This window comes from Desulfovibrio sp. SGI.230 (genome assembly GCF_050313065.1).
GTDB lineage: Bacteria > Desulfobacterota > Desulfovibrionia > Desulfovibrionales > Desulfovibrionaceae > Desulfovibrio.
The window spans coordinates 1-55,391 of sequence record NZ_JBNPKS010000002.1 but is presented as its reverse complement, the minus strand read 5'-3'; the positions used below and the strand labels follow the sequence as shown (position 1 = coordinate 55,391).

Here is a 55,391-nt window from a genome sequence, read left to right as displayed (position 1 = left end):
CGCTGCTGGAATCCTTCCCCAACCGTTACCCCCAGCGTCCCTACGTCATCAGCATCGCCTTCCCCGAGTTCACGTCCCTGTGCCCGGTGACGGGGCAGCCGGACATGGGCACCATCACCGTGGAGTACATCCCGGACCAGCTGTGCGTGGAATCCAAGAGCTTCAAGCTCTACATGTTCGCCTTCCGCAACCATCAGTCCTTCATGGAGACCATCACCAACACGGTGCTGGAAGACCTGTGGACCGTGCTCGAACCCTGCTGGTGCCGCGTCAAGGGCCTGTTCGTGCCCCGTGGCGGTACGCGCATCCATGTCTTTGCCGAGCAGTTCAAGGACATGCCCGAGGAAAAGGACGCCGCCGTCCGGGCCGCTGTCCAGGCCTGGCGTACGGAAAGCGATCCGCACAGACCGTAACGCAGCTCCCTCCGGCAGGGCGCCTTTTCCTGCCGGAGGCTTTTTTCGATGTGCCGCGTGCCCGGTCCCGGTCCCAGCCGGCACCGGGACGTCTTTTTATTAAGGATATGCCCATGAGCCTTTCGCACGGCAATGCTCCCCGTCCTTCAGGCGGTGCCCGTATGGCCCGCACGGCCGGGATGCTGGCGTTGTTCACCCTGCTTTCCCGCCTGCTGGGACTGGTGCGCGACATGGGCATGGCCTGGATGGTGGGCTGCGGGCCGGTGGCCGATGCCCTGGTGGCGGCCCTGCGCCTGCCGCACCTGCTGCGCCGCCTGCTGGGCGAAGGCTCTTTGTCCATGACGCTCACGGCCTGGCTGGTGCGGCACGATGTGGCGCAAGGCCAGGGGGATCCGCTGCCCGCTCTGGCCTCCGGCCTGTTCCGGCGCCTCGTGCTGGTGCTGGGCGGCCTTGTCCTGCTGGGCATGCTGGCAGCGCCGCAATTGCTGGCCTTTCTGGCGCCCGCGCTTTCTCCTGAAGCCTTGGCGGAGGGCAGCAGCCTGCTCCGCCTTTGCCTGCCCTATGTTTTGCTGGCGGGGATGGCGGCCCTGGGCATGGCGGTGTTGCACTGCCGCGAAGTCTTCTGGCTGCCCGCGCTTTCGCCCGTCATCTTCAATGTGGTGGTCATCAGTGCCATGCTGGCGGGCTGGCTGGCGGGAGGCACAGAGGCTGTCCCGGCGGCACTGGCCGCGGGCATGAGCGCCGGGGGCCTGGCCCAGTGGCTGGCCCAATGGGGCTATGCCCGTCATGTATTCCCGGCGACCGCCATGGAGAGTTCGGCCGCCGCGCCCTCCGGCCGTGAGCTGTGGGGCTGCCTGGGGCGCTTGCCCCTGGGCCTGCTGGGGGCCGCCGCGCCGCAGCTGGTGATGCTGGCGGCCATGGGGCTGGCGGTGGGCAGCCAGATCGCGGGCCTGTACTATGCCGAGCGCCTGCTGGAGCTGCCGCTGGGCCTGATCGGTGCCTGCCTCGGCATGGCCAGTTTGCCGCGTTTGAGCCGTCTGGCCGGAGAAAAAGATTTTGCCGCCTTCCGGCGGGACATGGCCCTGGCCTTGCGCTGGGCCACGCTCTTGTCCCTGCCTGCGGCGGCGGGGCTGTGGGCCGTGGGCCCCTGCCTTGTGGACGTCCTGCTGCATCACGGGGAATTCGATGCCACGGGGGTGCGGCAGGTGACCCTGGCCCTTTGGGCGTACCTGCCCTGCCTGCCCGCCTGCGCGGTGAGCCGCTGCCTGCTGGCGGGCTGCAACGCCTTGGGCGATGTGCGCCTGACGGCCTTGTCCTCGCTGCTTGCCGTTGTTTTTACGCTTGCAGGCGGGGCGTGGCTGTTACATAGTATGGCAAGGGACATATATTTTTGTTTGCCGGCTGCGGCGGCCAGTGCGGCCCTGTGGGGACAGACCGTCTGGCTGTGGCGGGGGCTGCGTCGACGTTTGCGGCCTTTGCTGCCCGCGCCGACGCTTCTGGACGGCATGGCCTGTCTGCGGCATGTGCTGGCCGCGGGCGCGGCAGCCGCAGGTGCCCTGATCGTCCTGCGCCTGTGCGGCATGGTCTGCCCGTTGCAGGAGCTGCTGTCCGTCGTGCCGGTCCTGTTGCCCGGGCTGCCCGCCATGGCGGGCCTGGCTCTGTCCATCGGGGCCGGATGTTGTGCCTGGGGGAGCGCCCTCGTTCTGCTTGGGGACGCCGATACGCGTATGCTGGCACATAAGCTGCGCACAAAATTGCAAGGAGATTCCCGCTCGTGAAGCGGTCAGTTCTTATTTTCCTGACCAGATACCGCCGCTGGGTGGCCCTGGCCTGCTGGCTTTTGGCCGTATTGCTCTTTCTGGCGCAGGCAGCGTGGAACATCATGGCTGAACGCGATGCCGCACAGAACCGTCTGCAGAACGAGGCAGGCCGGGTGGCCAGCCGTTTCACCCATCTGCTGGGACTGCACGGGGAACTCACCGCCGTTTCCACGGACGCCCTGGTGACGGGGCTCATGGAGGATCAGCGCCTGTACGCCGTGACGGTGCAGGTGGGGGACAGTCTTTTTTCCGGCCAGCGCCGCAATGAGCACTGGGAGGCCGTGCCCTGGGATGGCGAGATCACGGAGAACACCGTGCAGGGCATGAGCCCGCTGCGCCGGGAAGGGCAGCCCGTAGGCACGGTGGAGGTCTATCTTGCCCGCCGCCTGGTGCAGGAAGGTTCGGACAAGGTCATGCAGCGCGAGACCTGGCGCTTCATCATCAATACGCTGCTGCTCAGCGTCTTTCTGGCGGCGCTGTACTGGCACTGGGGCGATCTGAGGCGCCTGCATTCTTTGGGGCTGCAGCTTTTGCGCAAGCAGGGCGATCCGGAGCCGGAAAAATCCGACGACCGGAAGTGGCGGCCCGTCTCCGGTGAGGATGTCGCCGCCCCTGAGGACGCCCTGCCGGTGGATGCCATCCGCGGCAGGCATTTCCAGCAGGGGAACCCCGCAAGCTGGCATATGACCGCGGCCCTGTTCCGCCAGACCTTTGCCCATGCGCCCATGCTCATGATGCGCCTGTATGCGGAAGATGAGCTGGAAGGGCTGTGCCATCTGGGGCGGATGCTGCTTGCCGCAGCGCCCTGCCTGGGGGCTGTGCGCCTTGAGGACAGCGCCCGCGAGATGCTCGATGCGCTGGAGGATCCCGGCTGTGAGGCGCGTGCGCTGGCCGTGGAGACCTGTGCGGCTGATCTTGAAGAAGTTTTGCAGGCCCTGAGCGGGGCCGCAGTGAAATAAGGAGAGACTATGGGCTTTTTTTCCGCAGTAAAAAAGTTTTTTGGTGGGGGCACCGAGGAAACGAAAGAAACGCAGGCCGCGGCAGTCGAGAAGGAAGCGGCCGCAACGTCTGTTGCCCCGGAGGAGCCTGCCGCTGATACCGGGAGCGCCGTAGCGGAGCCGGAAAGCACGCCGGAACCGGAGAGCGTCCCGGCGACTGAAGAAGTCGTTGCCCCTGCTGAAGACGCATCTGCGGACGAGGCCCCGGAAGACGAGGCCGCCCCCGTTGCCGGGGATGTCGAACAGGTGGCGCCGGAAGCTGAAGCCGTGGTCGCGGATGAGCCCGTGGTGGAAGTGCCCGCCGCTGAAAGCGATGGCCCTGCCGCCGGTGCCGCAGAGGAGGGCGGGAGCGTCGAGGCTGCCGTGACGGTGGCGCCTGCCGACCAGCCTGCGGCGTCCGAAGCTCCGGCAGAAGCCGAGAGCACCGTGGCGGAAGGGGAACCTGTGGCGGAAGCTGAGGTGCCGACGCTTCTGGATGAGCCCTCCGTGGAGGCCGAAAGCGAACCGGTCGCCGAAGCGGAAGAATCCCCGGCTGCTGTGGTGGAAGATGAAATTCCTTCGGTCGAGGAGCCTGTGACGGAAGCGGCTGCCGAGGCTGCGGCGCCGGAAGAAGCTTCCGGTGATGCCGCTGCAGAAGCGGGTGCCCCCGAACAGGATGGCGTCAGTTCGGAAGCGATTGCTCCGGAAGCTGAGGCTGCGGAAGCCGAAGTTGTCGAGATGTGCGAAGAGCCGGCCGGTGCTGATGCGGCTCCTGTGGATGCTGTGGAAGAATCCCCTGCAGAAGAGGAAGAGGCCCCTGCCGAAGCGGAAGCTGTGGCTGTCGAGGCTGAGACCGTTGTGGAGACTGCCCAGGAAGCGGAAGAAGAACCGCTGCCTGAGGACGTGACCGGGGCCGATGCCGCCGAGATGGCTGATGCGGCCGGGGACGATACGACCACTGTGACCCCTGTTGAAGCCGACGAAGCTGCCGCTGAAGAAGCTGACGACGCCGGGACGGATGTCGCGGAAGAGGAAGCTGCCCGCGACGAGGTCCGCGAAGAAGCGGAAGAAAAGCCCGAAGCGGCTGCGCCCCGTCGCAGCTGGTGGCAGCGCATCTTCGGCAGTGATGAAGATACGGCCCGGCCGGAAGCCGCCGCCCCTGCTGGCGAGGCTGAAGAAACGCCTGTTGCGGTGGAGCAGGAGACGGACGAAGACGCCCATTCTGAAGCTGCCGTAGCGGAAGCAGATACGGATGAGCGTGTCGTGGCTGCCGCTGAAAGCACGGAACAGGAACCTCCGGCCGAGGTGGAAGAAGACACGGAGAGCGCTGCTACGCCGGACCAGGACGAGCCCATCGCTGAGGTCGTGGCCGATGCGGCCCTTGCCGCCACTGCCGTTGCCGCGGCGGCTGCCACGGCCGAGCGTCCCACCGCGCCCGCGCTGGAGACCTGCGGTCTCGATCCCGCTCTGGCCCAGTCCATGATCCTGCGTCTGCGCGAGGCCGAACCGCGCCTCTCCGTCTGGCTGGGCATCGTGCTGGAAGGTGTGGAAGAAGCCGGGGACGAACTTTGGAAGCGTCTGCGCTTCCTGCTGCGTTCGCTGGATGCGCCCGCCGCCGAAGTGGACGCCTTCGTGGATGATTTCCGTGGCTGGCTGGAGCGTATGGAATATGTGCAGCTGGACGAATTCCGCTCCGAGTTGCAGTATCGTCTGACCCTGGCCCTGGACATGGAGGACGAGGAAGACGAGCGCAGCCGCCTGTTCCTCAAGATCAGCGAAGGCCTGAGCCGTACCCGCGAGCAGTTCTCCCGCCGTCTGGACAGCCTGTTCAGCAGCCACGGCGAACTCAACGAAAGTTTCTGGGAAGAACTGGAAGAGCTCTTCATCATGGCCGACCTGGGCTACGAACCTTCGCTGGAGCTGGTGGAGCGTCTGCGTGAACGGGCCCGCAAGGAGAACGTGACCCGCGTGGAAGACGTACGCGGCCTGCTCATGGCCGAAGTGGACGAGATCTTCCGTCTGCCGCGTCGCATCAGCGCCGTGAACCCGCCCGAAGTGGTGCTCTTCATCGGCGTCAACGGCGTGGGCAAGACCACCACCATCGCCAAGCTGGCCCATCGTGCCCGCATGCAGGGCAAAAAGGTCATGATCGCCGCGGCCGATACCTTCCGTGCGGCGGCCATCGAGCAGCTGCAGGTCTGGGCCGAACGCGTGGGCGCGCTCTTCCATGCCCGCCCCGCCGGTTCCGATCCGGCCTCCGTGGCCTACGAAGCCATGGATCGCGCCCTGGCCGAAAAGGTGGACATCCTCTTTGTGGATACCGCCGGCCGCCTGCAGACCAAGGTCAACCTTATGGAAGAGCTGACCAAAATCCGTCAGGTGCTGGGCAAGAAGCATGAAGGTGCGCCGCACCGCTGCATCCTGGTCATCGACGCCACCACCGGCCAGAACGCTCTTTCGCAGGCCAAGCTCTTCAAGGAAGCCGCCGGCGTGGACGAGCTCATCCTCACCAAGCTGGACGGTACGGCCAAGGGCGGTGTGGCCATCGCCGTGGCCATGCAGGAAAAGCTGCCCATCACCTATGTGGGCCTGGGCGAAAAGCTCGAAGATTTGCGGCCCTTCAACGGTGCCGACTATGCCCGCGCCCTGCTGGGCGACCTGGATCAGGGCAAATAGCGCTGACTTTAGTATGATGTAGACGAGAGGGGAGGGGGCTTTTCCTGCTGGGGAAAGTCCCCTCCCGCTTTTTTGGGGAAAAAACGCTGTACCGGGCTGTGGATCTCGCCCGCTATCCTGGGCAGCCGTCACATCCCGCTCCCGGATCTTGCGGGAGGAAGGCCTCCAACAATCGAAGCAACAATTTTTCGTCACGCCGTTTGTCTCTTCGGCAGGGGCGTTTGGGGCAGCCCCCGATCCGTGATGCCGCTGGGGATTTTTTCTTTTTTGCTTCATGGAGCCACAGGTCGTGTTTTTTTCGCTTCGGCCTGTGAGAAATTCCCCACTCCGGCGGATGGCAAGATATATTTTATGACATGTCTCCTTTATCCGTGCCTGAGCTCCGCTTTTTTCTTGCCGGAACGGGAAAATCAGCAATAGCGCGAAAAAAAATCCCTCTCGCAGTGAAAAAAACTTGACGCATCGCCCCATTCCCGATAGAAGGAACCTCGCCTTGAGCAACAAGGCTGTTCCCTGGACGGCAGGGAAGGGCAGATTGAGTCTGTCCTGATGCACCCAAAGCGGTCGCTCCGCGGCGGGTTTTGACATGTGCAGGCGTTACCAGATGCCGAGACAATGTCGAGCCGTTCCAGCCCACACAGCGGATCCCACCTGGCGATCAGGTGACCCCGGGCTGTAAAGGTAAGGGGGGATGTTCCCCCATTTGGTGACCCTGCGGGACCACCCTCGTCACTGCTTCAGTCAGTGACAGGCCTGGGCTACGCCGGGAAGCATCACACGGATGATGCAGGCACGCTCAGGCGTCCGTACCTTCCGATATATCTGATTCCTTCAGATTCTGTGATGTGCGCTGCTTCAAGCGCTTCTCTTCCCCAAGTTGTTGCCCAGTCTCCCCAACGGGTGAGGCCGACCTTCGGGCCCGTGGTTTTTGGCCCGCGCAAAGCTGTTAAGAAACCTGCGCCGAACCCAACCGGCCAGGATTTTTCAAACGGAGTAGGCAACAATGACGACAGTTAGCAGTGATCGCATTCGGATCAAGCTCAAAGCCTACGATTACCGCATCCTGGACAAGGCTGTTGCGGAAATCGTGGATACGGCGCGCAATACCGGTGCCGGTGTGGCCGGGCCCATCCCGCTGCCCACCAATATTCATAAGTACACCATTCAGCGTTCCGTGCATGTGAACAAGAAGTCCCGTGAGCAGTTCGAAATGCGCATCCACAAGCGGCTTATGGACATCCTTGAACCCACGCAGCAGACCGTTGACGCCCTCGGCAAGCTTTCCCTGCCCGCTGGCGTGGACGTTGAAATCAAGCTCTAGTGAGAGGCAGTCATGGCTGAGAAAATGGGAATTTTGGGTCGTAAACTTGGTATGACCCGCATTTTTGCCGGTGACGGCGCCGCTGTGCCCGTCACGGTGATTCAGGCCGGGCCCTGCCCCGTCACCCAGGTGAAGACCGTTGAAACCGACGGTTACAACGCTCTGCAGATCGCGCTGACCGAAGACAAGGAAAAGCACGTCAGCAAGGCCATGAAGGGCCACTTCGCCAAGGCCGGCACCGGCCTGTACCGCGAACTGCGTGAAATCCGCCTGGAAAACGCCCCTGAAATGGAACCCGGTCAGGAACTGACCGTGGAAATGTTTGCTACCGGCGACAAGGTCAAAGTGACCGCCAAGAGCATCGGTAAGGGCTACCAGGGCCGTATGCGCCGTTGGAACTTCGCCGGTTCCAAGGATACGCACGGTTGCGAAAAAGTGCACCGTAACAACGGCTCCATCGGTAACAACACCTTCCCCGGCCACGTGTTCAAGGGCCGTAAGATGGCTGGCCATTGGGGCAACGAAACCGTGACGGAAATGGGCCTTGTGATCGTTGACGTTCGTCCCGCCGACAACGTCATCCTGGTCAAGGGTTCCGTGCCCGGCCCCAAGAACGGGCTGGTGCTGATCCGCAAGCAGTAGAGGAAGCACAACAATGGCTACCGTGAAAGTTTATGACCAGAACAAGCAGGAATGCGGCGAACTGACGCTTTCCGCCGACGTGTTTGAAGTTGAGGCTCGTCCCGAGATCCTCAACCTCGTGGTGCGTGCCCAGATGGCCGCCAAGCGCGCCGGTACCCACATGGCCAAGACCCGCGCCTTCGTTTCCGGCGGCGGCGTGAAGCCCTGGAAGCAGAAGGGCACCGGTCGCGCCCGTTCCGGCTCCAATCGTTCGCCCGTGTGGCGTGGCGGCGCCATCGTGTTTGGCCCCCAGCCCCGCGATTACAGCTTCAAGGTCAACAGCAAGGTGCGCGCCCTGGCCATGAAGATGGCTCTGTCGAGCCGTCTGGCCGCCGAAAACCTGCTGGTGGTCAAGGGCATCGAACTGCCCGAAGCCAAGACCAAGCATTTTGCCAAAGTGGCCGGTACTCTGGGCCTGAACAAGGCTCTCATCGTGACCGCCGAGGAAAGCGAAGCCCTGACCCGCTCCGCCCGCAACATCCCCGGCATCACGCTGACCACGCCTGATCGTCTGAGCGTGCTGGAGATCCTCCGCCACAAGCAGCTGGTCCTGCTGGAAGGCGCCGTGGCGCCCGTGCAGGCCCGCTTTGAAAAATAAGAGGGGCAACTCATGGAATTCACCCAGGTTCTTATCAAGCCCCTGCTGACGGAAAAGACCACCCTGCTGAAGGATGAGTCCCGTCAGGTGGCTTTCTATGTTCATCCCGGCGCCAACAAGCTTGAAATCAAGCAGGCCGTGGAAAAGGCTTTTGATGTGAAAGTTGAAGCGGTCAACGTGGTTCGCAAGGCTCCCTCCAATCGGGAACGCCAGGGTCGCGTGGTGGGCCGTAAGCCCGGCTGGAAGAAGGCCTATGTGACCTTGCGCCAGGGCGATAAAATCGAGTTCTTCGAGGGAGTGTAAAATGGCTGTCCGTAAGCTGAAACCGACCTCCGCCGGGCGTCGTTTCCAGACGGTTTCCGACTTTGCGGAAATCACCCGGACGACCCCTGAGAAGTCGCTCACCGTGGGCCTGACCAAGAAGGCCGGCCGCAACAACCGTGGCCGCGTGACCAGCCGTCGTCGTGGCGGCGGTGTGAAGCGCCTGTACCGCATCATCGACTTCAAGCGTAACAAGTTCGGCATCGCCGCCAAGGTTGCGCACATCGAATACGACCCCAACCGTACCGCCCGTATCGCCCTGCTCCACTACGTGGACGGCGAAAAGCGCTACATCATCGCTCCTGTGGGTCTGAAGCAGGGCGACGTGGTGCTGGCCGGTGAAGGTGCCGACATCAAGCCCGGCAACGCCATGCAGATGTCCCGCATCCCGGTGGGTACCGTGATCCACAACGTCGAGCTGTACCCCGGCAAGGGTGGCCAGCTCTGCCGCGCCGCTGGCACCTACGCCCAGCTCGTGGCCAAGGAAGGCAAGTACGCCCTGCTGCGTCTGCCCTCCGGCGAAGTGCGCAAGGTGCTGGCTTCCTGCGTGGCCACTGTGGGCCAGGTGGGCAACATCCAGCACGAAAACATCTCCCTGGGCAAGGCCGGCCGCAACCGCTGGCTGGGTCGCCGTCCTCAGGTCCGCGGTGTGGCCATGAACCCCATCGACCATCCCCTGGGCGGTGGCGAAGGCCGCAGCTCCGGTGGTCGTCATCCCGTGTCGCCCTGGGGTATGCCTGCCAAGGGCTTCAAGACCCGCGACAAGAACAAGGCTTCTTCGCGCCTTATCATTAAGCGCCGCGGCCAGAAGTAGGAGTAGCAGATGCCCAGATCTTTGAAGAAAGGGCCGTTCATCGACGGCCACCTGATGAAGAAGGTTGACGCTGCGGTGGCCTCCAATGACCATCGCGTGGTGAAGACCTGGTCGCGCCGCTCGACCATCCTGCCCGAAATGGTGGGTCTGACCTTTGCGGTGCACAATGGCAAAAAGTTTGTGCCGGTGTTCGTGACCGAAAACATGGTGGGTCACAAGCTGGGCGAATTCTCGCCCACCCGTACCTTCCACGGCCACGCCGCTGACAAGAAGGCCAAGGCCGGCAAGAAGTAGGGTAGAGATATGGAATCCAAAGCTATCGCGAAATTCCAGCGCGTGTCGCCCCGCAAGACCCGCCTTGTGGCCAAGAACGTGCAGGGCAAGGGTGTAGAAGAAGCCATGAACATTCTGCGCTTCACCCCCAACAAGCCCGCCGGCGTGCTGCTGAATGTGCTCAAGAGCGCCGTGGCCAATGCCTCCCAGCTGGGTGGCGTGAACGTGGACGCCATGGTCATCAAGGAAGTCATCGTGAACGAAGGCCCCACCTGGAAGCGCTTCATGCCCCGCGCCCAGGGCCGTGCCACCAAGATTCACAAGCGTACCAGCCACGTTACCGTTATACTCGCAGAAGGGCAGGAATAGGCTATGGGTCAGAAAGTTCATCCGTTTGGCTTCCGGCTGGGGTACAACAAGAACTGGCAGTCCCGCTGGTTCAGCAAGAAGGACTACCCTGCCTTTGTGTTTGAAGACAGCAAGATTCGCGCCTATGTGAAGAAGCTCCTGTATCATGCGGGGCTGGCCAAGATCGAAATCGAACGCGCCGGTGGCAAGATCCGTCTGATCCTGTCCACTGCCCGTCCCGGTATCGTCATCGGCCGCAAGGGCGTGGAAATCGAAAAGCTGCGCGGCGACCTCCGCCAGAAGTTTGGCCGTGAGTTCTCGCTGGAAGTGAATGAAATCCGTCGTCCCGAAGTGGAAGCCCAGCTCGTGGCCGAAAACATCGCCCAGCAGCTGGAACGCCGCGTGGCCTTCCGTCGCGCCATGAAGCGCACGGTGTCCATGGCCCGCAAGTTCGGTGGCGAAGGCATCAAGGTGACCTGCTCCGGTCGTCTGGCGGGCGCTGAAATCGCCCGTACCGAATGGTACCGTGACGGTCGCGTGCCGTTGCAGACCCTGCGCGCCGACATCGACTACGGTTTTGCCGAAGCGCACACCACCTACGGCATCATCGGTGTCAAGGTGTGGATCTACAAGGGTGAAATCCTTGACAAAGAGGTTGATCAGTAATGCTCGCGCCTAAGAAAGTTAAATTCCGTAAATGGCAGAAGGGCCGCCTGCGTGGCCTGGCTAGCCGCGGCGCCTCCATCGCCTTTGGCGATATTGGCCTGAAGGCCGTGCAGCACGGTCAGTTGTCCAGCCAGCAGATTGAAGCCGCCCGTATCGCCATGATGCGTCACATCAAGCGTGGCGGTAAGGTCTGGATCCGCGTGTTCCCCGACCGCCCCGTGACCGCCAAGCCTCTTGAAACCCGTCAGGGTTCCGGTAAGGGTGCTCCGGTGGGCTGGTGCGCTCCGGTCAAGCCCGGCCGCGTGCTGTACGAAATCAAGGGCGTCAGCCTTGACCTGGCTCGCGAGGCTCTGACCCGCGCCGCCCACAAGCTGCCCGTGAAGACCATCATCGTGGTGAGGGAGGGCCTGTAGTATGGCTGCCAAGAAGAACGAAAAAGCCGCCATGGCCACTGCCGCCGAGCTGCGCGACATGAGCGTCGAAGAGCTGCGTGCCAAGCTGGCCGAACAGCGCGAAGAACTCATGACGGCCCGTTTCAAGCATGCCACCGCGCAGCTTGAAAAGACTTCCGAGCTCAAGGCCATGCGCCGTCAGGTGGCTCGCATTTCCACCGTTTTGACTGAAAAGGAATAGAGGGGCTGAACCATGCAAGCTCTGGAAAATCGCAAGGGCAGAACCCTCACCGGTATCGTTGTCAGCGACAAGAACGACAAGACCATCGTCGTGCGCGTTGAAACGCTGGTGAAGCATCCTCTGCTCAAGAAGTATGTGAGGCGCCGCAAAAAGTTCACGGCTCATGATCCCATGAACGAATGCGGCATGGGCGATAAGGTTAAAATCGTGGAGTTCCGCCCCATGTCGCGCAACAAGCGCTGGCATCTGGTCTCCATCATCGAAAAGGCTGTGTAGGGTAGAACCATGATCCAGGTAGAATCGACTCTTCAGGTGGCCGACAACAGCGGCGCCAAAAAGGTGGCCTGCATCAAGGTGCTCGGTGGTTCCCACCGCCGTTACGCTTCCGTGGGCGACATCATCGTCGTGTCCGTCAAGGAAGCCATGCCCCACAGCAAGGTCAAGAAAGGCGACGTCATGAAGGCCGTTATCGTGCGCACTGCCAAGGAAGTGCGTCGCATGGACGGCTCCTACATCAAGTTCGACGGCAACGCCGCTGTCCTGCTCTCCAACCAGGGCGAACCCGTGGGTACCCGTATCTTCGGACCCGTCGCTCGTGAGCTGCGCGCCGCCAACTTCATGAAGATCATTTCTCTTGCCCCCGAAGTGCTGTAGGAGATGACTATGAAAACGTATCGCATCCGCAAGGACGACAAGGTGATGGTCATCACCGGCAAGGACGCGGGCAAGATCGGCAAGGTGCTCAAGGTTCTTCCCAAGAAGGACCGCGTGCTGGTGGAAAAGGTCAACGTGGCCAAGCGCCACATGCGCCCCAACCCCTATGCCCAGCAGCCCGGTGGCATCGTGGAAAAGGAAATGCCCATCCACGTGTCCAACGTGATGGTGGTGTGCTCCGCTTGCGCCAAGCCGACCAAGGTGGGCTACAAGTACATTGAGTCCGAAGGCAAGCAGAAAAAAGTGCGCTTCTGCAAGAAGTGCAACGAAGTTATGGAATAAGGTGATACGATGACACGCCTTGAAAAGATTTATAGAGAGAAAGTGGTTCCGGTACTGCAGAAGGAGTTCAACTACTCCTCCTCCATGCAACTGCCCGGCATCGAGAAGATCTCTCTGAACATCGGTCTCGGCGCCGCCAGCCAGAACAACAAGCTGATGGAAGAAGCCGTGGCGGAACTGACCGCCATCGCCGGACAGAAGGCCGTGGTTACCCGCGCCAAGAAGTCCATCGCTTCCTTCAAGCTGCGTGAAGGCATGCCCATCGGGGCTCGCGTCACCCTGCGCAAGGATCGTATGTGGGACTTCCTGGACAAGCTGATGAACTTTGCCCTGCCCCGCGTGCGTGACTTCCGCGGTATCCCGGACCGTGGTTTTGATGGTCGCGGCAACTTTACCCTGGGCATCAAGGAACACACCATCTTCCCCGAAATGGAAGCTGACCGTGTGGAAAACCCCAAGGGCATGAACATCACCATTGTCACCTCGGCGACCACGGACAAGGAAGGCAAGTTCCTTCTGGACCAGCTGGGCATGCCGTTCCGCAAGTAGGAGTAGAGCTATGTCCCGTACCGCTCTTGAAGTGAAGGCTTCCCGTAAGCCCAAGTTCAGCTCCCGCGCCTACAATCGTTGCCCCATCTGCGGGCGTCCCCGGGCCTTCATGCGCCAGTTCGGCATCTGCCGTATCTGCTTCCGCAACATGGCCCTGCGCGGCGAACTGCCCGGTGTGCGTAAATCCAGCTGGTAATCCGCATCCCGGACTGATCTGAAAGATGGAGGGACTCCGAAAGGGGTCCCTCTTTCCGTTTCCGGAGAAGGGCAGGGGAGAGGGGGCTGTGCCCCGGCGCTTCCTGCATCCGGCGGGCGGCCCGGGGCAGGAAGGTTCCTTGTCCGCATCCGGGGGCGCAGTCTTACATGGTTTCCGGCTTCCGGGGAGGGACGTATCCTCTTTCGGGATACGTTCTGCACCCGGCCGGGCTCCTTCCTTTTGCAAATTTTGCTTGCTTCCCGATGACAGATGGGCTATCTGCCCCTGCGCGCCGTACGCCGTACCATGCCGGAAAGTCCGGTGGAGCCGGCCATGCGGCGCGGGTCGCACCGGAGACGGGCGGGACTCCTGCAGTGGAGCAGCTCCGTTTTCATTCATGGTGCGGCGATCCGGTGCCTGGTCCCTCGCATGCAGGCCGGGATGCCCCGGCAGGACCGGCGCCGGCATGACTCGGGAACGCCCTGGAAAGAGCGGATTTTCAGGCCGTGAGCAAAAAAAACATTGCCTTTTGCTCCGGCTTGGGATATGGACTTTCGATTGTGTGCGGGAAGTGGCGGCATGGGGCCGCTAACCCCTCACGAAACCAACCTTAGGAGCTATCGATGTTGACAGATCCTATTGCGGATATGCTGACCCGTATCCGCAACGCACATTTGGCCCTGCACAAGGAAGTGAATGTGCCGCGCTCGAAGATGAAAGAAGCCTTAGCCGCCATCCTCAAGCAGGAAGGTTACGTCGAAGACGTGGCTATCGACGACCGCAACATTACCATCACGCTGAAGTACCAGAAGGGCAAGGCCGTCATCTCCGGCCTGAAGCGCGTCAGCACCCCCGGTCGCCGCGTGTATGTGGGCGCTCACCAGATCCCCAAGGTGCAGAACGGCCTCGGCATTTGCATTCTGTCCACGTCCAGCGGTGTGCTGGACGGCATGACCGCCCATGAAAAGAAGGTGGGCGGCGAACTTCTGTGTGAAATCTGGTAGGGGTGCACCATGTCTCGTATCGGCAAACAGCCCATTACCGTTCCCGCTGGCGTTGAAGTCAAGATCGGAACGGATGTTGTGGAAGTGAAGGGCCCCAAGGGTACGCTGCATACCCCTGTGTGCAGCCTGCTGAATTATGACCTCACCGACGGTGTGCTGACCCTGACCCGCGTGGAAGACGACCGTCACAGCCGTGCTCAGCACGGTCTGCGCCGCACCCTGCTCGCCAACTGCATCGAAGGCGTGACCAAGGGCTTCTCCAAGTCCCTGGAAGTGATCGGCGTGGGCTACCGCGTTGCCGTCAAGGGCAACCTGGTGGAACTGTCCGTGGGCTTCTCCCACCCCGTGCTGGTGGAACTGCCCGAAGGCATCCAGGCCAAGGCCGAAGGTCAGATCCTGACCATCAGCGGCGCCGACAAGGAACTGGTGGGCGAAATGGCCGCCAAGATCCGTCGCATCCGCAAGCCCGAACCCTACAAGGGCAAGGGTATCAAGTATACCACCGAGACCATCCGCCGCAAGGTCGGTAAGTCCGGCGGCAAGAAGTAGGTAGGGATTGCGTCATGAAGCTTACCAAGAATGAATCCCGTCAGCGCCGCAAGGTCCGCATTCGTAAAAAGGTGCAGGGTACCGCCGAACGTCCCCGTCTGGTGGTGTACCGCTCCAACATGCACATCTACGCCCAGATCGTGAACGATCAGGAAGGCGCCACCCTGGTCGCCGCCTCCACCCTCAGCCTGGCCAAGACCGAAGCCGGTATGCATTGCAACCTGGCCGGCGCCGAGAAGGTGGGCATGGAAATCGCCCGTCTTGCCAAGGAAAAGAACATCACCCAGGTGGTGTTTGATCGCAACGGGTACCTTTATCACGGTCGCGTGAAAGCCGTGGCCGACGGCGCCCGCGAAGGCGGCCTGGAGTTCTAATATGCGTCAGGAAAATACCGAAACCAAACAGAACGAATTGGGCGAAATCGAAAAGATCGTCTCCCTGAACCGCGTGGCCAAGGTGGTCAAGGGCGGTCGCCGTTTCAGCTTCAGCGCCCTTGTGGTGGTGGGCGACGGCAAGGGTGGCGTGGGCTACGGCCTGGGCAAGGCCCAGGAAGTGCCCGAAGCCCTGCGCAAGGCCACTGAACGCGCTCGCAAGAACCGCGTGCAGATTCCTCTGGTGGAAGGCACCCTGCCTTACGAAGTGCTGGGCCGCTTCGGCGCTGGTCGCGTCATGCTGAAGCCCGCCTCCGAAGGTACCGGTATCATCGCCGGTGGTGCCGTGCGTGCCGTCATGGAAGCCGTGGGCGTGCGTGACGTCCTGGCCAAGGCCATCGGCACCAACAACCCCCATAACGTGCTGCGTGCCACCATGCAGGGCCTGATCTCCCTGCGCAGCGCTGACGAAGTGTCCGAGCTGCGTGGCAAGAAGCTCGAAGCCCCGAGGAAGTAAGTCATGGCTGAAATTACGGTCAAACTCGTGCGTTCTCGCATCGGCACCACGCCGGCCCAGCGCAAGCTGCTGGACTCCCTTGGCCTCAAGCGTCGCGAACAGGTCAAGTCGTTCAAGGACACCCCGGCCATCCGGGGCATCATCGCCAAAGTTTCGCACCTTGTGGCCCTGGTGGACTAGTCCACGGCCGCAGGAGGAGTATATATCATGCAACTGCACAATCTCTTTCCCTTCCCGGAAGAGCGCAAAACCCGCCGTCGTGTGGGCCGTGGTTCCGGTTCCGGCCTGGGCTGCACCGCTGGCAAGGGTAACAAGGGTCAGAACGCCCGTGCCGGCGGCGGTGTGCGTCCCGGTTTCGAAGGCGGCCAGATGCCCCTGCAGCGTCGTCTTCCCAAGCACGGCTTCAAGAACTTCCCCTTCAAGGTGACCTACGACGTGATCAATCTGGACCGTCTGCAGGAAGCCTTTGAAGGCAAGAGCGAGATCACCCTGGACGACATCTACGCCCGCGGCCTGGCCCGTCTGGGCGCGCCCGTGAAAGTGCTTTCCCGCGGCGAAGTGAAGTCGGCCATCAAGGTGGAAGCTCACAAGTTCAGCCAGGCCGCTGCGGAAAAGATCCGCAACGCCGGCGGCGAAGCCACCGAACTTGAAGCTGCGCAAGCGGCTGAGTAATTATGCGCCATGCCGGTAACGGCAGGCGGATGTCTTTGACCCCGCGCCGGAATGGGCGCGGGGTAAAGACGCTCCCGCGCATATGCGTCCCTTACAGCGTAAAAGGTAACGAGTGATTCATGGCATCAGCATCGGTTAATCCCCTCGGACAATCTTCTCTGGCCAAGCGCCTGGGCTGGACCTTCCTCCTTCTGTGCTGCTACAGAATCGGTGTGCATGTGCCCATCCCCGGTGTGGATGCCGCGGCCCTGGCCGCGTACTTCAAAAGCCTGTCGGGAACGTTGTTCGACATGTTCGACATGTTCTCCGGTGGCGGCCTGTCCAACGTGTCCGTCTTCGCTCTGGGTGTCATGCCCTACATCTCGGCGTCCATCATCATGCAGCTTTTGCAGGTGGTGAGCCCCGACATCAAGCGCATGGCCAAGGAAGAAGGCCAGGCCGGACGCCGCAAGATAACCCAGTACACCCGTTACCTGACCGTGCTGATCACCCTGGTGCAGGGCCTGTTCATCTCCATCGGGCTCGAATCCATGACCAGCCCCGACGGCACGCCCATCGTGCTCAATGCGGGCTGGCATTTCCGCATGGTGACCATGGCCACCTTCACGGCCGGTTCCATGCTCGTCATGTGGCTGGGTGAGCAGATCACTGAACGCGGTATCGGCAACGGCATCTCCCTGATCATCTTCTGCGGTATCGTGGTGGGCATCCCGCGCGGCATCATGCAGTCCATGGACCTCATCAAGTCCGGCAGCATGAGCATCTTCCTCGCGGTCATCATCGTGCTGCTCATGGCCGCCGTGCTGACGGCCATCGTGTTCGTGGAGCGTGCCCAGCGCCGTATCCCCATCAGCTACGCCAAGCGCCAGATCGGACGTAAGATGTTTGGCGGCCAGAACACGCACCTGCCCCTGCGCGTCAATACGGCGGGCGTCATCCCGCCCATTTTCGCCTCGTCGCTGCTGCTGTTCCCGGCCACGGTGGGCCAGTTCTCCACCAATGAATACGTCAGGATGGTCACGGACTTCTTTGCTCCGCACGGCGTCCTGTACAATGTGCTCTATGTTGTCCTGATCTTCTTCTTCTGCTACTTCTACACGGCCATCATCATCGACCCGAAGGATATGGCCGAGAACCTGAAGAAGAACGGCGGCTTCGTCCCCGGCATCCGTCCCGGCGAACGCACCCAGGAATACATCGACACCGTACTCTCGCGTCTGACCCTGAGCGGCGCGGTGTACATCTCGGCCATTTCCCTGCTGCCCATGCTCATGATCGCCAAGTTCAACGTGCCGTTCTACTTCGGTGGTACCAGCCTGCTGATCCTTGTCGGCGTGGCCATGGACTTCATGAATCAGGTCGAGTCCCACATGATCTCAACCCAGTACCAGGGGTTGATGAACAAGGCGGCCCGCAAGGGCGGCCGCATGTAATTCTGGCAAAGAGAGCTGGAAAGTCATGAAGAAGTATCAAGGCGCATTCATCAAAAATGAGCGGGAGATCGCTTGCCTGCGCGAGGCCAACCGTATGGTGGCCAACATCCTGGATGCCATCGGCGACATCGTGAAGCCGGGCGAAACGACCATGCGCTTTGAAGAACTGGCGCGCGACATGTGCGCCGATTATAAAGTGAAACCGGCCTTTTTGGGCTATTACGGCTACCCCTACGCCACATGCTGCTCGGTCAACGAGCAGGTGGTCCACGGTTTCCCCTCCCCGCGGCTGCTTGAGGAAGGGGACATCGTCAGCGTCGACATGGGCGTGGTCTTTGAAGGTTTTGTGGGCGACGCTGCGCGCACCTTCCCTGTGGGCAAGGTGAGCGAGGAAGCCTGCAAGCTCATGCGCGTCACGGAGGAGAGCCTCTATGTCGGCATCGAGCAGGCGCGTGCCGGTAACGATGTCTATGCCATCGGTATGGCCGTGCAGAACTATGTGGAAGCCGCCGGTTTCAATGTCGTGCGTCAGTATGTGGGCCACGGAGTTGGCGCCAAGATGCACGAAAAGCCGGAAGTCCCCAACTATCACCCCGGTGGCCGCGGGCTGACCCTGCGTAACGGCATGGTCATCGCCATTGAGCCCATGGTCACCGCCGGCAGCTACGAGGTGGACGTTCTGGAAGACAAATGGACTGCTGTGACACGCGACCGCCGCCTGGCTGCGCATTTTGAACACAGTGTAGCCATTACGCCGGACGGGCCCCGGATCCTGAGCATTTCGGACCGCGGCCTGAACCGGACGACAATTGGTTGTTGACAGAGCAGGTAAAGATGGATAAAGGTTTCTGTTCCCGCTGCTAATGAGCGGTGAGCAGCCGTATTGACCGGGTTTGTGTTGTGCTTCCGGCAGCGGCAAACCTTGGTCACGCAAAGCCGGATGGCTTTGCCACTCATTGGAGACGAATCATGAAAGTCAGACCTTCCGTCAAAAAAATATGCCCCAAGTGCAAGGTGATCCGGCGCAAGGGTGTTCTTCGAGTTATCTGCGAAAACCCCCGGCACAAGCAGCGCCAGGGCTAGGGCAGGAGACGTACTGTGGCGAGAATTGCAGGTGTTGATTTGCCTCGTGGCAAACGTGTGGACATTGCGCTCACCTATATCTATGGCATCGGCCGTGCTACGGCCCTGCAGATCCTGAGCACCACCGGTGTGAACTGGGAGCGCAACATTGATGATCTTTCCGCCGACGAAGTGAACGAGATCCGTAAGGAACTCGAACAGAACTACAAGGTGGAAGGCGACCTCCGTCGCGAGATCTCTACCAATATCAAGCGCCTCATGGACATCGGCTGCTTCCGTGGCCTGCGTCACCGTCGCGGCCTGCCCGTGCACGGTCAGCGCACCCACACCAATGCGCGTACCCGCAAGGGTCCCCGTCGCGGTGTGGTGGGCAAGAAGAAGTAGGGCGCATTCCTTTTCACGCGAATTTAGCCAGATTGAGGTAATATCATGGCCAGACCCAAGAAAGTGGTCAAGAAAAGAGAAAAGAAGAACGTGCCCGTGGGCATTGCCCACATCCAGGCTTCGTTCAACAATACCATCATCACCTTTACGGACACTCGCGGCAACGCCATCAGCTGGGCCTCTTCCGGCCAGAGCGGTTTCAAGGGTTCCCGCAAGTCCACCCCCTTCGCTGCCCAGGTTGCTGCCGAAACTGCCGCCCGCAAGGCTCAGGACAACGGCATGCGCACCGTGGGTGTGTATGTGAAGGGCCCCGGCTCCGGTCGTGAAGCCGCCATGCGCGCCATTGCCGCTGTTGGCTTCCGGGTTGCTTTCATCCGCGACGTTACGCCCATCCCCCACAATGGTTGCCGGCCGCCTAAGCGCCGTCGCGTGTAGTTGGCTGCCCGAGAGGCAGTGGTAATCAACGCAAGAGGATTCTTCAAATGGCCAAATATACTGAAGCCAAATGCCGCATTTGCCGTCGCGAGGGCTGCAAGCTCTTCCTGAAGGGCGACCGCTGCTTTACCGACAAGTGCGCTTATGATCGCCGTCCCTACGCTCCTGGCCAGCACGGCCGTGCGCGTAAGAAAGTCAGCGAATACGCTGTCCAGCTGCGCGAGAAGCAGAAGACCCGCCGCAGCTACGGTATCCTGGAAAAGCAGTTCCGCGGATACTTCGAAAAGGCTGAAATGCAGAAGGGCGTCACCGGTACCAACCTGCTGGTGATCCTGGAACGCCGCCTGGACAACGTGGTGTACCGTCTCGGTTTCGCCAACTCCCGTAACCAGGCCCGTCAGCTGGTGCGTCACGGCATCTTCACCCTCAATGGCCACAAGGTGACCATCCCCTCGCTGCAGGTGCGCGTGGGCGATACCATCGAAGTGCCCGAAAAGAACCGCAAGATCCCCGTTCTGGCCGAAGCCCAGGAAGTCATCGCCCGCCGCGGTTGCCCCGCCTGGCTGGAAGCCGACGGCGCCGCTTTCAAGGGCACCGTGAAGGCTCTGCCGCAGCGTGACGACATCCAGTTCCCGGTCAATGAACAGCTGATCGTTGAACTTTACTCGAAATAAGCGGGGGCTTCATGCTTATCAAACAGGGCGAACGCCTTATCAATGCGCGCAACTGGAACGAGCTCGTCAAGCCCGACCAGATCCTGCGCGACGAAGACACGGCCAGCAGCACGCACGGCAAGTTTGTTTGCGAACCGCTGGAGAGAGGTTACGGCACCACCATCGGCAATGCCATGCGTCGTGTGCTGCTTGCCTCCCTGCAGGGTGCTGCCTTTGTGTCTGTGAAGATTACCGGCGTGCAGCATGAGTTCACCACCATCCACGGCGTCCTCGAAGACGTGACCGACGTGGTGCTGAACATCAAGCAGGTGCGTCTGCGCATGGACACGGACGAACCGCAGCGCCTGACGCTTCGCGTTGACAGCAAAGGGCCTGTTACGGCCGCCCAGATTCAGGCCAATCAGCATGTGACCGTGCTCAATCCTGAACAGCACATCGCCACCCTCACCGAGGACGTGGTGCTGGAGATGGAATTTGAAGTGCGCATGGGCAAGGGCTATGTGCCTGCCGACATGCACGAAGGTCTGGCCGATGAAATCGGTTTGATTAAGCTGGACTCCTCCTTCTCGCCGGTTCGCAAGGTCGCCTACGCTGTGGAACAGGCTCGTGTGGGTCAGATGACCAACTACGACCGCCTGATTCTCGAAGTGTGGACCGACGGCTCGCTGACCCCTGAAGATGCCATCGCGTACAGCGCCAAGATCATCAAGGATCAGATCTCGGTGTTCATCAACTTCGATGAACGTGTGTCCGGTGACATGCGTCACGGCAGCAGCGACAGCGGCGAGACCAACGAGCATCTCTTCAAGAGCATCGACGATCTCGAGCTTTCGGTGCGCGCCACCAACTGCCTGCGCAGTGCCAACATCGCGCTGGTGGGCGAACTGGTGCAGCGTTCCGAGGCTGAAATGCTCAAAACCAAGAACTTCGGCCGTAAATCTCTGGACGAGATCAAGGAAGTCCTGCACGACATGGGCCTTGATTTCGGCATGAAGGTTGACGGTTTCGAAAAGAAATATCAGGACTGGAAAAGGAAGCAGCAAAATGAGGCATAGCAATTCCGGCAAAAAACTTTCGCGGACGCCTGCGCACCGTAAGGCCCTGTTGCACAATCTCGCCAAGGCGCTGCTTATCCACGGCCGCATCCGCACCACCGAAGTGAAAGCCAAGGAACTCCGCGGCGTTGTCGAGCCGCTGATCTCCCTGGCCAAGCGCAACGACCTGCACGCCCGCCGTCTGGCTTACCGCGTGCTGTGCGACTACGCTCTGGTTAAGCGCCTGTTTGACGAAATTGGTCCCCAGTTCGCCGGTGTGCCTGGTGGTTACACCCGCGTGATGAAGCTGGCCATGCCCCGCAAGGGCGATAACGCTCCCATGGCCATCATCGAACTGACCCGCCTGCCCGAAGCCAAGACGGAAGCTCCCGCCAAGGCTGAAAGCGCCGAGTAGTTCCGATGACCGTGTCCGGTTCCGGCCGGACGAGGGAAAAGGATACAAGGGCCCCCGCAAGGGGGCCTTTTTGCGTTTTGGGGAATAGCCTGGCAGGGGAGGAAGACGTCCTCCTGCAGGGGGCTTGCTGCCCTTCGGGGGCCCCCTTTCCGTATGCATGCCGGGAGCCCGGCCGATATGCGGCAAGACGAGGGAATCCCCATCCCTTTCGGCGCCTCCGTACGGCCGTGCATCAGCCCGGAGCCTGCATTCCTACACGCTGTCCGGAAAGTTTGGCGCTCCACGACAACGCAGCCTCTGCACTCACATGCCTGTACTGACCGACAGCCCCTATCCCTTTTTTACATACGCTGCAGGCGTTCCCGTTCCCTTGTCCTTCCTGGTTCTCACGCCGGAGGCAGCCGGCAGATCCATAGAGGAGGACAGCCTGGTGGAATATCTCTCCCTCACGTCTTTCTGGGTTTTTTATGAGCGCGTTTTGAGGGGAGTGGGGGAGGAGTTTGAGGGGGCGAGGGGAAGCTTTTGGGCGCAAGGAAAAGTTCCCCTCGCCCCCTCAATACTATCAAGCAGCCATCCACTGACCTTTGTCGTCCCTTCTCTGTCATGACTTGCCAGCAGGGGGGCTTTCATGGCATGGACGGCCTGTGCCTGTGCGGCATCCTTTCATTTTTCAACAAAGCGAGGTTCATCATGAAGTTGCTGGAAAAGGCCCGGGCCGCCGGCTGAGCGGCAAAAATGGCTCCAGGGGCCCTGGAGCAGCTTTTGCGGGGCCTCGTGCCCCGTGGATCGTCGGATCTGGAGCAGCGCGTCATCGCCGGGCGTGCCCGCAACGAGGATGCCGTGGTCGTGCGCATGCCGGCGGGCAAGGCCATCGTGCAGACCGTGGACATCCTGGCGCCCATCGTCAACGATGCCTTCTGGTTCGGCCGCATTGCGGCCTGCAATGCCCTGTCGGATGTCTACGCACTGGGCGGGCAGCCCTGGTGTGCCATGAACGTGGCGTTTTTCCCCACCTGCCTGACCGAGAACGACCCGGAGAACATCCTGGCCAATATCCTGCGCGGCGGCATGGATGCCCTGGAAGAAGCCGGGGCCGTGCTGGCCGGCGGGCATACGGTGCAGGATGACGAACTCAAGTACGGCATGGCCGTGACCGGCATCATCGATCCCGATCATGTGGCCGCCAATGACAAGCTGCGGCCGGGCCTGCGTCTGCTGCTGACCAAGCCGCTGGGCACGGGCATCCTGGCTACAGGTGTCAAGGCACGCTGGGACGATCATGAGGAAAGCGAAGCGCTGCTGCAGCGCTGGTGCGGACGTCTCAACCGTATCCCCGGGGAGGCCATCGCCCACTTCCGCATCCCGGCCGCCACGGACATCACCGGTTTTGGGCTGGGCGGGCATCTGCTGGAGATGGCGCAGGCCTCGGGTGTCTGCGTATCATTGCAGACGGAAGCCCTGCCGCTGCTGCCCCACGCTCTGGAGTATGCCCGCATGGGCCTCATCCCGGCGGGCAGCCATCTCAACCGCACCCACTGCGCTCCTGCCGTGGACGTGGCGTCTTCGGTGGATGAGGCAGTGGAAAGCATCGTATTCGATGCCCAGACCTCGGGCGGTATCGTGCTGGCCGTGCCGGGTGAAGAGCTGGCCACGGTGCGTGACTGGCTGGAGGCCAGGGGCGAGATGGCCGTGGAGATCGGTGAAGTGCTGGAGGCGCGTCCCGACGGCAAGCGGCTGCTGCTGCGCTAGCGGGGGAGGGGAGATCCGGGGAGAAGACTCTCCCTTTCTCATTTCCCAAGCTCTCTCTTTCCTCCACGCCTCCCATCCTCTCCGCATGTATTGCAGTGGGAGGAAAGCATCCCGGAAGAGAGGCCTCCCGGCAGTTCGCCAGGCGGCAAGATCGGGCCCCTCCGGGACTGTTGCCGTTTCCCTTTTTTCCTGCTGTCCGGCACTGAGGGGAGGGCTGGCCGAGGCTTGCGGGAAAGTGCTGTCTGTGGTATAAAAATTATCTTTGCGAGAGTGGCGGAATTGGTAGACGCACTGGACTTAGAATCCAGCGGTTTATCCATACGGGTTCAAGTCCCGTCTCTCGCACCAGAATTTGCAAGGACGTCCCCGGCATGGCTGTGGGACGTCTTTGTTTTGAGGGCTGCTGTGCAGGAAGCCTCTTTCCTTATCCGGCGCAGAGGAAGCCAGCGCAGCTCCATCCCGCCACGGTAGCGCGCAGCAGCGCTCCTCTCTTCCATGATGCTGCATGTTCCTTCCCCGTCCGGCCTGCGGCGAGCCGGCCAAGGGGTATCGTCCGTCCATCCCTTCTTGCCGTGGCATCACGGGCCATACCGCATCAGACCGCGGCCCTGTTCCTTCACCTCTTTCTGTCTGTACCTGAGCGCCTCCTGCTGCCTTCTTCACCGTTTCGCCAAAGGAAGGCTTTTCATCTTGACCGGCACGCTTCCGTGCTTATCTCTGACGGCAGAGATCTGCCGGGAGACCGGCGCCCAGCCGCTTGAAATCCGCCCTTCTTTGGGCTATGAGAAGCGATTGTCGTGGCTGGCGAGTCGCTCGCCATGCCGGATGATGCGTGTTCTGCACCGCATCATCATTCAGAGAACTGCCGTGCGGCCCAGGTCGCGGTCGTCTTCGGGGCATCCCCGGGGCGCGGCGGAAAAAAGAGACTTTTCGTTAAAGGAGCGCCTCGTGGAATATACTGTTGAAGATTTGTCCCCGGTCAAGAAAAAGGTTGCCATCACCACTGATCCCAAGGAAGTGGAAGCCGCCATCATGGGCGCTGTCGCCCTGTACAAGACGTCTGTGCAGCTTGACGGTTTCCGCAAGGGCAAGGTGCCCGCTTCCGTCATCGAACAGCGTTTCCGCGACCGCATCTATGAAGAGGCCCGTCAGGACCTCGTCAACGTGCACATCAATGAGGTGATGTCCAAGCTGGACGTGACCCCCGTCTCCGGTATCAACATGGTGGACGGCGAGCCTGTCATGGAACGCGGCAAGGGCATGAACTACAGCATCGAGTTCGAAGTGCTGCCCACCTTCGATCTGCCCCCCTACGAAGGCATGGAAGTGGAGCAGGAAAAGACCATCGTGGACGACGCTGAAGTGGAAGAAGTGGTGGAACGCATCCGCCGCGACCGCGCCAAGCTGGTGCCCGTGGACGGCGACGGCCCGGCCGTGGACGGCCAGGTGGCCAACATCGACTTCTGCGCCTACGAAAACGGTCAGCCCCTGGAAGGCATCAAGGCTGACGGCTTCGATCTGGCCCTGGGCGAAAAGCAGGCCCTGGAAGATTTCGAAAACCTGGTCAAGACCATCAAGCTGGGTTGCGAAGCCGAAGGCGACATCACCTTCCCCGAAGATTTCCTGGCCAAGGACCTGGCCGGCAAGACCGTGACCATGAAGGTCAAGGTGCATGCCATCAAGGAACGTCAGCTGCCCGCCGTGGATGACGAACTGGCCAAGGCCGTGGGCGTGGAAAACGTGGAAAAGCTCAAGGCCGGCATCCGCGAAAGCTACCGCTCCAGCCGCTACAACCTGAACAAGGGTTCCGCCCAGAAGTCCATGCTGGACAAGCTGGTGAAGATGGTGGAATTCGAACTGCCGCCCAGCATGGTGGACGTGCAGGCCCGCACCCTGCTGGCCGACATGCGCGCCCGCATGGAACGCCAGGGCAAGAGCCTGGATTCCCTGGGCAAGACCGAAGAAGAACTGCTGAAGGAAGTCCAGCCCCAGGCCGAAGAGATCACCCGCATGCAGGTGCTGCTGCTGGCCATCGCCAAGAAGGAAGGCCTGGACGTGAACGAGCAGGAAGTCAATGCCCAGCTCTACCAGCTGTGCATGCGCAGCGGCGAAGACTTCAAGCAGGTTCGCGAAGCCTATGAAAAGAGCGGCATGATCTTCACCCTGCGTGACCGCATCCTGGCCGACAAGGCCATGGACGCCATCTACGCCAAGGCCCAGGTGAAGGAAGTGGAGCCAAAGGCTGCTGAAAAGACTGAAGAAAACAACTAAAGCGAGCGATGTCTGCACCATGGTGCAGATGTTTCACGCACCTTTCCGGCGACGCTTCGTCGTCCGCTTTTGACGTACGCCGCGGCGGTTCTCCCGTCGCGGCGGCGTCGAATTTATACGGTTTAACTCACAGAGAGGTTTTCATGTCCCTCGTCCCCATGGTCATCGAAACCACGGGCCGTTCCGAACGTGCCTACGATATTTATTCCCGCCTGCTCAAGGATCGCATCATCCTGCTGAGCAGCGAAGTGAACGACACTGTGGCCTCCCTTGTCTGCGCCCAGCTCCTGTTCCTGGAATCCCAGGATCCGGAGAAGGAGATCAACCTGTACATCAATTCTCCCGGCGGCTCCGTGACCGCCGGTCTGGCCATCTACGACACCATGCGTTACATCACCGCGCCCGTCAGCACGGTGTGCATGGGCCGGGCCGCCAGCATGGGGGCATTTTTGCTGGCTGCCGGGCAGAAGGGCATGCGTTACGCGCTGCCCAACAGCCAGATCATGATCCACCAGCCGCTGGGCGGCTTCCAGGGCCAGGCCACGGATGTGGACATCCACGCCCGCGAGATGCTGCGCATCAAGGAACGCCTGAACACCATGCTGGCCGAGAACACCGGCAAGAGCTATGACGAGGTGGTCCGGGCCACGGAACGCGACAATTTCCTCACCCCCGAACAGGCCCTCGAATTCGGCATCATCGACCGGGTACTGGTATCGCGCAGCGATATGACGGAGAAAAACTAGTCTATGTCCAACAGCAAGAATTCCGGACAGGAACCGCTGCGCTGCTCCTTCTGCGGACGCAGCGAGCTGGAGGTGAACAACCTTATCGTGCAGGACAACGCCTGCATCTGCGACAACTGCGTGCGCGCCTGCGGTGACATCATCGCCCGCGACAAGGTCCAGCAGCAGGTGGAGGAGGCCGACGAGCGCCTGCTCTCGCCGCAGGAGATCAAGGCCCGCCTGGATGAATACGTCATCGGCCAGACCGAGGCCAAGAAGATCCTCTCCGTGGCCGTGCACAACCACTACAAGCGCGTCTTCTTCGCCGATGCCCTGGGCGATGACGTGGAACTGGAAAAGAGCAACATCCTGCTGGTGGGTCCCTCCGGCAGCGGCAAGACCCTGCTGGCCAAGACCCTGGCCAAGGTGCTGCGCGTGCCCTTTGCCATCGCCGACGCCACGACCCTGACCGAAGCCGGTTACGTGGGCGAGGATGTGGAGAACATCCTGGTGCAGCTGCTGCAGAATGCCGACTACGACATCGAAGCCGCCAGCAAGGGCATCATCTACATCGACGAGATCGACAAGATCTCCCGCAAGAGCGACGGCCCCTCCATCACCCGTGACGTGTCCGGTGAAGGCGTGCAGCAGGCCCTGCTCAAGATCATCGAAGGCACCGAGGCCAACATCCCGCCCAAGGGCGGCCGCAAGCATCCCCAGCAGGAATTCATCCGCATGGATACCAGCAATATCCTGTTCATCGTGGGCGGTGCCTTCGTGGGCCTGGACAAGATCGTGGGCTCCCGCATGAGCGGCAGCTCCATGGGCTTCGGCGCCCAGGTCTGCTCCAAGAAGGAGATGCCCCTGGGCGAGCTGCTGGAAAAGATCCAGCCCCAGGACCTGGTCAAGTTCGGTCTGATCCCCGAATTCGTGGGCCGTATCCCGATCATCACCCATGTGGACGATCTGGACGAGGCCGATCTGGTGCGTATCCTGACCGAGCCCAAGAACGCCCTGGTGCGCCAGTACCAGAAGCTGTTCGAACTGGACCACGTGCAGCTGCGCTTCACGCCCAATGCCCTCAAGGCCATCGCGGCCCGGGCCATCGAGCGCAAGACCGGCGCGCGCGGCCTGCGCAACGTCATGGAGCGCACCATGCTGGACATCATGTTCCGCCTGCCCTCCATGCCCGGTGTCAAGGAATGCCTCATCAACCGGGCCGTCATCGAAAAGGGCAAGGAGCCGGTGCTGCTGTATGACGAAAGCGCCGAAGGCGCTGCTGCCGATACCAGCCTGAACTAGCCCGGCTTCCGGCATGGTCGCACGGCGTGGAGACGCTCCCGCCTGCTGCTGCCGGTCGCACCTTGCCGGGGCCTGCCCCCGGGCAGGCTGTCACAAGATCTGAAAGGGGGGAAGCATCCGCTTTTGCCGCAGGCAGAAGGGATCCTTCCCCTTTCAACGATATACGGGGCCATCCGGCCCGGCCGTCCCGACGGCTGAGCGGGCCGCCCGCGCGGCCCTTTTACGAGGTACACTATGTCCGAATTCCAGCGCGAAGCGCGCTTTTTTGCCGAGCTGCCGGTCATGCCCCTGCGCGAAGTGGTCATGCTGCCGCGTACCATCATGCCGCTTTTCGTGGGGCGCGAAGCCTCCATCAAGGCCATCGAACTGGCCCAGTCCGGCTACAACAAGCAGATGTTCCTGGTGGCCCAGCGCGAGCCCGATGTGGAGAAGCCCGGCACCGATGATCTGAGCCCCGTGGGGGTCGTCTGCAAGGTCCTGCAGATGCTGCGCCTGCCCGACGGCACCATCAAGGTGCTGTTCGAAGGCCTGCACCGTGCCCGCTGGACGGAGCTGCGCGAAGAGGACAACTGCCTGATGGCCATGCTCTGCACCGTGCCGGAAAGCGAGAGCCGCCCCGAAGAGCGCGAGGCCCTGGTGCGTACCGTGCAGGAAGCGCTGGAAGAGTACGCCAAGAACAACAAGAAGCTGACCCAGGAAGCGCTCATGTCCATCATGGCCCTGCGCGATGCGGGGCCGCTGGCCGACGCCGTGGTGCCCCACCTCAAGGTGGATTACCGCAAGAAGCAGGAAGTGCTGGAGATCGCCGACGTCACCGAGCGCCTGGAGCGCGTGTACGAGCTTTTGCAGGGCGAAGTGGCCCTGGCCTCGGTGGAAAAGCGCATCAAGAACCGCGTCAAGGTGCAGATGGAGCGCAACCAGCGCGAGTACTACCTTAGCGAGCAGCTCAAGGCCATCAACAAGGAGATGGGCCGCGAGGACGATCCCCAGGCGGAAGTGGACGAGCTGGAAAAGAAGCTCGAAGGCCGCAACATGCCGCAGGAAGCCCGCGAGCGCTGCCAGTCCGAACTGCGCAAGCTGCGCAGCATGCCGCCCTCGGCCGCGGAATACACCGTGGTGCGCAATTATGTGGACTGGCTGCTGGATCTGCCCTGGAACGACCTCAAAGAGATCGATATCGACATCGAAAAGGCCCGTGCCATCCTTGAAGGCGACCACTTCGGTCTGGAAAAGCCCAAGGACCGCATCCTGGAATATCTGGCCGTGCAGAAGCTCTCCAACGGCCTGCGCGGTCCCATCCTCTGCTTCGTGGGCCCGCCAGGCGTGGGCAAGACCTCGCTGGCCAAGAGCGTGGCCCGGGCCACGGGACGTGAATACGTGCGCCTTTCCCTGGGCGGCGTGCGTGACGAGGCCGAGATCCGCGGGCATCGCCGTACCTATGTGGGCGCCCTGCCCGGCAAGATCATCCAGTCCCTGAAACGGGTAAAGAGCAGCAACCCCCTGTTCTGCCTGGACGAGATCGACAAGATGACCTCGGACTTCCGGGGCGACCCGGCCTCGGCCCTGCTGGAAGTGCTGGACCCGGAACAGAACAACACCTTCATGGACCATTATCTGGATCTGGAGTACGACCTCTCCAAGGTGTTCTTCATCACCACGGCCAACTCGCTGGATACCATCCCGGCACCGCTGCTGGACCGCATGGAGATCATCGAGCTCAACAGCTATCTGGAGACGGAAAAGCGCCAGATCGCCCGCAACTTCCTGCTGCCGCGCCAGGTGAAGGAACACGGCCTGAAGCCGGAGAACATCGCGCTGTCCGACGGCGCCATCCTGGAGATCATCCGTTCCTACACCCGTGAAGCGGGCGTGCGCAATCTGGAGCGCGAGATCGCCGCCCTGTGCCGCAAGACCGCCATCCGTCTGGTGGAGGACAACGATCTGGACAAGTGCGTGAGCATCTCCCGCCAGAACCTGGCTTCCTTCCTCGGCGTCAAGAAGTATCGCCACGAGGAGCGCGAGAGCGAGTCCCAGGTGGGCGTCTGCGCCGGTCTGGCCTACAACCAGCGCGGCGGCGAGATCCTGATGGTGGAGACCAGCCTCATGTCCGGTTCCGGGCAGGTGGTCATCACCGGCCAGCTGGGCGACGTGATGACCGAGTCCGCCCGTGCGGCCCTGACCTATGTGCGTTCCCGCGCCGAGATCCTGGGCCTTGACCCGCGTTTCCACCGCAAGGTGGACATCCATGTGCATGTGCCCGACGGCGCCACGCCCAAGGACGGCCCCTCGGCCGGCATCACCCTGGCCACGTCCATCACCTCGGCCCTGCTGGGCATCCCGGTGCGCAACGATGTGGCCATGACCGGCGAGATCTCCCTGCGCGGCCGCGTGCTGCCCATCGGCGGCCTGCGGGAAAAGCTGCTGGCTGCCCGCCGCAGCGGCATCAAGAAGGTCCTCATGCCGCATGACAACGAAAAGGATCTCAAGGAAGTGCCCGCCGAGGTGCTGGAAGATCTGGAGATCGTCTTCGTGGACCATGTGGACGAAGTCCTGCCCCATGCCCTGGCCGCTTCCGTGGAAGAGATCTTTTCCGGTCGCGCCACGGCCCAGCCGCTGTATCTCAGCCTGCGCGCCGGCAAGAGCGACAAGGACAGCAGTGCCGCTGCACCGCAATAAGCTGATAGTAGGGGGGATTTGAGCGGGGGAAACCTTTTGTGGACAAAAGGTTCTCCCCCGCACCCCCTTCCAAAAAACTTTTTTTAGGTGGGGCCGCTGGTCCCCGCCGCTGGACGGTGGGGAGCGGACAACGGCCCGTGGACCGGGAAAACAGGAAGAGGAAGGCATTGTGCCTTCCTCTTCCTGTTTTTGGTGCGTATGGCGTGCCGTGCGTGCGCAGCGTACCTTTGAACGGATGTCCGATATAAAACAAAAACGCGGAGGGCAGAGTGCCTTCCGCGTTTTTGTTTTGGGCGCAGGCCTCTTTGTCAGAGAGCCGTGCTTGTCTTGGCCATTTTTGCCGGGGGACCGGCAATGGGGGCTGTCCGGCGTCGTACCGGGGAGTCCATCCTCCTGCATAAAGCGCGTTGGGAGGAGGATGGGGGCTTGGGGGAAGGAGGGACCTTTGCGCGCAAGCCGGCGACCGAAGGCGGCCGCAGGCCGTGCCCGTTGCGACGAAGGGAGCTACGGGCATCGACAGCAGGGCAAGGTCCCTCCTTCCCCCAAAAAACTTGCTTACATGTGGAAGAAGCGCAGGGGAGGCACGCCGGGGATCATGCGGGCGTCGGCCAGCTTGCGGTAGAAGAGGCTGAGGCCCTGCAGTTCGCGTTCTCCCAGGCTGAAGGTCAGGCCTTCGTTGTAATAGACGGTCAGTTCCTCGCGGGACAGGGGGCAACCGTGGCCGGTGAGGTCGAGGATGACATCCATATGGGAGAGGCCCCAGTCACGGCCCTGACGCATGAGCGCGCCGGGGTCGCTGTGGAAAAGCTTTTTCTGCACGGCGTCGTGGCTGACCACCCAGACCCCGAAGATGAAGGGCAGGCCGGTCCATTCCACCCAGGCATCGGCCAGGTCGAGACGGTAGGGATAGTCAGGATGGTTGCGCAGGCGCAGGGCTTCGTCCCCGATGGCCAGGAAGGCTTCGGGGGCCCTGTCCGTGCCCAGGGTGGGCGTGACGGCGCCGGTGACGTAGTTCACGTCGCAGTGGTAGTGGTCCTTCATGAGCAGGCGCAGCAGGGCCACGGAGGTGTGGGTCTCGCCGCTGATGAGGATGGTCTGGCCGCCCAGCTGTTCCACAGGGCGGCGGGACATGAGCAGCACGCTCATGACATTGCCGTGGGAGCCGATGGAAAGATCCTCCACCAAATGGTAGCGCTCGGGGCGCATGGCGTATTCGAAACAGGAATTGGAGGAGATGTGCAGCTCGCCCCGGGCCATCATGTTGTTGAGGACGGCGGGCGGCCCGGAGATGATCTCGAAATCGTGGGGGATGATGCCCGCTTCCAGGGGATGATAGATGGGCAGGACGTTGAGGTAGCCGATACGGCCCATGCGCAGGGCATCAGCGGGCAGACCGGGTTCACTGGACATGGCATTCCTCCTGGCCGCAGAGCGGCCGTTTCTTGGTGGGCTGTCCGGGGGCAGTGGGAAGGGAGGCACCCGTGCGGACGCATCCCGGAATGCTGCATAACAGGCCGCCGCCAAAAAGGAAAGGGCGGGGGCAGGCGTTTTGACGTCCCTTGGCCTTCCTGTATATGATGGAAAAAAGCAGGTGAGTCATGTTCAAACGTTTTTTTCTCGTATTGCTGGCAGGTACGCTGCTTGGGGGGATTCCGGTCATGGCTGCAGCACTGGAAAACGAGACCGCGGGCGCCATCGTGCGTGAGCCTGTCCTGACGGGTGAACAGGCCCAGGCCATGGTCGAGGTGGTCATGCATGAGGCCCGCGAGAGCGGGCATGCCGTCACCGTGACCGTGGTGGACCGCTCCGGCCAGATACTGGCGGTGCTGCGCGACCATCACGCCGGTGTGCATACGCTCAACGCCAGTTACAAAAAAGCCTACACGGCGGCCTCCCAGAAGCGCGAGACGGTCGCCATAGCCCGTGGCATACGGGACGGCTCCATCCCCTCGGACATCCGTTATCTCGACCCCAATTTCTCCCTTATGGAAGGCGGTATCCCCGTCATCCTGGAAAATGTGGTGGTGGGCGGTATCGGGGTCGGCGGTGCCCACGGCAGTGAAGACGGACGTCTGGCCCGCATCGGCCTGCTGGTGTTGCAGCACTAGTCCTGCGTGCGGGGCACTGGCCCGCGTGGCGTGCGGCGTGACATGCTGCGGGCGGCTGCCCGCTGCCCGAGGGAGATCCGGCGGAAAAAGTAAGAAAATAACTAAATAGTAATAATTCCTATTTACAAAAGTTGCCGGTCATGGCATTTCTTTCCTTGCGATACCTCCTAGGGGGAGGCTGTCACTGCACCAACCAGGTGCGCAAACCAAGGAGAAAGCACATGACTGATAAAAATGACCGCCTGACCACCAGTGCCGGTGCGCCGGTAGCCAATAACAATCATGCCCTGACTGCCGGCCCGCGCGGCCCCATGCTGATGCAGGATGTCTGGTTCCAGGAAAAACTGGCCCATTTCGACCGTGAGGTCATCCCGGAGCGGCGCATGCACGCCAAGGGCTCCGGTGCTTACGGGACGTTCACGGTGACGCATGACGTCACTCAGTATACCAAGGCCTCGCTCTTTGCCGAGGTCGGCAAGCAGACCGAGGTCTTCGTCCGTTTCTCCACTGTGGCCGGCGAGCGCGGCGCAGCGGACGCGGAACGCGACATCCGCGGCTTTGCCGTCAAATTCTACACGGACCAGGGCAACTGGGACATGGTGGGCAACAACACGCCGGTCTTTTTCCTGCGTGACCCGCTCAAGTTCCCCGACCTGAACCATGTGGTCAAGCGCAACCCGCGCACCAACATGCACAGCGCCACGGACAACTGGGACTTCTGGACCCTGCTGCCCGAAGCCCTGCACCAGATCACCGTGGTCATGAGCGATCGCGGCATCCCGGCGTCGTACCGCCACATGCACGGTTTCGGCAGCCACACCTACAGCCTCATCAATGCGGAGAACAAGCGCTTCTGGGTCAAGTTCCATTTCAAGACCCAGCAGGGCATCAAGAACCTCACCGATGCCGAGGCGCAGGAACTCATCGGCCGTGACCGGGACAGCCACCAGCGCGATCTGTACGAGCATATCGAAAAGGGCGACTTCCCCCGCTGGACCCTGTATTTCCAGATCATGCCCGAGGAGGACGCCGAAAAGCTGCCCTATCATCCCTTTGACCTGACCAAGGTCTGGTACCACAAGGATTATCCCCTCATCGAAGTGGGCGTGCTGGAACTGAACCGCAATCCCGAGAACTACTTTGCCGAGGTGGAGCAGGCGGCTTTCAATCCCGCCAATCTGGTGCCCGGCATCGGCGTCTCGCCCGACAAGATGCTGCAGGGCCGTCTGTTCTCCTATGGAGATGCCCAGCGTTACCGCCTGGGGGTCAACCACAACATGATCCCGGTGAACCGTCCCCGCTGTCCCTACCACAGCTTCCACCGGGACGGCGCCATGCGGGTGGACGGCAACTACGGCAGTTATACCAGCTATGAGCCCAACAGCACGGGTGCCTGGCAGGAACAGCCCGACTTCAGCGAGCCGCCCCTGAAGATCAGCGGCGATGCGGACCGCTGGGACTATCCCTGCGATGATGCCGACTACTTCGAGCAGCCCGGCAAGCTGTTCCGCGTGATGACGCCGGAACAGCAGGAAGAGCTGTTCGGCAATACGGCCCGCGCCCTGGGCGACGCGCCCCGCGAGATCAAGCTGCGCCATATCCGTCATTGCGCCAAGGCCGACCCCGCCTACGGTGCGGGCGTGGCCCGGGCCTGCGGTATCCCGGAAAGCGAGATCTAAAGAAACAATGTGAGACAGGGGGCCATTGTCCCTGCTGCCGGTACCGGAGTCTCCTGCGCAGCGACGGATCCTCCTCCCCGTCGCGGCATACGTCCTGAGGGCCGGTATCCGGTGGCACCCTGCGGGCCGATGGCTCTCCCTGGTCTCCTTTTCCCCAAAAGGCCCACGCAAGGCTGGGTTCCGGCTGAAAGCGGCAGCATGTCCTTTCAGCCGGTCCGGAAAAGGAGTCCTTCCCAGTGCCCCGGCAGTGCTTCGTCGTTGCAGGCGCGGAAGACACGCCGTGTCGCGGCAGAGCTTCCGCTGACGGAATGCTGCCGGCAAAAAAAGCGGACATGACCATCACGGCCATGTCCGCTTTTCCGTATCTTTTTGTCTGCGGGGATCTCCCGGTACCTGAGGGCATATCCTACGCCCGCCGCACTGGTGGACCGGCAGAACCTGCTGGGCTTTTTTCCCGTTTTTCACACCAATACACGATGTCCGAGCCTGCGGGAAAAGGACAGATCCGGGCAAAGTTTTTTGGCGTGGAGGGGGAGCGCGAGGGGGAGGCCGCACCTTTTGTTCACAAAAGGGGAGCCTCCCCCTCGCATCATCTTTTTATGGTCAGCTAGTCTTCGAGCTGAGGATCCACAGGGGTGTAGTTCATGGTGCGCTGCACGGGGGTGAAGCCGGCGGCACGGATGATCTTGTGGATCTCATGACGGGTCAGGTGGTAGGACACGCCGGCGGCGGCCACCACGTTCTCCTCGATCATGAGCGAGCCGAAGTCGTTGGCACCGTAGAAGAGGGCCAGCTGGGCCACTTCGGGCCCCATGGTCACCCAGGAGGACTGGATGTTGGGGATATTGTCCAGCACCAGGCGCGACACGGCCAGCAGGCGCAGATAGGCGGGCGCGGGCAGGGGGGCCGTCACGTTGATGCGGGTATGGGCGGGCTGGAAGGTCCAGGGGATGAAGGCGGTGAAGCCGTGGGTCCTGTCCTGTACCTCGCGCACGGCGAAGAGGTGGTCCAGACGGTGGCGGGGCTCTTCCTCATGGCCGAACATCATGGTGGCGGTGGTGCGCATGCCAAGGTTGTGGGCGCGTTCCATGACGTAGAGCCACTGGTCGGCGCTGCACTTGTTGGGCGAGACCTGGGCGCGGACATCGTTCTGGAGGATCTCGGCGCCGCCGCCGGGGATGGAGTCCAGACCGGCGGCCTTGAGGCGGGAGATGACCTCGTCCACGCTCAGACCGAACTTCTGCGACCAGAAGAAGATCTCCGGCGGGGAGAAGGCATGGATGTGCAGGCTGGGCCAGGTGGCACGCATCCAGCGCAGCAGGTCTTCGTACCATTCCAGGGGCAGGTCGGGATGGTGCCCGCCCTGCAGCAGGATCTGGGTGCCGCCCAGGCGCAGGGTCTCGTCGATCTTCCGGGCCATCTCCTCGCGGGTGATGACGTAGCCTTCGCCGGATTCGGGCGCGCGGAAGAAGGCGCAGAAGCGGCAGGCGCAGACGCAGACGTTGGAATAGTTGATGTTGCGGTCGCCCACATAGGTGACGATGGGCTCGGGATGCAGGCGCAGGCGCATGGCGTGGGCCAGCTGGGCCAGCGTATGCAGGGAGGCACCGTAATACAGGGCTTCGGCGGCGGCGCGGTCCAGGCGCTTCCCGGCCAGGGAAAGGGCCGCGGCCTCCTTCACTTCGGGGCTTTCGTCAAAGGCGCTGTGCGCCGGACGGAACTGCTGGTCGCTCATGCGCGGGCCTCCTCGGTCTGGACGGTATTGAAGATGGCGTTGCGCCGCACGGGCGTGAAGCCCGCTTCACGGATCATGAATTCCAGTTCCTTGAGGGTCAGGCCCTGGGCGGAACCGGCACCGGCCATATGGCCGATATGCTCTTCCACCACGGTGCCGTCCAGGTCGTCGGCGCCGTACCAGAGGGCCGTCTGGGCCAGCTTGGTGCCCATCATGATCCAGTAGGCCTTGATGTGGGGGATGTTGTCCAGCATCAGGCGCGAGACGGCCACGGTTCGCAGCTGGTCGAGACCGCGCACGGGGCCGAGCTTTTCTTCAGGCAGCTTGAGCTTGCTGTTCTCGGTCAGGAAGGGCAGGGGGATGAAGCAGGTGAAACCGCCGCTCTTGTCCTGCTGTTCGCGCAGGCGGCAGAGATGGTCCACGCGCATGGCGCAGGTCTCCAGATGACCGTAGAGCATGGTGCAGTTGGTCTTGATGCCCAGGCTGTGGGCCTCGCCGGAGATGCGCAGCCACTCGGCGGAACCGGCCTTGTGGGGGCAGATCTGGGCGCGCAGGCCTTCGTCGAAGATCTCGGCGCCGCCGCCGGGCATCATGACCAGGCCGGCTTCCTTGAGGCGCTGCAGCACTTCGAGGGTGGAGCAGCCTTCCATCTTGGCGAAGTGGGCGATCTCCACCGGGGTGAAGGCCTTGATGAGCAGGTCGGGATTGAGCTCGCGCGCGGCGCGCAGGGTGTCCAGGAACCACTGGAAAGGACGGGTGGGATGGCAGCCGCCCACGATGTGCAGCTCGTCCAGATGCAGGGGCGTGGCGTCAGCGGCGCGCAGACGCTCCAGCACTTCCTCGGTGCTCAGGCAGAAGGCCCCCTGGTCTTCTTCGCGGTCGCGGCGGAACGCGCAGAACACGCAGCCGTTGACGCAGACATTGGTATAATTTATTTGGCGGTTGACCACATACGAGGTCTTGTCCCCGTGCATGCGGCAACGCGCGTGGTGGGCCAGAGCGCCCACGGCGGTGATATCGGGGCAGGCGAAAAGCGCCATGCCGTCTTCGGCGCTCAGGCGCTGGCCGGCAAGGACCTTGTCCAGAACGTCGGCAAGCCCGAGGCTTGCGTAATAGGAAGCATCCAGCATAATGGTTATCCTCAGATGATGATTGGCCGAAGGCCGGAACAGCGCAGTATATGTTCCAGTCTCGCTGCCTGTCAAACTGTTACGCCGGATCAAACAAAGAGAGGTGTCCCGTGGCGGAGAACATGACGCTGGGCCTTTCGCCCTGTCCCAATGATACCTATATCTTCCATGCCCTGCTGCACCATCTGGTGCCGTCCCCGGCGCACTTCACGCCGCACATGGCCGACGTGGAGGAGCTCAATGCCCTTGCCCGGCAGAAGAAGCTGCCGGTGACCAAACTTTCGCTGGGCGTGGTGCCCTACATCATGGACGATTATGCCATCATGGCCTCGGGCGCCGCCCTGGGCTGGGGCTGCGGCCCGCTGGTGGTGGCCCGCGAGGACCTGCCCGAAGAAAAATGGAAAACGGCCCGCGTGGCCGTGCCGGGCCTCATGACCACGGCCAACCTGCTGCTGACCCTGCACGGCGGCTTCCAGGGCCCGCGCGAAGAGATGCTCTTCAGCGATGTCATGGACGCGGTGCTCACCGGCGAGGCGGACATGGGCGTCATCATCCATGAAGGCCGTTTCACCTATGCCGACCGCGGCCTGGTGAAGCTGCTGGACCTGGGGCAGTGGTGGGAAGCCACCTATCATGCGCCCCTGCCGCTGGGCGCCATCGCCGTGCGCCGCGACGTGCCCGTGGAGCTGGCCCGCGCCATCGAAGCGGCCATCACGGCCAGCGTGGACTATGCCAATGCCAACCCGCGCGCCTCGGCGGAATTCATCCGCGAACACGCGCAGGAGCTGGCCGAGAGCGTGACCTCGGCCCACATCAAGACCTTCGTCACCGAGTACAGCCGTGACCTGGGCGATACGGGCCGTCAGGCCATCGCCCGTCTGGTGGAGACCGCGGCGAAGATGCAGGGCCTGCGCCTGCCCGAGGCGGGGCTCTTCCTGTAAAGCAGGCCGCATCAGGCCTGTTCGTACGTATCCGGGGGCCTCGTGCGGTCATGCCGCCGGGGCCTTTTCAGGGCCGTTCCGCAGGGAGCGGCCCTGTTTTTGCCTCCATCACAGAACATGATGACCAAGAACAGATTCTTTTCCCTCAATGAGGCCCGCCGCTTCCTGGCGCTGGGCCTGCCCGTGCTGGTGACGCAGATCGCCCAGATGGGCATGAATTTCGTGGACACGGCCATGACCGGCCAGGCCAGTACGGCGGACATGGCCGCCGTGGCCGTCTCGGGCTCCATCTGGGTGCCGGTTTCCCTGCTGGGCATGGGCTGCCTTTTGTCCCTGCCCGCCATGATGGCCCATCTGGTGGGCGGCGGCGAGCAGCAACGCACCCCGCATCTGCTGCGGCAGGGCCTTTGGCTTTCGAGCCTGCTGTCGCTGGTGCTGATGGGCGTGTTCGCCTTCCTTTCCCTCCATCTGGAGCTGTTCGGCCTGGATGCCGAGCTGGCGCCGCTGGCGGCCGGGTATCTGCGGGCCATGCTCTTCGGCCTGCCGGGCATGATGCTGTTCGTGAACGTACGCGGCTTTCTGGAAGGCTATGCCCGCACGCGTCCGGCCATGCTCGTGGGCCTGCTGGGGCTGGCGCTCAACGTGCCCTGCAACTATGTGCTCATCTACGGCAAGCTGGGCCTGCCCCAGCTGGGGGCCGTGGGCTGCGGCGTGGCTACCGCCCTGTGCTACTGGTTCATGGGCCTGACCCTGGCCCTGTATGCCCGGCGCGAGGCACGCTGCCGCAAGCTGGGGCCGCTGTTCCTGCCCCTGTTGCTACCGCGTACGGCAGGGGAGGGCGGCGAGGCCCGGCGGGTGGACTGGCCGCTGGTCTGGCGCATCTTCCGCATTGGTTTGCCCGGTGCGCTGGCCGCCTGTTTCGAGGCATCGCTGTTCGCGGTCACGGCCCTGCTGCTGGCGCCGCTGGGCAAGGTGGTGGTGGCCGGGCACCAGATCGCCATGAACTTTTCCAGCATCGTCTACATGCTGCCCCTGTCGCTGAACATCACCGTGGCCATCCGGGTGGGGCAGAACCTGGGGGCCGGGCGTCTGGAACGGGCCCGCCTTTCGGCCCGCACGGCCCTGTGCCTGGGACTGGGCCTGGCCCTGCTGACCATGACGACCACCCTGTGCCTGCGGCCGCAGATCGCCCAGATCTACAACTCGGACCCCGCCGTGCTGGGGCTGGCCGTGGGCCTGCTGGTCTTCGCCGCCGTCAACCAGATCCCGGAATCGTTGCAGACGGTGAGCATCGGTGTGCTGCGCGCCTACAACGATACCCGCTACATCCTGGGCGTCTGCCTGTTCTCCTACTGGATCGTGGGGCTGGGCACGGGCTGGACCCTGGCCCGGACGGACTGGCTGGTGCCCGCCATGGGCGCCACCGGCTTCTGGATAGGTTACGGCCTGGCCCTGTGGGTGAGCTTCAGCCTGTACCGTTTGCGCATGGGGCGCTTGCACCGGCTGGATGCGGAGGCCGTGCGCCAGCGCATCCGCCGCTGAGCGGGAGCGATGGGATTTTAGCCGGATACGCACGCGGGGAAGGGGAGGCATGGCAAGGCCTCCCCTTTTTGCGTGGCTGAAGGCCCCATCTTCACGGACATGCCTGCCATGGCGGAACATGTGCCGCCACGGCATGGCAGGGGCATTGCGGGCCGTGCCGGCAAAGAAAAAGCGGGCGGCTTTTCGGGAAGGTATTTCCCGGTATGGCGCGGGCTTGTCATTCAGGGGGGGAGCAGGTATAGGAGGGGCGCGGACCGTACCCTGCCACGGCTGTGCCGGCAGGATGCCCCGCCTGCCTCCGGCCCGGCATAAGGGCTTGTCTTGTAACCGGATATTTCCGGCTGCGGATGGGAGACCATGCAGAACCAGTTCTTTTCGTTGTCCGAGGCCCGGCGCTTTGTTGCTCTGGGCCTCCCTGTATTTGTGGCCCAGATGTCACAGATGGGCATGAACTTCGTAGACACGGCCATGACCGGTCAGGCCAGCACGGCGGACATGGCTGCCGTGGCGGTGGCCGGTTCCATCTGGAACCCTCTTTCCCTGCTGGGCATCGGCTGCCTGCTTTCCCTGCCGGCCATGAGCGCCCATCTGGTGGGCGGCGGGCAGCGTTCGCGCACCCCGCACCTGCTGCGGCAGGGCATCTGGCTCACGCTGGTCATCAGCGCCATCCTGATGACCGCCTTTTACGTCATCTCCTGGCATTTGCAGTCTTTCGGGCTGGATGAGGAGCTTTCCCGCCTGGGCGGCGGTTACTTGCGCGCCCTGCTCTGGGGCCTGCCGGGCTTCATGCTGTTCGTCAATGTGCGCAGCTTTCTGGAAGGCTATGCCCGCACGCGTCCGGCCATGATCATCGGTATCCTGGGGCTGGCGCTCAACGTGCCCTGCAACTATGTGCTCATCTACGGCAAACTGGGCCTGCCCCAGCTGGGGGCCGTGGGCTGCGGCGTGGCCACGGCCCTGTGCTACTGGTTCATGGCTGCCTGCATGATCTACTACGTTCGCCGGGATGCCCAGTACCGGGATCTGCATCCCCTGTTCCTGCCCCTGCTGCTGCCGCGCACGGCTCCTGCCTGCGGTTGCGAGGCCCGCGCCCGTGATGACGCCAGCCCCCTGGCCGCTCCCTATACGCCCGAGCCGGTGCCCTGCCGTTTCGACTTTCCCCTGATCTGGCGCATCCTGCGCATCGGCCTGCCCGGTGCGCTGGCCGTGTTCTTCGAGGTCTCGCTGTTCGCACTTTCCGCACTGCTGCTGGCACCGCTGGGCAAGGTCATCGTGGCCGGGCACCAGATCGCCATGAACTTTGCCGGGATGGTCTTCATGCTGCCCCTGTCGCTGAACATCACGGCGGCCATCCGGGTGGGGCAGAGCGTGGGGGCCGGGCGTCTGGGCCGGGCCCGTCTTTCGGCCCGCACGGCCCTGTGCATGGGCGCGGTCTCCTCGCTGATCATCGCGGCCTGCACGGCCCTGTTCCGCGAGCAGATCGTGCACATCTATAACGACGATCCCGCCGTGACGGCCCTGGCCATGAGCCTGCTGCTGCTCGGTTCCTGTTACCAGCTGGTGGACGCCCTGCAGACCATCAGTATCGGCATCCTGCGTGCCTACAACGATACCCGCATCATCTCGCTGGTCTGCTTCACCTCCTACTGGATCATCGGCCTGCCCCTGGGCTTCACGCTGGCCCGTACGGACTGGCTCGTCCCGGCCATGGGGCCTGCGGGCTTCTGGATCTCCTATATCGTGGCCCTGGGCTTCGGGGCCCTGTGTTATCTGATACGCGTGCACCATCTGCACGGTCTGGATGCCGAAGCCGTACGGCGGCGCATCCAGCGCTGACGCTCTGAAAGGCCCTGCGGCACCATGCCGCGGGGCCTTCTTTTTATCCGTTTGCCACGCCGCGATGGTGATCCCGGCGGTAAGAAAAATAATTGAAATTTGAATTTTAATTCGTTAACGTTTTTTGAACATGGCAGGAAATATTCTTGATTGGATAATGGAACTTTAGCACTATGAGGCGGTAATGGGCAGTATTTCCCACGGGGGGCACGAGCGCGGCAAGCGCGGTGACGGGGATCTGACCCGGGCCCGGATCCTGGAATCGGCAGGGCAGCTGGCGGCCGAGTGCGGCTATGCCAACATGACCAGCAAACAGGTCTGCGAACGGGCCCATGTGAACATGGCGGCGGTCAATTATCATTTCGGCAGCCGCGAAGGGCTGTATGCGGCCGTGCTGGCCGAGGCCCATGACCGTCTCTTCACGCTGGAGCGCCTGCGCCAGATCCTGGCGGAGGGCACGGCGCGCGAAAAGCTTTCGCGTACGCTGGACGAGCTGCTGGCCCATCTGCACGGGCCGCGCAGCTGGCATGTGCGGGTGCTGGCACGGGAGTTTTTTTCGCCGGCGGGCTTTGTGGATCCTTTCCTGCAGGAAAAGGTGCATCCCAAAGCCCGGTTGTTGCGCGGCCTGCTGAGCGAGATCACCGGCATCCCGCAGGAGGCCTCCCAGCTGGACTGCTGCATCGCCAGTTCCATGGGGACCTGCATGATGCTCATCATGCTGGATCCGGCCTTTGCCAACAGTCTGTTCCCGAACCTGGCAGAAAAAAGCGCGTCCCTTGACCAGATGGTCAAGGACTTCATCTTTGCCGGGCTGGACGATGCCGCGGCCAAGTGGCGCGCCCGCTCGGCAGGGGCCGGGTGCGGGACCGGATCCGACGAAAGACGATAGACGAGATTTATCCGGCAGAAGCGGGGGAATCAGGTAATGGAAGAAGCTTTGTATCTCGGGCTCGATGCAGGCTCCACCACGGTCAAGCTGGCCCTGGTGGATGCGCGGGGCACGCTGCTGGAAGCCCGTTATGAACGTCATGGCGCGGCGGTGCGCGCGACCTTGCGCACGTTGCTGGAAGACCTGGCCGAACGGCGGCCCGGTCTGGTGGTGCGCCCGGCCATGACGGGTTCCGCGGCCCTGCGGCTGGCGCAGGCCCTGGAGCTGCCCTTCGTGCAGGAGGTGCTGGCCACGTCGCGGGCCATCGCCGTCCTGGCGCCGCAGACCGACGTGGCTGTGGAACTGGGGGGCGAGGACGCCAAGATCCTTTATTTTTCCGACGGTTCGGACAATCTGCGCATGAACGAGGCCTGTGCCGGCGGTACCGGGGCCTTCATCGACCAGATGGCCAGCCTGCTGGATACCGATGCGGCCGGTCTCGATGCCCTGGCCGCGCGCCACACCACCATCTATCCCATCGCGTCCCGCTGCGGCGTCTTCGCCAAGACCGACGTGGTGCCCCTGCTCAACGAAGGCGCGCCCCGCGAGGATCTGGCGGCCTCCATCTTCCAGGCCGTGGTGGAACAGACCATCGGCGGCCTGGCCTGCGGCCACCCCATCCGCGGCAAGGTCGCCTTTTTGGGCGGGCCCCTGCATTTCCTGCCCCAGCTCAAGGCCCGCTTTGTGGAGACCCTGCACATGGCTCCCGAAGACGTGGTGGATGTGCCGGACGCCCAGTACGTGGTGGCGCGCGGTACGGCCCTGAGCCTGGTGGACATCCCCGGCATGGGGCGGCCCGTGGCTTCCGCGCCCGTGAGCGTGGCCGAACTGGCCGAACGCGCCCGCACCCGTACGTTTGAGGGCGAGACCAGCGCCAGCCTGCCGCCCCTGTTCGATTCCGAAGCCGAATACCACGATTTCCTCGACCGTCACCGTCAGGACGCCGCGCCGCGCGGCCGGCTGGCCGAGGCCTCGGGCCCGCTCTATCTGGGCGTTGACCTGGGCTCCACCACGGTCAAGGCCGTGCTGGTGGACATCAACGGTGCCGTGCTGGACACCTGGTACCAGCGCAACCAGGGCGATCCGCTGGCCGGGCTGCTGCCCTATGCGGCCGATCTGGTGGACCGTCTGCCCGCCGGTGCCTGGATACAGGCCAGTGCGGCCACGGGCTACGGCGCCGACTACGCCCGGGCTGCCCTGGGCTCCGTCATCTCCGAAGTGGAGACCGTGGCCCACCTCAAGGCGGCCTGCCGTCTGGTACCGGACGCCACCTATGTCATCGACATCGGCGGCCAGGACATGAAATGCCTCAAGGTCCGGCAGGGCTGCATCGCGGGCGTGACCCTCAATGAAGCCTGTTCCGCCGGTTGCGGGGCCTTTCTGGAGACCTTTGCCCAAAGCCTGAACCTGAGCATGGAAGAATTCGTGCAGGCCGCGCTCTTTGCCCGCCATCCCGTGGATCTGGGCTCGCGCTGCACGGTGTTCATGAACTCCAAGGTCAAGCAGGCCCAGAAGGAAGGCGCCTCCATTGGCGACATCGCGGCCGGGCTCTGTTATGCCGTCATCCGCAATGCCCTGTACAAGGTGCTGCGCCTGCGCACGCCCGACGAGCTGGGCGAACGCGTGCTGGTGCAGGGCGGTTCCTTCATGAACGACGCCCTGCTGCGCGTCATGGAAAACCTGCTGCAACGCGAGGTCAGCCGTCCCGACATCGCCGGGCTCATGGGCGCGTACGGCGCGGCCCTGCTGGCCCTGCGCCGCTGTGCCGGACAGGAGGAGCGCACGCCCCTGAGTTCCGCCGGGCTGCGCTCGCTGGAGATCACGACCAAGTCCGTGCGCTGCCGTGGCTGCGGCAACCATTGTCTGCTCAAGGTGCATCGTTTCTCCAACGGGCACCGCTTCGTGTCCGGCAACCGCTGCGAACGCGGCGGCATGGGGGATTCGCAGGACGATGTCCCGGTCATGCCCAACATCTACGCCTGGAAGGCCCGGCGCCTGTTCCGCTACCAGCCGCTGGAGCCGGAGCAGGCCCCCCGCGGCCGCATGGGCATCCCCCGTGTGCTCAACATCTACGAGCACTATCCCTTCTGGTTCACCTTTTTCACCCGCTTGGGCTACAGGGTGGAGCTTTCCCCGGCATCGGGCAAGGAGCTGTACGATCTGGGGCTTTCGTCCATGCCGTCCCAGACGGTCTGCTATCCCGCCAAGCTGGCCCACGGCCATGTGACGGCCCTGCTGCGCCAGGGCGTGCGGGAGATCTTCTTCCCCTGTCTGCCGCGTGAAGGGCAGGATACCTCGGTGCGGGGCTACAACTGCCCCGTGGTCTCCGGCTATCCCGAGGTCATCCGCCTGAACACCGACGAGGTGCGGGAGCTGGGCGCGCATCTGTACACGCCCTTCGTCTCGCTGGAGCATCTGAACACCCTGGTGGACCGCCTGCACGAAGTGCTGGGCCTGCCCAAGCTGGAATTGTGGGAGGCGGCCCATGCGGCCCGTGCCGAGCAGGAGGCCTATCGTGCCGAACTGCGGGCCGAGGGCGAACGCATCCTGGCCCAGGTGGAACGTGAACGGGGGCTGGGCATCGTGCTGTGCGGCCGTCCCTACCATGCGGACCCTGCCGTGCATCATGGCCTGCCGGATTACATCGCGTCGCTGGGCGCGGCCGTGCTCAGCGAGGACAGCGTGGCCCATCTGGGCGTGCTGCGCGATCCTTTGCGCGTGGTGGACCAGTGGAGCTACCACTCCCGTCTGTACCGGGCCGCGGCCCTGGTCTGCGAGCGTCCCCTGCTGGAGCTGGTGCAGCTCACGTCCTTCGGCTGCGGCCTCGATGCCGTGACCAGCGACCAGGTGGCGGAACTGCTGACCCATCACGGTCGCCTGCATACGCTCATCAAGATCGACGAAGGCGCGTCGCTGGGGGCGGCCCGCATCCGCATCCGTTCGCTGCTGGCCGCGGTGCGGGAACGCCGCGAGAGCAGGGCGCCGGAGTTCCGGCAGTCCCCGCGTCCGGAAAGCCCGTACTTCACCGAAGACATGCGCGAGACCCACACCATCGTGGCCCCGCAGATGGCGCCGCTGCATTTCTCCATCATGGAGGCGGCGGTCAACAGCGCGGGCTACCGCTTGCAGGTGCTGCCCGTGGTCAGCCGCCGGGCCATCGAGCTGGGCCTGAACTACGTCCATAACGACGCCTGCTACCCGGCCATCGTGGTCATCGGCCAGATGATGGACGCCCTGTTCAACGGCCGGTGCAACCCGCAGCGCACGGCCCTGATGCTGGCCCAGACCTGCGGCCCCTGCCGCGCCAGCAATTATCCGGCCCTTCTGCGCAAGGCCCTGCAGGAAGCGGGCTTCCCGCAGGTGCCCATCCTGACCCTGAGCAGCGGTTCCCTCAACAAGCAGCCGGGCTTCAAGATGTCGGGCAGTATGCTGCACCGCATGATCCTGAGCTGTTTGTACGGCGACATGCTGCAGCGTGTCTCCATGTCCTGCCGGGCCAACGAGCTGCACAAGGGCGATACCGATGCCCTGCTGGAACGCTGGACGCAGCGCGCCCGCGAAGTGGTGGGCAAGGGCGATACCCGTGCCTTCCGCAAGGATATGCGCCGCATCGTGGAAGACTTCACGAAGATCCCGCGGGACGGCGTGGTCCGGCCCAAGGTGGGCATCGTGGGCGAGATCCTGCTCAAGTACCACCCCGATGCCAACAACCATGTGGCCCGGCACATCATGGACGAAGGCGGCGAGCCCGTGCTCACCGACATCATGGACTTCTTCCTCTACTGCTTCATGGATCCCATGTACCGCTGGAAGCGGCTGGGCGGACGCATCCTGCCCGCGCTGGGCAGCTGGCTGTTCATCATGCGGGTGGAGATGCTGCGCGCCTCCATGCGCAAGGCCCTGGAGGGCAGCATCTTCATGCCCGTGTCCCGCATCCGGCATTTGTCGCACAGCGTCAAGGGCATCATCTCGCGCGGCAACCAGGCCGGTGAAGGCTGGCTGCTGACCGCCGAGATGCTGGAGCTCATCGACAACGGCGCCACCAACGTGCTCTGCCTGCAACCCTTCGGCTGCCTGCCCAACCATATCACCGGCAAGGGCGTCATGAAGGAACTCAAGCGCCTGCGTCCCGCGGCCAACCTCATGGCCGTGGACTATGACCCCGGCAGCAGCGAGGCCAACCAGCTCAACCGCATCAAGCTCTTCATGTCCATGGCCCACGCCAAGTTGCAGCAGGCCTGATGACAGGGAGCACAGGCATCACTGGATCTGTCTGAAAAAACAGCCCGAAACCGGAAGGTTTCGGGCTGTTTTGCATTTCAGTGGATGATGACCGGTTGTCATCTTGATTCGTTGAGATCCCTGAATGTATTGCAACAGAGACCTCCCGGAACGATATTTTCTACATTTTGTTCCGCGATACGGGCTCCAGGGCCCGCAAAAGGTCGCGCAGCCGTTCCGGCCCGGCGGCCTCGCCCAGATCTTCGGGCACGGCGCCTTTGGCCAGCAGGGCGGCCAGGGTGTCGGCCTCCTTGCGGGCGTCGGCGGTGCGGGCCATGTCGGTGGCGGCATCGGAACCGGCCTGGTGCCGGGTGGCGGGATGGATGCTGCCGGGCTCCTGTTCGCGGGCGGCCTTTTCAAAGACTTCGGTCTTGACGCGGATGGGCACCGAGGCGCGCAGGGCCAGGGCGATGCCGTCCGAGGGGCGGCAGTCCACGCTGATGAGGCCCGAGGGGCCGCGCAGCAGGAGCACGGCGTAGTAGATGTCGTCCCTGTAGTCCACGATGTCCACGCCGGTGAGCGTGCCGTTGAGGGCCTTGGCCACCATGAGCAGCAGGTCGTGGGCCAGGGGGCGGGGCAGCTCCTCGCCGTTGAGCACCAGCGAGATGGTCATGGCCTCCATGGCGCCGATCCAGAGCGGGAGCAGGCCCTTGCCGTCGTTCTGCCGCAGGATGACGATGGGTTTTCGTGTCTGCGGGTCGAGGCTCAGGCCCTCCACGTGCATCTCTACCATGGCTGTCCCGTGGCTTCGGCCACCAGGCTGTGCTTCTTGGCTTCCACGATGCGGGCGTTGACCAGGCGGCCGGTATGGTCGCCGGCGGGCAGGGGCACATGCACCAGGGCGCCGTAGATGTCGCGGCCCTGCCAGCTTTGCAGGCTGTCATCGTCGGTGGCCTCGCGGCGGCTGGCGTTCTCCAGCAGCACTTCGCACTCCTGGCCCACGCGGGCGTCGAGCCAGCGCTGGGAAAGCTCTTCCTGCAGGGCCTGCAGGCGCAGCAGACGATCCTGCTGCACGTCGGGGGCGATCTTGTCCAGGAAACGGCTGGCCCGGGTGCCGGGACGGTCCGAATAGCAGAAGGAGAAGCTGGACATGAAGTCGCTGGCGCGCATCAGCTCCAGCGTGGCGGCGAAATCTTCCTCGGTCTCGCCGGGGAAGCCCACGATGAGGTCCGTGGACAGGGCGATGTCCGGGCGGGCGTCACGCAGGCTGGCCACCAGCTCCAGATAGCGGGCGCTGTCGTACTTGCGGCCCATGCGCTTGAGCACGGCGTCGGAACCGGCCTGGAGGGGCAGGTGCAGGCGCGGGCAGAGCTGCGGGATGTTCGCGAAGGCCGCCACGTCTTCGGGGCCCATGTCCTTGGGATGGGGCGTCACGTAGCGCAGGCGCTTCAGGCCGGGCAGGGCGGCCACTTTTTCCAGCAGGGCGGCAAAGCTGACGCCGTCGCCGTGCGTATCGCGGCCGAAGGCGTTGACGTTCTGCCCCAGCAGGGTGATCTCGCGGGCGCCGCGGTCCAGCAGGTGACGGCATTCGTCGAGGATGGCCGGGGTCAGACGGGACTTCTGGCGGCCGCGGGTATAGGGCACGATGCAGTAGGCGCAGAAATTGTCGCAGCCCTGCATGATGTTCACGAAGCCCACGGGCGCGGACGGCGTATCGGCGCCGGGTTCGCGCTCCACGTAATGGCTGGTGAAGTCCAGCAGGGAAAGGCGCAGGGCGGGCTCGTCCAGCAGGCGTTCGATGGCCTGGGGCGCGCCGCTGATGCCGTCGCTGCCCGCCACCAGACGCACCTGGCGGCTGAAGAGTTTTTCGCCCAGCTGCTGGGCCACGCAGCCGGTGACGGCCACCAGCACACGCGGCGAGTTGCCGGTGACCTGGCGGATGCGGCCCAGGGTGCTCATGACTTTCTGTTCGGGCTTTTCGCGCACGGAACAGGTGTTGACCACCACCACGCGGGCCTCTTCCAGGGGCGCCTCGCAAAAGCCGCGCGCTTCGAGGGCGCGGGCCAGCCACTGCGAGTCGTGCACGTTCATCTGGCAGCCGAAGGTGATGATGTGGAAGCTGTTGTCGATCATGTCTTCTACTGTTCGGGGCCGGTGATGTTGCGGGGGTAGACGGCCATGCCGCTTTCGTCCATCTCCAGGGCGGCGACGCGGTCTTCCAGCCATTCCAGCACGGCGCGGGCCGTGTTGTAGTTGAGCAGCACGCGGGTGTTGATGCGGCGCACCACCTCGCGCACTTCCAGGTTCTCCTCGTCCATCATCTCGGGGCCCAGCGAACCGTCCGGGGCCACCAGGCATTCGGACCACTGGGGCAGGGAGTCGCTTTCCTCATAGAAATTGAGTTCGATCTCTCCCTGGGGATTGATGCCGCCCCAGACGCCGTGGGCGGTGCTCATGCGCACGCTGTCGTCCATGACGTACTTGTAGCGGATCTTCTTGGGAAGCTCGGGTTGGTTGCTCATGCAGGCTCCTTGAAAAAATATGGGGGATGGTAAAGAAGACGGCCGCAATAGTAAAGCCCGGCGGGCCGGCGCATGTGAAAGGATGTGCAGGCTTGACGGTCGCCTTTCCTTGGTTACAATAGCACGGTAAAGAAGGGCTCATCCTGATGCCCGCAAGGAGAGACTGTGAGCGAGATTACCGTTACGGAACACGAGATCCGTCCCTATTTCGATATGGAAGGCTTCATGACCCTGAGCCAGGAATCGCGCCTGGGCGGCGCGACGCTGGAACGGCTGTGCAAGCTGTGGGAAGAGTGGATGCCGCAACTCAAGGTCTGCGAGATCAAGACAGCCAAGATCTCCTATCTGGCCGTCTGGCTGCCCGAGAGCGTGGAGCAGCAGGTGGACGCCGCCTGGGAAAAATCCCCTTCGGACGGCTGGCAGGACAACAACCTGGCCCAGTACATGTGCATGGCCGCCGTGCAGGAAGTGCTGCCCCAGGTGGAAGATGCCGGCTGTGCGCCCGCACCGCGTCCCACCGAGGCCCTGCGTGAGGCCCTGTCCGGCCTGGGCCTGGAATATCGTGAAGATGCCCCCACCCTGAACCGCCGTTTTGCTCTGGTGACCCATTATCCCTTCAAGGGCGGCTGCGAGATCTGCCATCTGCAGTCCAACTGCCCCAAGGGACAGGGCAAGAGCGAGGCTGCCAGTGTGGTGCTGCCCGGCTACGAGCAGGGCGCCGACGAATAGGCATGACCCGGTCGCGCCGGGGCCCCAGGGTTCCGGCGCGTCCGTCCGCGACGGCTAGCGGCCTTCCATCACGAGGGTGTGCGCTTCGCCGTCGGGCGTGCGGACCACGATCTCCACGGTGCGGCTGTTGCGGGTGACGGAGACCACCAGGCAGGTGGTCGTCTCGTCATTGCTGTAGTTGCGCACGTCCACGGTGTCGCCCTTGTTGGGCAGGGCATCGGGGATGATCTCCACCAGGTCGGCGGAATCCGCATCAAAGCCGTCCCAGGCCAGCGCGGGCAGCGGCAGGGCCAGAGAGGCACACAGGGCGATGACGGCCGGCAGACGCCGGACACGCTGATTGCGTAAGAGTGTCTTCATGGCTGCATGTGTAAAACCATTTTTGCTTCTTGGCAACAGGAGGCCCCGGAGGGACGATGAGCATCCATGCCCTGCACGACGACCACGGCCGCACGGTACGTTACCTGCGCCTGTCACTGACGGACCGCTGCAACCTGCGCTGTCTGTATTGTCACAGCAATGCCCGGCACCAGTGCATCCCGCACGAAAAGGTGCTGCGCTATGAGGAGATGATCCGTCTGGTGCAGATCGTGCGCGGCATGGGCGTGGGCAAGGTGCGTCTGACCGGCGGGGAACCCTTTGCGCGCAAGGGCTGTGACGACTTCCTCCTGCGGTTGCGGCAGCGCTTCGACGATCTGGACATCCGCATCACCACCAACGGCACGCTGCTGGAGGAGCACATCCCCCTGCTGCAGCGTATCCGCATCAGCGCCGTGAACCTGTCGCTGGACAGCTTCGACCGCGAGACCTTTGCCTGTGTGACCGGGCGCGACATGCTGCCCGAAGTGCTGCGGGCCCTGGACGCCATGCTGGCCGCGGGCATCCGGGTCAAGATCAATGCCGTGGGCCTGCGCGGCATCAATGACGGCCAGCTGGCCGATTTCGTCCATGCGGCCATGACCCTGCCCGTGGACGTGCGCTTCATCGAATTCATGCCCATGGGCAGCGATACCCTGTGGAGCCCCGAGAATTTCTGGCCCGCCAGCGACATCCGCGCCGCCGTGGAGCAGCACGTCCGCCTGGTGCCGCTGGGCGATGCCAACGAGGGCCAGCGCGGCCCGGCCCGCATGTTCGCCCTGGAAGGCGGCAAGGGGCGCATGGGCTTCATCACGCCGCTGACCAACCATTTCTGCCTGTCCTGCAATCGTCTGCGCCTGACCAGCGACGGGCATCTGCGCACCTGTCTGTTTGCCGACAGGGAGTATCCGTTGCGGCCCCTGCTGCGTCATCCAAGGGTCACGGACGAGCATATCGCCCGGGTCATCGCCCAGGCCTGCAAGAGCAAGCCCGTGGGCGCGGATCTGCTGGCGGCCCGGCAGGGAGGCGCTGTGGCCAGCAGCAAGATGGTCTCCATCGGCGGCTAGGGCAGGGCGCTCCTGCCGCACGGCAAGGTGCCCTGCGGGGTGGGGTGGCAGGCACAACAGGCCTTGCCATATATATTGATACAAAATGATACGGTTGCCTCCCTGTTTGAGGCAGCCGTGTCTGTTGCCCATGCCCCGGAAAGGCAGCCCGGTCCCTGCCTGCATGGTTGCCGTATGGGGCGTCGCACCGGCCCGGAGCGGCGCTGCCTCGCGGATACCGCCGGCATCCTCCGGTCAGGGGGGCGTCCTGCCCACGAGGGGAGCAGGGGGCCCGGGCAGCGTCTCCACGGCATGACAGCCCTCAGAGACTGTTCCCCAGGGCCCGGCGGGAGAGACCGGCAACAGAGGGGAGGAAAGCGTCATGTGGCAGGTCTATGCCTTGCTGGCGGCCGTATTCGCGGCCCTGACAGCCATTTTTTCCAAACTGGGCGTCCGGGACGTGGATTCCGGGCTGGCCACGGCCATCCGGGTGGGCTTCATCCTGCTCCTCACCTGGGGCATGAGCCTGTATGCCGGCACCTGGCGCGAGGTGCGCCAGATCGGCGGGCATACCTGGCTCTTCCTGTTCCTTTCCGCCGTGGCCACGGGCCTGTCGTGGCTGTGCTACTTCAAGGCCCTGCAGCTGGGGGACGTCTCCAAGGTCGCGCCGCTGGACAAGCTCAGCGTGCCTCTGGCCATGCTGCTGGGGGTGCTTGTCCTGGGCGAGCCCTGTGATCCCAAGACCGTGGCCGGGGGCATCCTGATCACGGCCGGGGCCCTTTTGCTGGTGCTGTGAGGCCGCTGCCTCCGCATCCCTGTTTTTCGATGACATCAAGGAGCATCCATGATCGCCTATCTTGAAGGCCTGCTGGCCGAGACCTGGGGCACCTCCTGCATCGTGGTCACGCGCGGTGGCGTGGGCTACGAGCTGGATCTGCCCGCCCATACCATGGCTTCCCTGCCCGGACGCGGGGAAAGCGTGGCCCTGTACACCAGCCTGGTGGTGCGCGAGGATGCCCAGCAGCTGTTCGGCTTTGCCACCTTTGAGGAGCGGCAGGTCTTCGAGGTGCTGCTGACCATCTCCAAGGTGGGCGCGCGCACGGCGCTGGCCATCCTTTCCCTGTACCGGCCCGACGACCTGCGCCGCATCGTGCTGGAAGAGGATGTGGATGCCCTCACCCGGGTGAGCGGCATCGGCAAGAAGACGGCCCAGCATGTTTTTCTGGAGCTCAAATACAAGCTCAAGGTGGAGGACGTGCCGCAGGCGGCGGTGCTGGCGCCCAACGGCCGCCCGGGCTCCGTGTTCCGGGACGTGCTTGATGGTTTGTCCAATCTTGGCTATTCTGAAGACGAATGCGCTCCTGTGGTCAAAAACATCCTGTTGCAGGAGCCCGACCTTGACGTCACCGGCGCTCTGCGGGCGGCGCTCAAGGCACTGGCGCGCGGTCGTCTGTAGACCGGCGCTTTCTTTTTCTTGAGTGTTCCCCGTGCAGGCCCGGCCTGTGCAGGGGGCAAATCCTGACCGACTGGACATCATGGCACAGAAATCCTCCCCTTCCCCCGCAGCCCGTTTTTTCGGCAATGATGACTGGGATGCCCCTGCGGAACAGCACACGCCCGCACCCGCAGCCGGCACGGAAGACCCCGGTCTGAGCACCGCCGCGCTGGAAGAGAGCGTGCGGCCCCGCAGCCTGGATGATTTCATCGGTCAGGAAGAGCTGCGTGCCAATCTGCGCGTGTATCTGGGCGCTGCCCGTGAACGCGGCTGCGCGCTGGACCATACGCTCTTTTACGGCAACCCCGGTCTGGGCAAGACGACCCTGGCCCAGATCATGGCTGCCGAGCTGGGCGTCAACCTGGTCTGCACCTCGGGCCCGGTGCTGGAACGCAGCGGTGATCTGGCCGCCATCCTGACCAACCTGTCCCGCAACGACATCCTCTTCGTGGACGAGATCCACCGCATGCCCATCGCTGTGGAGGAAGTGCTGTATCCGGCCATGGAAGACTTCAAGCTGGATCTGGTCATCGGGCAGGGCCCGGCGGCCCGCACGGTCAAGATCGACCTGGAGCCGTTCACCCTGGTAGGGGCCACCACGCGTATGGGCCTGATCTCCGCGCCCTTGCGCGGGCGCTTCGGCATCCTTTCGCAGCTGGAGTTCTACACGCCCGCCGAACTGGCCCGGGTGGTGCTGCGCACGGCGCACATCCTCGGCATCGCCGTCACTCCTGACGGTGCGGAAGAGATAGGCCGCCGCTCCCGCGGCACACCGCGCATCGCCAACCGCCTCTTGCGTCGCGTGCGGGATTTTGCCATGATGGGCGGCCACGACGTCATCACCGCGGAACAGGCTGCCGAGGCCCTGCGGCGCATGGACGTCGACGAGATAGGTCTGGACCGCATGGACAGACGCCTGCTGGAAGTCATGATCACCCACTACGACGGCGGACCCGTGGGGCTCAAGACGCTGGCCGTGGCCTGCTCCGAAGAAGTGCGTACCATCGAAGAGATCTACGAGCCCTACCTCATCCAGTGCGGTCTGCTCAAGCGTACCCCCCGTGGTCGCATGGTGACCGCCAAAGCCTACCGCCACCTCAACCTTTTACTGCGCTGAGAGGCGCACGAAGAACAGCTGCGCTGCTTTTTGTCGCATCTGCATAGTTGCGACAGCAACGTTTTTTTCTGTTCTTCCCGGAGCCCGGCTCCAATTTGTGCCGCGCCGGTAACGGCGCCGTCGCTTTTCTGTTCTCTTCTGAAAGGCGGCGGGACGTTGCCCGCGGCGGACGTCGTTTCGATAACGTCCCCTTGCCCTGCCTTCCCGACCGGCGCCGGAAGGAGCGGCACGTGGGCGGAGACGGCGCCCCCCTTGGTTTCATCGCCGGAGTACCGCGTTGTGTATGGACGTGGTCGGAGTTTTCAGAATGAAAGTGACTGTTGACAAATCTGTGTTGTGCAAACGTTATGCGGGCTTCACCGTGGCACTGCTGGTCTGTGCCCTGGGGGTAGCGCTGGTGACCAATGCCTGTCTGGGCACCTCGCCCATCACCAGCCTGCCGTACGCCCTGAGCGCCATCTTCCCCCTGAGTCTGGGGACCGTGACTTTTCTGTCCAATATCTGTTTTCTCGTGGTACAAAAGGCCCTGCTGGGTCGTTACTTTACGGTGGGGCATCTGATGCAGATCCCTGCGGTCTTCCTGTTCGGCCTGTTCATCGACGGCTGGATGTGGGCCACCTCCTATCTGGTGACTGATGTCTACTGGCAGCAGATGCTCATGTGCCTGGTGGGCTCCATGGTCCTGGGCCTGGGCGTAAGCCTGGAGATCATCAACAACGCCACGGTGCTGCCCGGTGAGGGCATGGTCGTGGCCATCGTTTTCCGCACGCACAAGAATTTCGGCAACATCAAGGTCCTGGTGGACTCCTCCATGGTGCTGGCCGCGGTACTGCTCAGCCTGGCCGTCCTGCATACCATCGTGGGCCTGCGCGAGGGCACCATCATCTCGGCCGTGCTGGTGGGCATGAGCGTTCGCTTCTTCTCCCGCTGGACGCGTCGTCTGGCTCCGCTCTTCTGGGAAAAGGAAAAGCTGGAGAAAGCCCGCCGTCGTCGCCTGGTGCTGCAGGAAAGCTATGCCGCCTAGGCATTGCCATAGATAAAGCATGACAGGGGAGCCTTCGGGCTCCCTTTTTTGTTTTGTATCGCTGCCGAAAAGAGGACAGCAAAAGATCCATGGCTGCGGAACGGTCCTTAAGATCTGGAGGAATCCGGTGCTTCTGAATAAAATGGGCGCACTTCCCGGCCGGAGGAGAGAGGAGAGGGCCTCGATTGGCGGAAAAAGAAGAAGGGCAAAAAGGAAAAGACAAAGAAATTTATCAAGAATTTTCTGTGTCTTTTCGGTATGTTGATTGAATAATCAGTCAGTATGGGGCAAATCCGTAAAATTTTTTGCGGGAAAATGCTTGACGGTGGGGTCGAAAAGGCGCATAAAGCCGTTCACGCCAACGAGCTGGCCACGTCCGAAAGGGCGACGGGAAAAGAAAATTTC

Annotated in this window: 58 protein-coding genes and 1 tRNA gene (1 of these 59 running past the window's edge); 52 read left to right on the top strand and 7 right to left on the bottom strand. The window is 63.0% G+C overall.

Going from position 1 to position 55,391, the window contains the following annotated elements; all coding sequences use genetic code 11:
• From queF to lon, 39 genes are all read left to right on the top strand, one after another.
• Positions 1-413, top strand: partial view of a preQ(1) synthase gene (gene queF / locus ACQRAG_RS02295; protein ID WP_006008387.1) — the 3' portion only. The gene continues 91 nt to the left of window position 1, outside the view; only the last 413 of its 504 coding nucleotides appear in the window; its start codon lies beyond the left edge, outside the window; its stop codon occupies positions 411-413.
• A 113-nt stretch (positions 414-526) separates the two neighbouring features.
• Complete coding sequence (gene murJ, locus ACQRAG_RS02290) at positions 527-2,191, top strand: murein biosynthesis integral membrane protein MurJ (protein ID WP_427804033.1); 1,665 nt, start codon at positions 527-529, stop codon at positions 2,189-2,191.
• Positions 2,188-3,192 carry a hypothetical protein gene (locus ACQRAG_RS02285; protein ID WP_304037443.1) on the top strand — a complete coding sequence of 335 codons (1,005 nt, stop codon included), beginning with the start codon at positions 2,188-2,190 and terminating at the stop codon, positions 3,190-3,192. The genes murJ and ACQRAG_RS02285 overlap by 4 nt, the downstream gene beginning before the upstream one ends.
• A 1,131-nt stretch (positions 3,193-4,323) precedes the next feature.
• Positions 4,324-5,886 carry a signal recognition particle-docking protein FtsY gene (gene ftsY / locus ACQRAG_RS02280; protein WP_427804042.1) on the top strand — a complete coding sequence of 521 codons (1,563 nt, stop codon included), beginning with the start codon at positions 4,324-4,326 and terminating at the stop codon, positions 5,884-5,886.
• Between the two features lie 1,003 nt (positions 5,887-6,889).
• Positions 6,890-7,207, top strand: coding sequence for a 30S ribosomal protein S10 (gene rpsJ, locus ACQRAG_RS02275; RefSeq protein ID WP_278900332.1), 318 nt, complete (start codon positions 6,890-6,892; stop codon positions 7,205-7,207).
• 12 nt (positions 7,208-7,219) lie between these two features.
• On the top strand, positions 7,220-7,849 hold the full coding sequence (gene rplC / locus ACQRAG_RS02270; protein WP_168935248.1) for a 50S ribosomal protein L3: 630 nt from the start codon (positions 7,220-7,222) through the stop codon (positions 7,847-7,849).
• Between the two features lie 13 nt (positions 7,850-7,862).
• Entirely contained in the window at positions 7,863-8,486 is a 624-nt protein-coding gene (rplD, locus tag ACQRAG_RS02265) for a 50S ribosomal protein L4 (RefSeq protein ID WP_006008404.1), read from the top strand.
• A 12-nt stretch (positions 8,487-8,498) separates the two neighbouring features.
• A complete protein-coding gene (gene rplW / locus ACQRAG_RS02260; RefSeq protein WP_006008406.1) occupies positions 8,499-8,789 on the top strand; it encodes a 50S ribosomal protein L23 in 291 nt (96 codons plus the stop codon).
• Position 8,790: 1 nt separating this feature from the next.
• Positions 8,791-9,621, top strand: a complete 831-nt coding sequence (gene rplB, locus ACQRAG_RS02255; protein ID WP_006008408.1) for a 50S ribosomal protein L2 — start codon at positions 8,791-8,793, stop codon at positions 9,619-9,621.
• 9 nt (positions 9,622-9,630) lie between these two features.
• The gene (gene rpsS, locus ACQRAG_RS02250; RefSeq protein ID WP_006008410.1) at positions 9,631-9,915 is read left to right on the top strand and encodes a 30S ribosomal protein S19; all 285 of its coding nucleotides are present in this window, start codon (positions 9,631-9,633) and stop codon (positions 9,913-9,915) included.
• Positions 9,916-9,924: 9 nt separating this feature from the next.
• Positions 9,925-10,263 carry a 50S ribosomal protein L22 gene (gene rplV / locus ACQRAG_RS02245; RefSeq protein ID WP_006008412.1) on the top strand — a complete coding sequence of 113 codons (339 nt, stop codon included), beginning with the start codon at positions 9,925-9,927 and terminating at the stop codon, positions 10,261-10,263.
• 3 nt (positions 10,264-10,266) lie between these two features.
• Positions 10,267-10,908 (top strand): 30S ribosomal protein S3, encoded by a 642-nt coding sequence (gene rpsC, locus ACQRAG_RS02240; RefSeq protein ID WP_006008414.1) that lies wholly within the window; start codon positions 10,267-10,269, stop codon positions 10,906-10,908.
• Positions 10,908-11,321 (top strand): 50S ribosomal protein L16, encoded by a 414-nt coding sequence (rplP, locus tag ACQRAG_RS02235; RefSeq protein WP_006008417.1) that lies wholly within the window; start codon positions 10,908-10,910, stop codon positions 11,319-11,321. The genes rpsC and rplP overlap by 1 nt, the downstream gene beginning before the upstream one ends.
• 31 nt (positions 11,322-11,352) lie before the next feature.
• A complete protein-coding gene (gene rpmC, locus ACQRAG_RS02230) occupies positions 11,353-11,541 on the top strand; it encodes a 50S ribosomal protein L29 (RefSeq protein WP_040369967.1) in 189 nt (62 codons plus the stop codon).
• Between the two features lie 12 nt (positions 11,542-11,553).
• Complete coding sequence (gene rpsQ / locus ACQRAG_RS02225; protein WP_006008421.1) at positions 11,554-11,817, top strand: 30S ribosomal protein S17; 264 nt, start codon at positions 11,554-11,556, stop codon at positions 11,815-11,817.
• A 9-nt stretch (positions 11,818-11,826) separates the two neighbouring features.
• Positions 11,827-12,195 carry a 50S ribosomal protein L14 gene (rplN, locus tag ACQRAG_RS02220; RefSeq protein ID WP_006008423.1) on the top strand — a complete coding sequence of 123 codons (369 nt, stop codon included), beginning with the start codon at positions 11,827-11,829 and terminating at the stop codon, positions 12,193-12,195.
• A 9-nt stretch (positions 12,196-12,204) separates the two neighbouring features.
• Positions 12,205-12,537: a 50S ribosomal protein L24 gene (gene rplX / locus ACQRAG_RS02215; protein WP_040369827.1), complete on the top strand. Its 333-nt coding sequence runs from the start codon at positions 12,205-12,207 to the stop codon at positions 12,535-12,537.
• Between the two features lie 9 nt (positions 12,538-12,546).
• A complete protein-coding gene (rplE, locus tag ACQRAG_RS02210) occupies positions 12,547-13,086 on the top strand; it encodes a 50S ribosomal protein L5 (RefSeq protein ID WP_006008426.1) in 540 nt (179 codons plus the stop codon).
• A gap of 10 nt (positions 13,087-13,096) precedes the next feature.
• Complete coding sequence (locus ACQRAG_RS02205; protein WP_006008429.1) at positions 13,097-13,282, top strand: type Z 30S ribosomal protein S14; 186 nt, start codon at positions 13,097-13,099, stop codon at positions 13,280-13,282.
• A 623-nt stretch (positions 13,283-13,905) separates the two neighbouring features.
• A complete protein-coding gene (rpsH, locus tag ACQRAG_RS02200) occupies positions 13,906-14,286 on the top strand; it encodes a 30S ribosomal protein S8 (RefSeq protein ID WP_006008433.1) in 381 nt (126 codons plus the stop codon).
• Between the two features lie 9 nt (positions 14,287-14,295).
• The gene (gene rplF / locus ACQRAG_RS02195; protein ID WP_168935247.1) at positions 14,296-14,835 is read left to right on the top strand and encodes a 50S ribosomal protein L6; all 540 of its coding nucleotides are present in this window, start codon (positions 14,296-14,298) and stop codon (positions 14,833-14,835) included.
• A 14-nt stretch (positions 14,836-14,849) separates the two neighbouring features.
• On the top strand, positions 14,850-15,209 hold the full coding sequence (rplR, locus tag ACQRAG_RS02190) for a 50S ribosomal protein L18 (protein ID WP_006008437.1): 360 nt from the start codon (positions 14,850-14,852) through the stop codon (positions 15,207-15,209).
• A 1-nt stretch (position 15,210) separates the two neighbouring features.
• Complete coding sequence (gene rpsE, locus ACQRAG_RS02185) at positions 15,211-15,723, top strand: 30S ribosomal protein S5 (protein WP_072337310.1); 513 nt, start codon at positions 15,211-15,213, stop codon at positions 15,721-15,723.
• A gap of 3 nt (positions 15,724-15,726) precedes the next feature.
• A complete protein-coding gene (rpmD, locus tag ACQRAG_RS02180) occupies positions 15,727-15,903 on the top strand; it encodes a 50S ribosomal protein L30 (RefSeq protein ID WP_072337311.1) in 177 nt (58 codons plus the stop codon).
• A 27-nt stretch (positions 15,904-15,930) separates the two neighbouring features.
• Complete coding sequence (gene rplO, locus ACQRAG_RS02175; protein ID WP_006008442.1) at positions 15,931-16,395, top strand: 50S ribosomal protein L15; 465 nt, start codon at positions 15,931-15,933, stop codon at positions 16,393-16,395.
• A 119-nt stretch (positions 16,396-16,514) separates the two neighbouring features.
• Entirely contained in the window at positions 16,515-17,828 is a 1,314-nt protein-coding gene (gene secY, locus ACQRAG_RS02170) for a preprotein translocase subunit SecY (RefSeq protein WP_168935246.1), read from the top strand.
• 25 nt (positions 17,829-17,853) lie between these two features.
• Positions 17,854-18,648, top strand: a complete 795-nt coding sequence (map, locus tag ACQRAG_RS02165; RefSeq protein WP_006008446.1) for a type I methionyl aminopeptidase — start codon at positions 17,854-17,856, stop codon at positions 18,646-18,648.
• A gap of 149 nt (positions 18,649-18,797) precedes the next feature.
• A complete protein-coding gene (gene rpmJ, locus ACQRAG_RS02160) occupies positions 18,798-18,911 on the top strand; it encodes a 50S ribosomal protein L36 (RefSeq protein WP_005027799.1) in 114 nt (37 codons plus the stop codon).
• 15 nt (positions 18,912-18,926) lie between these two features.
• A complete protein-coding gene (gene rpsM / locus ACQRAG_RS02155) occupies positions 18,927-19,295 on the top strand; it encodes a 30S ribosomal protein S13 (protein WP_040369828.1) in 369 nt (122 codons plus the stop codon).
• A 45-nt stretch (positions 19,296-19,340) separates the two neighbouring features.
• Positions 19,341-19,730, top strand: coding sequence for a 30S ribosomal protein S11 (gene rpsK / locus ACQRAG_RS02150; protein ID WP_006008449.1), 390 nt, complete (start codon positions 19,341-19,343; stop codon positions 19,728-19,730).
• A gap of 47 nt (positions 19,731-19,777) precedes the next feature.
• Complete coding sequence (rpsD, locus tag ACQRAG_RS02145) at positions 19,778-20,404, top strand: 30S ribosomal protein S4 (protein WP_006008451.1); 627 nt, start codon at positions 19,778-19,780, stop codon at positions 20,402-20,404.
• 11 nt (positions 20,405-20,415) lie between these two features.
• Positions 20,416-21,459, top strand: coding sequence for a DNA-directed RNA polymerase subunit alpha (locus ACQRAG_RS02140; RefSeq protein WP_006008453.1), 1,044 nt, complete (start codon positions 20,416-20,418; stop codon positions 21,457-21,459).
• Entirely contained in the window at positions 21,449-21,853 is a 405-nt protein-coding gene (rplQ, locus tag ACQRAG_RS02135; protein WP_006008455.1) for a 50S ribosomal protein L17, read from the top strand. Before ACQRAG_RS02140 ends, rplQ begins: the two co-directional genes overlap by 11 nt.
• Positions 21,854-22,543: 690 nt before the next feature.
• A complete protein-coding gene (gene selD, locus ACQRAG_RS02130) occupies positions 22,544-23,602 on the top strand; it encodes a selenide, water dikinase SelD (RefSeq protein WP_427804034.1) in 1,059 nt (352 codons plus the stop codon).
• A gap of 264 nt (positions 23,603-23,866) precedes the next feature.
• A tRNA-Leu gene (locus tag ACQRAG_RS02125) sits at positions 23,867-23,950 on the top strand.
• Between the two features lie 600 nt (positions 23,951-24,550).
• Positions 24,551-25,873, top strand: coding sequence for a trigger factor (gene tig / locus ACQRAG_RS02120; RefSeq protein ID WP_427804035.1), 1,323 nt, complete (start codon positions 24,551-24,553; stop codon positions 25,871-25,873).
• Between the two features lie 143 nt (positions 25,874-26,016).
• Complete coding sequence (gene clpP, locus ACQRAG_RS02115; RefSeq protein ID WP_006008466.1) at positions 26,017-26,619, top strand: ATP-dependent Clp endopeptidase proteolytic subunit ClpP; 603 nt, start codon at positions 26,017-26,019, stop codon at positions 26,617-26,619.
• Positions 26,620-26,622: 3 nt separating this feature from the next.
• Positions 26,623-27,900, top strand: a complete 1,278-nt coding sequence (gene clpX, locus ACQRAG_RS02110; protein ID WP_168935242.1) for an ATP-dependent Clp protease ATP-binding subunit ClpX — start codon at positions 26,623-26,625, stop codon at positions 27,898-27,900.
• Positions 27,901-28,134: 234 nt separating this feature from the next.
• On the top strand, positions 28,135-30,576 hold the full coding sequence (gene lon, locus ACQRAG_RS02105) for an endopeptidase La (protein ID WP_427804036.1): 2,442 nt from the start codon (positions 28,135-28,137) through the stop codon (positions 30,574-30,576).
• A gap of 555 nt (positions 30,577-31,131) precedes the next feature.
• On the opposite strand, the gene ACQRAG_RS02100 is transcribed toward lon, so the two are convergent.
• Positions 31,132-31,986 (bottom strand): menaquinone biosynthetic enzyme MqnA/MqnD family protein, encoded by an 855-nt coding sequence (locus tag ACQRAG_RS02100; RefSeq protein ID WP_006008470.1) that lies wholly within the window; start codon positions 31,984-31,986, stop codon positions 31,132-31,134.
• Positions 31,987-32,234: 248 nt separating this feature from the next.
• On the opposite strand from ACQRAG_RS02100, the gene ACQRAG_RS02095 reads away from it, so the two are divergent.
• Positions 32,235-32,684, top strand: coding sequence for a GlcG/HbpS family heme-binding protein (locus ACQRAG_RS02095; RefSeq protein WP_239463851.1), 450 nt, complete (start codon positions 32,235-32,237; stop codon positions 32,682-32,684).
• Between the two features lie 221 nt (positions 32,685-32,905).
• Complete coding sequence (locus ACQRAG_RS02090; RefSeq protein WP_168935239.1) at positions 32,906-34,363, top strand: catalase; 1,458 nt, start codon at positions 32,906-32,908, stop codon at positions 34,361-34,363.
• A 607-nt stretch (positions 34,364-34,970) separates the two neighbouring features.
• On the opposite strand, the gene mqnC is transcribed toward ACQRAG_RS02090, so the two are convergent.
• On the bottom strand, positions 34,971-36,098 hold the full coding sequence (gene mqnC, locus ACQRAG_RS02085; RefSeq protein WP_168935238.1) for a cyclic dehypoxanthinyl futalosine synthase: 1,128 nt from the start codon (positions 36,096-36,098) through the stop codon (positions 34,971-34,973).
• The gene (gene mqnE / locus ACQRAG_RS02080) at positions 36,095-37,228 is read right to left on the bottom strand and encodes an aminofutalosine synthase MqnE (RefSeq protein WP_204674297.1); all 1,134 of its coding nucleotides are present in this window, start codon (positions 37,226-37,228) and stop codon (positions 36,095-36,097) included. Before mqnE ends, mqnC begins: the two co-directional genes overlap by 4 nt.
• Positions 37,229-37,338: 110 nt before the next feature.
• Between mqnE and ACQRAG_RS02075 the strand changes: the two genes are divergently transcribed.
• The 5 genes from ACQRAG_RS02075 (at position 37,339) to ACQRAG_RS02055 (ending at position 46,717) form a co-directional block, all read left to right on the top strand.
• Positions 37,339-38,169, top strand: coding sequence for a 1,4-dihydroxy-6-naphthoate synthase (locus tag ACQRAG_RS02075; RefSeq protein ID WP_006008483.1), 831 nt, complete (start codon positions 37,339-37,341; stop codon positions 38,167-38,169).
• A 117-nt stretch (positions 38,170-38,286) separates the two neighbouring features.
• Positions 38,287-39,711 carry an MATE family efflux transporter gene (locus ACQRAG_RS02070; protein ID WP_204674299.1) on the top strand — a complete coding sequence of 475 codons (1,425 nt, stop codon included), beginning with the start codon at positions 38,287-38,289 and terminating at the stop codon, positions 39,709-39,711.
• Positions 39,712-40,068: 357 nt separating this feature from the next.
• Positions 40,069-41,547, top strand: a complete 1,479-nt coding sequence (locus ACQRAG_RS02065; protein ID WP_427804037.1) for an MATE family efflux transporter — start codon at positions 40,069-40,071, stop codon at positions 41,545-41,547.
• Positions 41,548-41,731: 184 nt separating this feature from the next.
• On the top strand, positions 41,732-42,436 hold the full coding sequence (locus tag ACQRAG_RS02060; protein ID WP_204674300.1) for a TetR/AcrR family transcriptional regulator: 705 nt from the start codon (positions 41,732-41,734) through the stop codon (positions 42,434-42,436).
• Between the two features lie 36 nt (positions 42,437-42,472).
• Positions 42,473-46,717 (top strand): acyl-CoA dehydratase activase-related protein, encoded by a 4,245-nt coding sequence (locus tag ACQRAG_RS02055; RefSeq protein WP_427804038.1) that lies wholly within the window; start codon positions 42,473-42,475, stop codon positions 46,715-46,717.
• 160 nt (positions 46,718-46,877) lie between these two features.
• Here the strand turns inward: ACQRAG_RS02055 and ACQRAG_RS02050 are convergent, their stop codons facing one another.
• From ACQRAG_RS02050 to ACQRAG_RS02040, 3 genes are read right to left on the bottom strand one after another with little or no spacing between them, the layout of a single operon-like run.
• Positions 46,878-47,489 (bottom strand): bifunctional nuclease family protein, encoded by a 612-nt coding sequence (locus tag ACQRAG_RS02050; RefSeq protein ID WP_297137717.1) that lies wholly within the window; start codon positions 47,487-47,489, stop codon positions 46,878-46,880.
• Positions 47,483-48,829 (bottom strand): tRNA (N6-isopentenyl adenosine(37)-C2)-methylthiotransferase MiaB, encoded by a 1,347-nt coding sequence (miaB, locus tag ACQRAG_RS02045; RefSeq protein WP_168935227.1) that lies wholly within the window; start codon positions 48,827-48,829, stop codon positions 47,483-47,485. Before miaB ends, ACQRAG_RS02050 begins: the two co-directional genes overlap by 7 nt.
• Positions 48,830-48,834: 5 nt before the next feature.
• A complete protein-coding gene (locus ACQRAG_RS02040; RefSeq protein ID WP_006008497.1) occupies positions 48,835-49,218 on the bottom strand; it encodes a hypothetical protein in 384 nt (127 codons plus the stop codon).
• A 165-nt stretch (positions 49,219-49,383) separates the two neighbouring features.
• Here ACQRAG_RS02040 and ACQRAG_RS02035 point away from each other — a divergent pair, with 165 nt between their 5' ends.
• The gene (locus ACQRAG_RS02035) at positions 49,384-49,947 is read left to right on the top strand and encodes a hypothetical protein (protein ID WP_204674304.1); all 564 of its coding nucleotides are present in this window, start codon (positions 49,384-49,386) and stop codon (positions 49,945-49,947) included.
• Positions 49,948-50,001: 54 nt separating this feature from the next.
• Here ACQRAG_RS02035 and ACQRAG_RS02030 read toward each other — a convergent pair whose 3' ends face one another.
• A complete protein-coding gene (locus tag ACQRAG_RS02030) occupies positions 50,002-50,307 on the bottom strand; it encodes a DUF5334 domain-containing protein (RefSeq protein WP_006008500.1) in 306 nt (101 codons plus the stop codon).
• A 56-nt stretch (positions 50,308-50,363) separates the two neighbouring features.
• On the opposite strand from ACQRAG_RS02030, the gene moaA reads away from it, so the two are divergent.
• The 5 genes from moaA to ACQRAG_RS02005 all read left to right on the top strand — a co-directional run bounded on the left by moaA (position 50,364) and on the right by ACQRAG_RS02005 (position 54,986).
• A complete protein-coding gene (gene moaA, locus ACQRAG_RS02025) occupies positions 50,364-51,371 on the top strand; it encodes a GTP 3',8-cyclase MoaA (protein WP_427804039.1) in 1,008 nt (335 codons plus the stop codon).
• Positions 51,372-51,732: 361 nt separating this feature from the next.
• The gene (locus ACQRAG_RS02020; RefSeq protein ID WP_006008506.1) at positions 51,733-52,146 is read left to right on the top strand and encodes an EamA family transporter; all 414 of its coding nucleotides are present in this window, start codon (positions 51,733-51,735) and stop codon (positions 52,144-52,146) included.
• A 48-nt stretch (positions 52,147-52,194) separates the two neighbouring features.
• Complete coding sequence (gene ruvA, locus ACQRAG_RS02015) at positions 52,195-52,806, top strand: Holliday junction branch migration protein RuvA (protein WP_006008508.1); 612 nt, start codon at positions 52,195-52,197, stop codon at positions 52,804-52,806.
• A gap of 79 nt (positions 52,807-52,885) precedes the next feature.
• Positions 52,886-53,962: a Holliday junction branch migration DNA helicase RuvB gene (gene ruvB, locus ACQRAG_RS02010; RefSeq protein WP_239463854.1), complete on the top strand. Its 1,077-nt coding sequence runs from the start codon at positions 52,886-52,888 to the stop codon at positions 53,960-53,962.
• 307 nt (positions 53,963-54,269) lie between these two features.
• Positions 54,270-54,986: a YczE/YyaS/YitT family protein gene (locus tag ACQRAG_RS02005; RefSeq protein ID WP_427804040.1), complete on the top strand. Its 717-nt coding sequence runs from the start codon at positions 54,270-54,272 to the stop codon at positions 54,984-54,986.
• Positions 54,987-55,391: the final 405 nt, after the last annotated feature.

What these genes read in the sequence shown, in the direction of transcription:
- murJ (WP_427804033.1), top strand. Translation starts at nt 527, where the DNA reads ATGAGCCTTTCGCACGGCAATGCTCCCCGTCCTTCAGGCGGTGCCCGT.
- rpsJ (WP_278900332.1), top strand. Translation starts at nt 6,890, where the DNA reads ATGACGACAGTTAGCAGTGATCGCATTCGGATCAAGCTCAAAGCCTAC.
- rplC (WP_168935248.1), top strand. Translation starts at nt 7,220, where the DNA reads ATGGCTGAGAAAATGGGAATTTTGGGTCGTAAACTTGGTATGACCCGC.
- rplD (WP_006008404.1), top strand. Translation starts at nt 7,863, where the DNA reads ATGGCTACCGTGAAAGTTTATGACCAGAACAAGCAGGAATGCGGCGAA.
- rplW (WP_006008406.1), top strand. Translation starts at nt 8,499, where the DNA reads ATGGAATTCACCCAGGTTCTTATCAAGCCCCTGCTGACGGAAAAGACC.
- rplB (WP_006008408.1), top strand. Translation starts at nt 8,791, where the DNA reads ATGGCTGTCCGTAAGCTGAAACCGACCTCCGCCGGGCGTCGTTTCCAG.
- rpsS (WP_006008410.1), top strand. Translation starts at nt 9,631, where the DNA reads ATGCCCAGATCTTTGAAGAAAGGGCCGTTCATCGACGGCCACCTGATG.
- rplV (WP_006008412.1), top strand. Translation starts at nt 9,925, where the DNA reads ATGGAATCCAAAGCTATCGCGAAATTCCAGCGCGTGTCGCCCCGCAAG.
- rpsC (WP_006008414.1), top strand. Translation starts at nt 10,267, where the DNA reads ATGGGTCAGAAAGTTCATCCGTTTGGCTTCCGGCTGGGGTACAACAAG.
- rplP (WP_006008417.1), top strand. Translation starts at nt 10,908, where the DNA reads ATGCTCGCGCCTAAGAAAGTTAAATTCCGTAAATGGCAGAAGGGCCGC.
- rpmC (WP_040369967.1), top strand. Translation starts at nt 11,353, where the DNA reads ATGGCCACTGCCGCCGAGCTGCGCGACATGAGCGTCGAAGAGCTGCGT.
- rpsQ (WP_006008421.1), top strand. Translation starts at nt 11,554, where the DNA reads ATGCAAGCTCTGGAAAATCGCAAGGGCAGAACCCTCACCGGTATCGTT.
- rplN (WP_006008423.1), top strand. Translation starts at nt 11,827, where the DNA reads ATGATCCAGGTAGAATCGACTCTTCAGGTGGCCGACAACAGCGGCGCC.
- rplX (WP_040369827.1), top strand. Translation starts at nt 12,205, where the DNA reads ATGAAAACGTATCGCATCCGCAAGGACGACAAGGTGATGGTCATCACC.
- rplE (WP_006008426.1), top strand. Translation starts at nt 12,547, where the DNA reads ATGACACGCCTTGAAAAGATTTATAGAGAGAAAGTGGTTCCGGTACTG.
- ACQRAG_RS02205 (WP_006008429.1), top strand. Translation starts at nt 13,097, where the DNA reads ATGTCCCGTACCGCTCTTGAAGTGAAGGCTTCCCGTAAGCCCAAGTTC.
- rpsH (WP_006008433.1), top strand. Translation starts at nt 13,906, where the DNA reads ATGTTGACAGATCCTATTGCGGATATGCTGACCCGTATCCGCAACGCA.
- rplF (WP_168935247.1), top strand. Translation starts at nt 14,296, where the DNA reads ATGTCTCGTATCGGCAAACAGCCCATTACCGTTCCCGCTGGCGTTGAA.
- rplR (WP_006008437.1), top strand. Translation starts at nt 14,850, where the DNA reads ATGAAGCTTACCAAGAATGAATCCCGTCAGCGCCGCAAGGTCCGCATT.
- rpsE (WP_072337310.1), top strand. Translation starts at nt 15,211, where the DNA reads ATGCGTCAGGAAAATACCGAAACCAAACAGAACGAATTGGGCGAAATC.
- rpmD (WP_072337311.1), top strand. Translation starts at nt 15,727, where the DNA reads ATGGCTGAAATTACGGTCAAACTCGTGCGTTCTCGCATCGGCACCACG.
- rplO (WP_006008442.1), top strand. Translation starts at nt 15,931, where the DNA reads ATGCAACTGCACAATCTCTTTCCCTTCCCGGAAGAGCGCAAAACCCGC.
- secY (WP_168935246.1), top strand. Translation starts at nt 16,515, where the DNA reads ATGGCATCAGCATCGGTTAATCCCCTCGGACAATCTTCTCTGGCCAAG.
- map (WP_006008446.1), top strand. Translation starts at nt 17,854, where the DNA reads ATGAAGAAGTATCAAGGCGCATTCATCAAAAATGAGCGGGAGATCGCT.
- rpmJ (WP_005027799.1), top strand. Translation starts at nt 18,798, where the DNA reads ATGAAAGTCAGACCTTCCGTCAAAAAAATATGCCCCAAGTGCAAGGTG.
- rpsK (WP_006008449.1), top strand. Translation starts at nt 19,341, where the DNA reads ATGGCCAGACCCAAGAAAGTGGTCAAGAAAAGAGAAAAGAAGAACGTG.
- rpsD (WP_006008451.1), top strand. Translation starts at nt 19,778, where the DNA reads ATGGCCAAATATACTGAAGCCAAATGCCGCATTTGCCGTCGCGAGGGC.
- ACQRAG_RS02140 (WP_006008453.1), top strand. Translation starts at nt 20,416, where the DNA reads ATGCTTATCAAACAGGGCGAACGCCTTATCAATGCGCGCAACTGGAAC.
- rplQ (WP_006008455.1), top strand. Translation starts at nt 21,449, where the DNA reads ATGAGGCATAGCAATTCCGGCAAAAAACTTTCGCGGACGCCTGCGCAC.
- clpP (WP_006008466.1), top strand. Translation starts at nt 26,017, where the DNA reads ATGTCCCTCGTCCCCATGGTCATCGAAACCACGGGCCGTTCCGAACGT.
- clpX (WP_168935242.1), top strand. Translation starts at nt 26,623, where the DNA reads ATGTCCAACAGCAAGAATTCCGGACAGGAACCGCTGCGCTGCTCCTTC.
- lon (WP_427804036.1), top strand. Translation starts at nt 28,135, where the DNA reads ATGTCCGAATTCCAGCGCGAAGCGCGCTTTTTTGCCGAGCTGCCGGTC.
- ACQRAG_RS02100 (WP_006008470.1), bottom strand. Translation starts at nt 31,986, where the DNA reads ATGTCCAGTGAACCCGGTCTGCCCGCTGATGCCCTGCGCATGGGCCGT.
- ACQRAG_RS02095 (WP_239463851.1), top strand. Translation starts at nt 32,235, where the DNA reads ATGGCTGCAGCACTGGAAAACGAGACCGCGGGCGCCATCGTGCGTGAG.
- ACQRAG_RS02090 (WP_168935239.1), top strand. Translation starts at nt 32,906, where the DNA reads ATGACTGATAAAAATGACCGCCTGACCACCAGTGCCGGTGCGCCGGTA.
- mqnC (WP_168935238.1), bottom strand. Translation starts at nt 36,098, where the DNA reads ATGAGCGACCAGCAGTTCCGTCCGGCGCACAGCGCCTTTGACGAAAGC.
- mqnE (WP_204674297.1), bottom strand. Translation starts at nt 37,228, where the DNA reads ATGCTGGATGCTTCCTATTACGCAAGCCTCGGGCTTGCCGACGTTCTG.
- ACQRAG_RS02070 (WP_204674299.1), top strand. Translation starts at nt 38,287, where the DNA reads ATGATGACCAAGAACAGATTCTTTTCCCTCAATGAGGCCCGCCGCTTC.
- ACQRAG_RS02065 (WP_427804037.1), top strand. Translation starts at nt 40,069, where the DNA reads ATGCAGAACCAGTTCTTTTCGTTGTCCGAGGCCCGGCGCTTTGTTGCT.
- ACQRAG_RS02060 (WP_204674300.1), top strand. Translation starts at nt 41,732, where the DNA reads ATGGGCAGTATTTCCCACGGGGGGCACGAGCGCGGCAAGCGCGGTGAC.
- ACQRAG_RS02055 (WP_427804038.1), top strand. Translation starts at nt 42,473, where the DNA reads ATGGAAGAAGCTTTGTATCTCGGGCTCGATGCAGGCTCCACCACGGTC.
- ACQRAG_RS02050 (WP_297137717.1), bottom strand. Translation starts at nt 47,489, where the DNA reads ATGGTAGAGATGCACGTGGAGGGCCTGAGCCTCGACCCGCAGACACGA.
- miaB (WP_168935227.1), bottom strand. Translation starts at nt 48,829, where the DNA reads ATGATCGACAACAGCTTCCACATCATCACCTTCGGCTGCCAGATGAAC.
- ACQRAG_RS02040 (WP_006008497.1), bottom strand. Translation starts at nt 49,218, where the DNA reads ATGAGCAACCAACCCGAGCTTCCCAAGAAGATCCGCTACAAGTACGTC.
- ACQRAG_RS02030 (WP_006008500.1), bottom strand. Translation starts at nt 50,307, where the DNA reads ATGAAGACACTCTTACGCAATCAGCGTGTCCGGCGTCTGCCGGCCGTC.
- moaA (WP_427804039.1), top strand. Translation starts at nt 50,364, where the DNA reads ATGAGCATCCATGCCCTGCACGACGACCACGGCCGCACGGTACGTTAC.
- ACQRAG_RS02020 (WP_006008506.1), top strand. Translation starts at nt 51,733, where the DNA reads ATGTGGCAGGTCTATGCCTTGCTGGCGGCCGTATTCGCGGCCCTGACA.
- ruvA (WP_006008508.1), top strand. Translation starts at nt 52,195, where the DNA reads ATGATCGCCTATCTTGAAGGCCTGCTGGCCGAGACCTGGGGCACCTCC.
- ruvB (WP_239463854.1), top strand. Translation starts at nt 52,886, where the DNA reads ATGGCACAGAAATCCTCCCCTTCCCCCGCAGCCCGTTTTTTCGGCAAT.
- ACQRAG_RS02005 (WP_427804040.1), top strand. Translation starts at nt 54,270, where the DNA reads ATGAAAGTGACTGTTGACAAATCTGTGTTGTGCAAACGTTATGCGGGC.